This window comes from Paludibacter sp. (assembly GCF_009712605.1).
Taxonomy (GTDB): Bacteria; Bacteroidota; Bacteroidia; order Bacteroidales; family Paludibacteraceae; genus Microbacter.
In genome coordinates this window covers 115,344-173,014 of the sequence record NZ_WASO01000015.1, presented here as the reverse complement: position 1 = coordinate 173,014, position 57,671 = coordinate 115,344, and the positions used below count along the sequence as shown (strand labels likewise).

Here is a 57,671-nt window from a genome sequence, read left to right as displayed (position 1 = left end):
TCAATAATTTCGATATCGAGTTCCGCTTTTTCCTTCACAGCCGCGACCACCTTGGCCGCATTACGGGCTTCGCGCATAGCTGCCGTTGCACAGACCCGATACGATTTCACTTCGTAGACAAACATAAGATGACGAAAGGCTTTCATCAGTTTAATCAGCTTGCGCATCCGTTTATCACTGATCTTTCCTATCGAATAGGTATCTTCTCCCAGACGAAGCGGCACCCGAAGCAACATCAGTTTTTTGAAAGAAATACCTCCTTCATCTTCGCTCACTACCGAAATGAGCAAACGCACCGCATTTGATCCTATATCTATTGCCGCAATTTTTTGTTCTTCCATGTGTATGTTATTTACCACAAAGAGAATAAAATTTTGTTCCAAAACAGTTACGTTCTTATTGCAATTCCGAGAAACATAAGTTCAACACAGACAATAAGACATTTGCAGATTTTACAAAAACTCCTTTCTCAAATCATCTCATTCCAAATGTTTTAGCGTAAATTTGCCATCAGAACACAAACCTAGTTTATTATGATCTATCTAGCTGACACCGCGAATATTGAAGAAATAAAAAGTTTGCTTCACTATTTTCCGCTGGCCGGTATCACCACCAATCCTACAATTATCGGAGTCGAAAACAAGCCCCTTTCGGTTATTCTTCCGGAAATTATCGAACTCATCGGCGACAAAAAAATGATACACGTACAAATGATCAGTCGCAATGCAGAAGACATGTTGCGTGAAGCAAAAGCCTACAAGCTCAAATATGGTCTCGGAGACAATTATTATGCGAAGATCCCGGTTTCGGCCGAAGGTTACCGCGCGATGCCAATGCTGAAAGATGCCGACATAAACGTTACGGCAACAGCTATCTTCTCTCAACAACAGGCTTTAGTGGCGGCCAGAGCCGGCGCCGACTGGGTAGCTCCTTACGTGAACCGGCTTGACAATATCTCGTCGCACGGCATCGAAGTAGTGCAACACATAGTTGAAAGCATCGAAAAATTCAAGCTCGAAACCAAAGTGCTTGCCGCCAGTTTTAAAACCGTCGACCAGGTACACCGTGTAAGTATGGTTGGAAGCCATGCAGCTACTGTCGGACATGAAATTCTGGAGCGGCTCCGCAGTCACCCGATGACCGACTTGAGCCTCGAAGGGTTTGAGAAAGACGGAGCTCACCTCTATGACATCGAGTTTTGAGCATTGCACACTGAGCACACTGAATAAACAGAAAAACACCGGTTTGGAATTCATAATGTTTTCCAAACCGGTGTTTTGTTATGGCACGGTTATCCGTCGATTCTGTGTTTTCTGTGTACTAAGAAGCTGGCGGAGCCTTAGGCCGTTTCTTTTTATGGAAAGGACGTTTGTTCTTGCTTTTTGCTTCACCGCTTTTTTCGCCCTCTTTTCGAGGACGATTATGGAAAGGTCTTTTCTTTCGGTTCGGATCACCGGTTCTCCATTCGGGAGTCGGGCCGAACTCCTCGGGCAATTGCAATCTGGGTAGTTCTGCTTCTATCAATTGTTCGATGCGGTGCATCTTCTGCATATCTTTCTCGTTGACCAACGTGTAAGCTTCTCCTTCGGTGTTAGCGCGGGCGGTACGTCCGATGCGGTGTACATAATCTTCGGCATCATGCGGAACGTCGAAGTTGATCACCATGTTGATCTCCTTAATGTCGATACCGCGGCTGATTACATCGGTAGCCACCAGAATGCGGGTACGTTTGGAGCGGAAGCCCATCAACACATCTTCGCGTTGTTCCTGATCCAGATCGGACGAAATACCGCGCGAAGCATATCCATTTTTACGCAAGTCGCGTACAATTTCGTGCACTTTGCTTTTGGCTGAGGTAAAAATCAGGATGCTGGAATAATCGGGATGACGGTCGATAATCATTTTCAGCGCGACATTTTTCTGGGCATCGTGCGCCAGACAAACATGCTGTACCACTTTTTCGGCAGGCTTAGAAATCGCCAATGATATTTCGGCCGGATCTACCAGAATTTTCTTGGCCAGCGAACGAATCTTCGGAGGCATGGTCGCACTGAACATCAACGTCTCGCGTTGTTTGGGCAAATGAGTTATAATTCGTTCAATATCATCCAGAAAGCCCATGTCGAGCATTTTGTCGGCTTCGTCGAGCACCAGGTGTTCCAAATTTTTGAAATTACCGTTGCCCATGGCAAGGTGAGAAATCAAACGACCGGGCGTTGCTACAATGATATCGGCACCAGCTTTCAGCGCGTTTTCCTGTTGAGCATAATCGCCGCCATCGCCACCGCCATACACGGCAGCAGAACCGATCGCAGCAAAGTAGGAAAAACCCTGTATCTCCTGATTGATCTGAATGGCAAGTTCCCGTGTAGGAACGATAATCAACGTATTGGTTCCATGAGCCGGTTTCTCAATCAGCTTATGCAAAATAGGAAGAACAAAAGCTGCCGTTTTACCGGTACCCGTTTGTGCACAGGCAATAATATCCTTGTTGTCCAGTATTTTAGGAATAGCAAATTCTTGTATCGGAGTAGCCTCATCGAATCCCATGTAAGAGATGGCATCGAGCAGACTCTCATTCAAATTGAGTTCTGTAAACTTCATTAAGTCTTTAATTTTCTAATAACTTTCAAAGGTACGCAAAAAGTAGGGAAGCAGAAAACCTATACAATTGCGTGACACAGGCCTGTTACACTTTCACAGCAAACAAAACATCTAAAAACGGACGTAAAATAAGGTTCTCCCGAACTGATTATTTATCGCTCTCATACTGTTATCATTCTGTTTTTTATCAAACTTTCCGTAAATTTGCAGTCCGAAAATCTAAACTACAAAAAGAGTTGGATGTAAAGATATTAAGCATCCGGCTCTCAACCTTTATCGTTGATATGGAATACAATTTCAGGGAAATCGAGAAAAAATGGCAGGAGTTTTGGCAGCAAAACCAAACCTATAAAGTTGAAATGGACGAAAAGCGTCCCAAGTTTTACGTATTGGACATGTTCCCCTACCCTTCGGGAGCAGGATTGCACGTAGGACATCCGCTGGGATATATAGCTTCTGATATTTACAGTCGTTTCAAACGCCTGCAAGGGTTCAACGTATTGCACCCAATGGGTTACGATGCCTACGGTCTCCCCGCCGAACAGTATGCCATCCAAACAGGTCAACACCCAGCCGTTACCACCGAGAAAAATATCACCCGCTACCGCGAACAGCTCGACAAAATCGGCTTCTGCTACGACTGGAGCCGCGAAGTGCGCACCTGCAACCCTGATTTTTACAAATGGACACAATGGGCATTTATTCAGATGTTCAACAGCTATTATTGTAATCAGGCCAAACAGGCGCGTCCCATCAGCGAACTGGTAGAAGTATTCAGCCAAAGCGGTACCGAAGGCCTGGATATTGCCTGCACTAACGAGATGTCGTTTACTGCTGCCGAATGGAATACCAAAAGCGAAAAGGAGCAACGCGAAATCCTGATGAACTACCGCATCGCCTACAAAGCCGACACAATGGTAAACTGGTGTCCTGCGCTGGGAACGGTGCTTGCCAACGACGAGGTGAGCGAAGGTGTGTCCGTTCGTGGTGGCCATCCGGTAGAACAAAAAGTGATGAGCCAGTGGAGCCTGCGTGTTTCGGCTTACGCACAACGTCTGCTCGACGGCCTCGACACCATCGACTGGACCGACTCACTGAAAGAGACCCAAAAGAACTGGATCGGGAGAAGTGAAGGTGCCGAAATGAATTTCAAGGTAAAAGAATCCGATCTCGAGTTTACGATATTCACCACCCGCGCCGACACAGTATTCGGGGTAACCTTTATGGTACTGGCTCCCGAAAGTTCGCTGGTGGCTCAACTGACCACCGCTGAACAAAAGCAAGCAGTAGCCGATTATTTAGTCGCCACTAAAAAACGTACCGAACGCGAACGTATCGCCGACAAACGTGTCAGCGGCGTCTTTTCGGGTTCGTATGCCATCAATCCGCTCACCGGCGATGCCATCCCGGTGTGGATCAGTGACTACGTACTGGCCGGCTACGGAACAGGCGCCATCATGGCGGTTCCCGCGCACGACTCACGCGACTACGCCTTTGCCAAACACTTCGATTTGCCCATCGTTCCGCTGATCGAGGGTTGCGACGTGAGCGAAGAGAGTTTCGATGCGAAAGAAGGGATTGTCACCAACTCGCCGGCTCCCGGTAAAGAGATGGAAGGTGGTCTTGTACTGAACGGTCTGACCGTAAAAGAAGCCATTGCCAGAACAAAATTATATATTGCAGAAAAAGGATTGGGTCGTGTGAAGGTAAACTTCCGCCTGCGCGACGCTATTTTCAGCCGCCAACGCTACTGGGGAGAGCCGTTCCCTGTTTATTACAAAGAGGGACAACCCTACATGCTCGACGAAAGCAAATTGCCGCTCGAATTACCCGAAGTGGACAAATACCTGCCTACCGAAAAAGGCGAACCACCGCTCGGACGTGCTAAAAACTGGCAAACAGAGGATGGCTTCCCGCTCGAACTGAACACCATGCCGGGCTTTGCCGGTTCATCGGCCTACTACCTGCGCTACATGGATCCGCATAACGACAAGGCATTGGTTGATAAGAAAGTTGACGCATACTGGCGTAATGTCGACCTCTATATCGGCGGAACGGAACATGCTACCGGCCACCTTATTTATAGCCGTTTCTGGAACAAATTTCTGTTCGACCTCGGTATCGTTTGCGAAGAAGAACCGTTCAAAAAACTGATCAATCAGGGAATGATTCAGGGACGAAGCAATTTTGTGTATCGTATCAAAGACACCAACACATTTGTTTCGCTGAACCTGAAGAACCAATACGATGTCACTCCGATTCATGTCGATGTAAACATTGTTTCCAACGACATTCTCGATGTAGAAGCTTTCAAAAACTGGAATCCGGAATACAAAACTGCCGAATTCATTCTCGAAGATGGCAAATACGTTTGCGGTTGGGCGGTAGAAAAAATGTCGAAATCGATGTTCAACGTGGTGAATCCCGATGACATTGTGGAACGCTACGGTGCCGATACCCTGCGCCTCTACGAAATGTTCCTCGGTCCACTCGAACAGTCGAAGCCCTGGGATACCAACGGTATTGACGGCGTTCACCGTTTCCTGAAAAAACTCTGGAGCCTCTTCTGGAAAGAAGGAACCCTGCAGGTTACAGATGCTGAACCGACAGCCGACGAACTGAAGGCACTGCACAAACTATTGAAGAAGATCAAGGCCGACATCGAGAACTTCTCATACAACACATCAATCAGTGCCTTTATGATCTGCATCAACGAACTTACGTCTCTCAAATGCAGCAAGAAAGCAATTCTGGAACCGCTGGTAGTAACTCTGGCTCCGTTTGCGCCTCACGTTGCCGAAGAACTGTGGCACACATTAGGTAACACCACTACCGTTTGCGATGCCCAATGGGTAGACGCCGATGAAAAGTATCTGGTGGAAAATACAGCCACTTATGCTATTTCTTTCAACGGGAAAGTACGCTATCAGATGCAATTACCGGCCGATATGCCTGCTGCAGAAGTAGAAGCCATTGTAATGAAAGAGGAACAGTCGCAAAAATGGCTGGAAGGTAAAACTCCGAAAAAAGTGATCGTGGTACCGAAGAAGATTGTAAATATCGTTTTGTAATCGATACTCAAGAGCACAAAAAAAGCCGTTTCGGAATCCGAAACGGCTTTTTTATTAGCATGATGTTATAGACGAGTTTCTATTTCTTCTTTCAGGTCTAGTTCATTTCCCGCTGCATCAATAAACGCGTATTGCAGCAGACCGAATTCTTGAGATGGTACTATTTTGTGGCCGAAACCAAACCGGAACTTCCATTTCCATTTCAATGAATAGAATCCGGAATTAATGTAGGCTGCCACATATGGATGCACTTTTAACACAAACTGTTTGGTATTAAGCGTATTTACCAGATAATCCAGCTTCCCTTCAAGTGTATCCGTAAATAAAATGGAAGCTTTGATCTTGCCGGTTCCGAAACAGGTCGGACAGCTTTCTTCAGTATCGACAAACATTGCCGGACGAACCCGTTGACGGGTAATTTGCATAACACCGAACTTACTCAAAGGCAGCACGTGGTGTTTGGCCCGGTCGTTTTCCATCAGTTTCTCCACATGTTCGAACAGCTGTTGACGATGTTCGCTCTTTATCATGTCGATAAAATCGATGGCAATGATTCCGCCGAGGTCGCGTAAGCGCATTTGACGGACAATTTCGTTCGCAGCGGCCATATTCACTTCCAGAGCATTATCTTCCTGGTTATTGTTGGCTTTCGAGCGATTTCCGCTATTCACGTCGATAACGTGCATAGCTTCGGTTTGTTCTATAATGAGATAAGCTCCGCGTTTAAATGTTACGGTCTTACCGAAAAGGGACTTAACTTGTTTGGTAATTCCGAAATTATCGAAAATCGGCAATTTACCATCATACAGTTTGATAATATTTTTCTTTTCCGGCGCTATCAGTTCTACATAATCGCGAACTTCAGCGCACACCGCCTCGTCATTAATATGAATACTTTCGAAATCGGGATTAAAAATATCACGTATTATTCCGATTGTTCGTCCGATTTCTTCAAGGACAGGCGCTATACCTTTTGCTTTTTGAGTCTTGGCAACCGATTCTTCCCATCGTTTTACCAAAATTCGTAACTCATTATCGAGTTCTGCTACCCGTTTGTCTTCGGCTACAGTTCTTACAATAACACCAAACCTACGCGGTTTAATGCTTTGGATCAACTGTTTGAGCCTCATTCGTTCTTCCGCCGACTTAATTTTCTGCGATACGGAAACTTTGTCGGAAAACGGGATCAGCACCAAATACCTACCTGCAATCGACAATTCGGCCGATAGTCGCGGTCCTTTTGTCGAAATAGGTTCTTTGGCAATTTGTACCCATAACTCTTGACCCACCTTCAAAACATCCGAAATAGTGCCGTCCTTCGGGATATCGGCAAATGTTTTGGTTTTAATTATGGAAGGTGTGCGTTTACGGTCAGCCTGGGTTTGTTTAAAAAATTCGGTTTGTGAAAGAAATTGTGGACCTAAATCCTGATAGTGAAGAAAAGCCTCTTTGCCATAACCAACATCCACGAAGGCGGCATTCAGTCCGGGCATCAGTTTTTTAACCCTGCCCACATAAATATCGCCAACCATAAATGATAACGAACGCCCCTCTTTGTTGAGTTCCACCAGATTTTTATCCTCCAGCAGCGCGATCGTAATCTCTTGTTGTTGTACGTCAACGACTAATTCACTATTCACACTTTGTTGGTTTTAGAGTACTTATAATAAACAAAGAACAAACCTACTGCCAGTCTCAGGCCGCCGGTTTGCTCTTGTATGTTCTTAATAAAGACCGCTTACTTTATTTCTTCTTATGGCGATTCTTTCTGAGTCTTTTTTTACGCTTGTGCGTAGACATCTTATGTCTTTTTCTTTTTTTTCCGCTTGGCATGGTTGTATTATTTTACTGATTCAAAAAATGTCTTAGCTGGTTTGAAAGCCGGGATTTTGTGAGCAGGAATCACAATAGTTGTGTTCTTGGAAATATTACGAGCAGTTTTTTGTGCTCTTTGTTTTACGATGAAGCTACCGAAACCTCTCAGGTAAACGTTATCACCTTTTTCCAAAGACGATTTTACGTTTTCCATGAAAGACTCAACAGTCTTCAAGATAGAAACCTTATCAAGACCGGTTTCTTTCGCAATTTCATTAACAATTTCTGCTTTTGTCATTGTTGAAAAAATTAAAAGGGTTATACATTAAATGTGTAAAAATATTGTTGGCTTATGGACTTGCAAAGATATTGCATTAATTTTCAACGACAAAATCTTTTTTCTTTTTTTTTCCAGACCCTATATTTTTTTTCTAAACTTCCGCTTTACCTTTGCAAACCCATTTTTCGGATGTGGATATAACTACTCTCAAAAATGATTGCGATGATTGAAAACGACGATTTGCAGCATATATCTTCCGTTTTGACCAATTGGTACAAAAAGAACAAACGGGATTTGCCGTGGAGGAACATCCATGACCCTTACCGCATATGGATTTCGGAGATCATCCTGCAACAAACAAGAGTAGCTCAGGGATACGACTATTACCTGAAATTCACGCAACAATTTCCTGATGTCCAATTGCTTGCCAACGCTCCCGAAGATGAGGTTCTGAAATGCTGGCAAGGTTTAGGTTATTATAGTCGTGCGCGCAACCTGCAGGCGGCCGCCAAACAGATTATGACGCAACACAACGGCAAATTTCCGTCCGCTTACGATGACATTTTAGCATTAAAAGGCATTGGAGAATACACTGCCGCCGCCATTTCTTCATTTGCGTTCAAGCAACCTTACGCCGTTGTCGATGGCAATGTTTTTCGTTTTTTATCCCGTTATTTCGGCATAGATTCCCCGATTGACTCGGGAGCAGGCAAAAAACAGTTTACCGAACTGGCTAATTCATTGCTTGACAAACAACAACCCGACCTGCACAATCAGGCGATTATGGAGTTCGGAGCCTTGCAATGCACGCCAACCAATCCTGACTGCATACATTGTCCACTCGAAACCAGCTGCTTTGCAAAAGAACACGACAAAATATCCTATTTACCCGTCAAGGAGAAGAAAACAAGGGTAACACACCGCTATTTTCACCATTTAGTTTTCATTTGCGGAGAAGAAACGCTTTTGAGCAAAAGATCAGACAAAGACATATGGCAAAATTTGTATGAATTTCCGCTTTACGAAAGCACAAAACTGTGTAGCTTCGAAGAAATTCTCATGGAGAGAAACTGGCTTAGTGAACTAGTAAAGTTGAATTCTGTACATGTAAGCTATCAGTCGAAAGAGATAAAACATGTATTGAGTCATCAAATAATTCATGCCATTTTTTACGTTATCAATACCGAATGTACGACTTCAGAATTGTCGCACTTTATACCCGTAAAGATCGAACACCTAAATAAATACCCGGTTTCGAGGCTAACTGAAAAATTCCTCAAAAAGTTTAGCGAAAATTTGCCTTATTCAAAAAACAAATATATCTTTACAGCAAATTAACATTTAAAACAGATTAATATGTCGGTTAACAAAGTAATTTTAGTAGGCAATGTAGGAAAAGATCCCGAGGTAAAATATCTTGACAGAAATGTCGCAGTTGCTAATTTCCCTTTGGCTACCACAGAAAGAGGGTACAAAACAGCCAGCGGTACCGAAGTCCCCGAAAGAACGGAATGGCATAATATTGTCCTATGGCGCGGACTGGCAGAAACCGCTGAGAAATATGTAAAAAAAGGCAGCCAGCTCTACATTGAAGGTAAAATCAGAACACGCCAGTGGGAAGACCAAAACGGAAACAAACGTTACACTACTGAAATCTATGCCGACGTTATGCAATTACTCGGAAAACGCGCTGACTCCGGACAAGACAACGGATCGGTTTCTAACAACCAGGCTGCTGCCGCTTCTACCGCAAGTTCTATTGAAGCTCCCGTATCGGATGATTCGGCAGACGATCTTCCTTTCTAACACGCAAAAAGCACTATAGCTCTGCAATAAAGAGTGTCACAGTGGACATTTTTTATTAATTTTGCAAGGACAGGCTGAGGCCTGTCCTTTATTTGTTTTTATCTAATTATCAATTAATTGAATATAGCTGCTATTTTTTCGGAGATAATAGTTCATCCGTTTACCATCGAAACGGTCGGGATAATACTCCTGATGCTTTTATTATTAGTCATCACGGGATTTATTTCTGCTTCTGAAGTCGCTTTTTTTGCCCTCAATCCTCACGACATCAACGAGCTTAACAAAAAAACATTTACTTCAGATGAAATTCTATTGTCTCTCAAAGAGCAGCCGGAACGTCTATTGGCAACAATTCTAATAGCCAACAACACGATCAATGTCGCCGTTGTAATCCTTTCTACGCTATTAGTGAATCACCTGTTCGATTTTTCATCTGCGCCATGGATAGGCTTTCTGGTACAAACGGTTGTAATCACATTTTTGCTTCTGTTAATCGGAGAGATAGGCCCCAAAATTTATGCCCGTCAAAATGCCTTACGCTTTTCGCGTTTTTCTGCGTCTATGCTACGATTTTTAGAAAAAACGCTGAAGCCATTTGCCTTGCTGCTGGTAAAATCGTCCGGGCTGGTAGACAAACGATTAGCTCGCCATAATTCACAAAACCTGTCTATTGACGAATTATCGCAGGCGTTAGAACTGACCACCAAAAATGACGATGATGACAAACAAATTCTGGAAGGTATCATCAAGTTCGGCAGCAAAAGCGTAGAAGAAATAATGACTGCCCGCCTTGACATTGCCTCCATCGACATAAAATCTGCTTTTTCAAAAGTAAAGCAACAGGTCATCGAGTCGGGATATTCACGCATTCCGGTATATCAGGGCAACATTGACACTATAAAAGGAATACTTTATAGTAAAGACCTGCTTCCTCATCTTGACAAAAGCGATTCTTTCAAATGGCAGGTATTGCTGCGTCAACCCTATTTTGTCCCGGAGCAGAAGAAAATTGACGATTTGCTTAGAGAATTTCAGGCAAACAAAAATCATCTGGCCGTTGTAGTCGATGAATACGGAGGAACATCGGGCATCGTAACGCTTGAAGATATTCTGGAAGAAGTTGTCGGCGAAATTGACGACGAATATGATGACACAGAACTTCCATACACGATTATAAATAAAAACACGATAGACTTTGACGCAAAAATCTCACTGACAGACTTTTTTAAGGTCGTCAAAGTGGAAGAAACCGATTTTGATAACATAATCAGCGAAGTCGATAGTCTTGCCGGCCTGATTCTCGAATTAACAGGAGAATTACCTCATCAAAATGATCAAATTGTGTTCGGAAGATATACCTTCGACATTCTTGAAGTAGACGAACGCCGCATTATAAAAGTACGGCTAACATTGTCGGATCAGCCGGCAACAGAATAATAAAAACAGCATGAAATTCAAATATTTAGCACCATTAATTTTTTTCGTTCTGCTGATAACGGCTTCGTGTTCAAATCCGACGCCCAAGCCTTATGGATATTTTCGGATAGCGCTACCCGCAAACAACTACCGTGTCTTCGACAAAAACTATCCTTATTCATTTGACATTTCAACATTTGCCATCGATTCTGCAGTAAAGCATGAGCAGGGTGAATATTGGCTCAACATTGAATACCCAGCACTCAAAGGATGCATCTATTGCAGCTACATGCCCGTCAGGAACAACTTCAGAACCATTGCCGAAGATTGCCGGAAATTTGTTTACAAACATACGGTAAAAGCCGAGGCTATCACCGAGCAACCATATGAGAATCCAGATCGCAAAGTATATGGAATTCTTTATGAAATCAAAGGCGATGCCGCTTCGCCAATCCAGTTTATGCTAACGGACAGCACGCATCATGTGTTAAGAGGTGCGCTCTATTTCGATGCAGTTCCAAACAAAGACTCCATTGCTCCGGTACTTAATTATGTTCGCAAAGATATTATTCGTCTGATTGAAACAACCAGATGGAAATAAACTGCTGTCAATTATGTTGCTTGAGAAAAAGACAATCGCAGACGGTACGTTGATCGGTATCTGGAAAATCGAAGAAACGGAAGAACAATTTTTGCAGCTTTTTGAAGAAACGGCTCCGCTTTTAGAAGAGATAAAAGATGTTGCCAATCCGACTAAAAGATGCGAAAAACTTGCAGTAAGAGCGCTTTTCAAATTTCTGACAGGAGAAGAAAAGAGAATCGTTTACATGCCTTCCGGGAAACCGGCGCTACTCGACAGATCGTTTAACATAAGCATTTCGCACACAAAAGGATACGCTGTCATTGCACTCAACAAACACCGGATTGTCGGCATCGATATCGAAGCTATGAGCGACAGAGCTCACCGTATCAATCATCGCTTCATGAATATTAAAGAACGTGAAGCTCTTGACAAGGACCGTGAACCTGTCGTATCTTTGCTGCATTGGTCGGCAAAAGAGACCGTTTACAAACTTCTTTCGAGAGAAGGAGTGGATTTTGAAAAGGAGATTTTAATACAACCGTTTGAATTAAAAGATAAAAAACTAAAAGCTTCCGAGAGTCACACCGCTGACCGAAAGGAGTTTACAATATATTTTGAGGTTACCCGTAGCTATGTACTGACAATGGGCATGTACATATAGTCTCTGTTCACTGCAGAACTATAAAAATCAAGCGAACGTTTAACCGGAATCGTTGAAATTTGAAACTTTGAACCCGAATTTTACATTATGTCAGATAACATTCAAAACATCACCGACTTAACCGACAAAGAATACAAATACGGTTTTGTCACTGATATAGAAACCGAAATAATCCCCAAAGGTCTGAACGAAGACATCATACGGCTTATATCGCAGAAAAAAGAAGAGCCCGAGTGGCTGCTTCAATTCCGTCTCGACGCATACAACCATTGGTTGACGATGGAAATGCCACACTGGCCTCATCTGAAAATCCCGGAAATAAACTATCAGGACATAGTCTATTTTGCAGCGCCTAAAAAGAATGCTCCGAAATCGCTGGACGAAGTAGATCCGGAACTGTTGAAAACTTTCGACAAGCTCGGAATCTCGTTGAATGAACAAAAACAATTGTCGGGGATTGCCGTGGATGCGGTAATGGATAGTGTTTCGGTGAAAACTACTTTCCGCGAAACTTTGGCCGAACTTGGCATTATCTTCTGCTCATTCAGCGAAGCGGTGAAAGATTATCCCGATCTGGTAAAAAAATACCTCGGATCGGTGGTTTATTACCGCGATAACTATTTTGCAGCGCTCAACTCGGCTGTATTCAGCGATGGTTCGTTCGTTTATATTCCAAGAGGCGTTCGTTGTCCGATGGAATTATCGACCTACTTCCGTATCAACGCAAAAAACACCGGACAGTTTGAACGCACGTTGATCGTTGCAGAAGACGACAGCTACGTTTCGTACCTTGAAGGTTGTACGGCTCCGATGCGTGACGAAAACCAGCTCCACGCAGCGATTGTTGAGATTTACATACACGATCGCGCCGAAGTGAAATATTCTACTGTTCAGAACTGGTATCCCGGCGACAAGAACGGCAAAGGCGGCATCTACAACTTCGTAACCAAGCGGGCTCTTTGCAAAGGCGTTGCTTCTAAAGTATCGTGGACACAGGTAGAGACAGGCTCAGCCATCACCTGGAAATATCCCAGCTGCGTTCTGGCCGGCGATAACTCATCCGGCGAATTTTATTCTGTAGCCGTTACCAATAACTACCAGCAGGCCGACACCGGAACCAAAATGATTCACCTTGGCAAAAACACCAAAAGTCATATTGTTTCCAAAGGAATTTCTGCTGGCAAAAGTCAGAACAGCTACCGCGGATTGGTTCGGGTATCACAGAAAGCCGAGAATGCCCGCAACTATTCCCAATGCGACAGTCTGCTGTTGGGTAGTGAATGCGGAGCTCACACTTTCCCTTATATGGAAGTAAGCAACGACTCGGCTCAGATTGAACACGAAGCTACCACTTCAAAAATCGGCGAAGATCAGATTTTCTACTGTAATCAACGCGGAATCTCTACCGAAGATGCTATTGGACTGATTGTAAATGGATATGCAAAAGACGTTCTCAACAAATTGCCGATGGAATTTGCCGTGGAAGCTCAAAAGTTATTACAAATATCATTGGAAGGATCTGTTGGATAATTTTTTAATGATCAATGATTAATGGTTAATTATTAGTGACACGTCAAAGCTATTATCTTTTGCTCAAAGGTATTAATCCCGAAAAGCAAACTAACCACTAATCATTAACATTTAACCATTTACAATGTACGGAACTCTTTACCTTATACCAACAACCATGGGAGAATGCGATCTAAACCGCGTTCTCCCTTCTCATAATGCCACGATAGTAAATTCGTTGAAACACTTTATCGTCGAAGACATCCGAACAGCACGTCGCTTCCTCAAAAAGGTGAACCGCGAAATCGATATCGACTCGCTGGCCTTTACCACGCTTAACGAACAAACACGCGCTACAGAATTTAGTGATCTATTAAAGCCTCTACTTGAAGGGAAAGACGTAGGTGTAATCTCCGAAGCCGGTTGTCCCGCCATTGCCGATCCCGGAGCCGATGTGGTACGTTTAGCACAGGAAAAAAGCATCAAAGTAGTACCCCTGGTGGGACCGTCATCTATTTTACTGTCATTGATGGGCTCCGGCTTTAACGGGCAAAATTTTGCATTCGTCGGTTATTTGCCCATCGAACCTCACGAAAGAGGCAAAGCTCTAAAAATGCTGGAAAAGAGGGTTTATTCTGAAAATCAAACTCAAATTTTCATTGAAACTCCATACCGGAACATAAAACTGGTGGAAGAGATCATCCGGAATTGCTCGCCGCAAACCAGGTTGTGCATCGCCGCCGATATTACGCTCGAATCCGAGTATATCGTCACCAAAACGGTTGCCGCGTGGAAACGCCAATTGCCTGACATACAAAAAAGACCCACTATTTTTCTACTGGGAAAATAATACATTTAAAACACAAAACGGCTGTCCGATTTTATTCGTGACAGCCGTTTTTGTATTTTCAGGAAACCAATTATTCTTCTGCTTTCGGAGCAATCAGTTTGTAACCTTTACCGTGGATATTGATAATTCCAACTTCAGGATCTTCTTTCAAAAGTTTACGCAGTTTAGTGATGTAAACATCCATGCTACGTGCATTGAAGTAGTTGTCGTCAATCCAGATAGTACGTAAAGCAAAGTTACGTTCTACCATTTCGTTCACGTTGGCAGCCAACAAAGTAAGCAATTCTGTTTCTTTTGTTGTCAGTTTGATTTGCGAATCGTCAAAAGCAAGAATCTGACGTTGTGTGTCGAAGGTATATTTGCCAAGGATATAGGTATCTTTTTCTTTTACCTTTTTACCTTTTGTACGGCGGGTGATAGCTTCAATACGGAAGATAAGTTCTTCCATGCTGAAAGGCTTTGAAATATAATCATCTGCACCGGCTTTGAAACCTTCAAGAATATCTTCTTTCATTGTTTTAGCAGTCAAGAAGATAATAGGCACATCGGATTGCAAATTACGAATATCTTTTGCCAATTCGATACCATCCTTTTTAGGCATCATAACGTCAAGAACACAGATATCATATTTTTCTTTAGTAAAAGCCTTATAACCGGCTTCACCATCGGGAGCCAAATCAGTTGCATAACCCTTTGCCTGCAAATATTCCCGTAACAACATGCTCAGATTTTCATCGTCTTCGCAAAGCAAGATTTTGGTCTTTTCGTCCATAGTTAATTTTGTTTAAGAGTTGGTAGTGTGATAATAAATTTAGTGCCAATATTTGGTTCGCTTTCTACTTTTATAAATCCATGATGAGCATCTACAATCTGTTTGACATACGCCAGTCCCAGACCAAAGCCCTTCACGTTGTGAACATTCCCCGTCGGCACACGGAAAAATTTATCAAAAATATGCTTTTGATACTCCTTCTTGATTCCTACTCCGTTATCTTGAATGGAAATCATCAGATTCCCTTTTTCATTCCATGTTTTCACTGTGAGTACCAGGTTGCTTGGTGTATATTTCACAGCATTGTCCATCAAATTGTATAACACGTTCGTAAAATGAGTTTCATCAACCAAAGCGTAAGATTCTTCTGCTTCCAAGTCTGCAATCAACTGTCCGTGTTTTGCATGTACCTTGACCCAGAAATTTTCAAGGATCATATTCAGAAGATCATTGATATCCCGCTCGGTCATTTTGAGATTCCCATTACCCCGTTCAAATGTCGACATCTGAAGGACTTTCTCAATGTGAAAGCTCAATCGTTTTGTTTCATCGACAATTACCCGTGTGTAATACTTCAGCGTGTCCGTCGTTTTGGACACAGCCGGATCTGCAAGCATCTGAGCCGCCAATGAAATAGTCGAAACCGGAGTTTTCAGCTCATGGGTCATATTGCTTACAAAATCATTCTTTATTTCATTCAATCTTCTTTGCCTAAAAATCAACCATATGGAAACCATGCACGAAATCAGCAATATAAACGACAATATAGCCCATGGTAATAATAACGTCAAAGAGTTGCGAAACATGTTTTTCTTGATAGGAAAACCTACTGCCAGATAAGCCGATTTGCCGGTTACAAGGTCATTCGGGAATAATTTTTGGGTGTATTCATTTTTATGCACCACCGAAATACTATCTGCCGAACTATTATAGACCTCATTACCTTTTTTGTCTATTAAACGAAAATAATAAGGAGTTATTACTTCGTTATTTGCTAATTCTTCCTGCAGTAATGCCGTCAATTCATTTATGTTTACGCGCTGAGCTAACGCTTTAGCTGCAGCTTCTTTCATTCTTCGCCAGGCAACCGTCTCAACCAATTTGCGTGAATGAGTAAATGCCTGTGCTAAAAGAGTCTGTCTGTATTTAGATGTCGCCTGAATAGACGATGCCGGATTCGAAATTGAAACCGTAGGTTTTGATCCAAATGATGTGGTATCAATATTTACTCCGCTGGCCACCTGATTTGAGTCCATCAGCGCCGACGTTGTAAGTTTTCCCAGTTTTGCAATTTCTGCTGCTCCCAGCTCCTGATTCAGATATTTTGAAGCCTCAGATTCTTCAAGATCAAGAGCAACCTGATAAAGACTTCTCTTTACATTGGAGTCAAACTGTTCCTCCATTAATGAAGACATCTGCAAAAGATAACGGAACTGAATGAACACCAATCCGACAAAAGTAATGCTCATTGTAGCAAGGAGAATCCAAATCACTATTTTCTTCATAAATTCTCTGTTTCTCCTCCAATCAACATTTTTTCATCAATATTATACCTGACAAAATTAATGTAAAAGAGAAGGATTGATTTTTACTTAACAAGATTTAACGCGCCTAGATTTTAACATTTCAGAAAATGAGGGCTTGGATTTAACTTTTTAACCTGCCTTATAGTTAAAAGCACGAATTTGTGTTAATTTTCACCCTCTATTTTAACATTTAGACCTCAAAAGTAACACACAAATGTATGATTTGTGCCATTATCATACCGCTTTTTTCTTAAATCAGTTCGTTTTTCAGAAAAACAGCTGTGCAACTCTTTGATTTTTGAACTATTTCTTCGGGAGTTCCGGTGTCCATAATTTGCCCTCCGGCTTTTCCACCATCCGGTCCAAGATCGATAATATAATCGGCAGATTTAATCACATCCGAATTATGTTCAATCACAATCACCGTGTTGCCTTTGTTTACTAAACGATTGAGAACGCTTAATAGTACACGGATGTCTTCAAAATGTAACCCGGTAGTTGGTTCATCTAATATATATACGGTATTCCCTGTATCTTTTTTTGCCAATTCGGCGGCCAGCTTGATCCGTTGACTTTCCCCTCCCGACAGAGTAGATGACGGTTGTCCTACCTTTATATAACCCAGTCCAACATCCTGCAGCACCTTCAGCTTGTGCGATATTGAAGGAAGAGCCTCAAAAAACTCGACGGCCTGATTAATCGTCATATCCAGCACATCTGCAATAGACTTGCTTTTATAGCGAACTTCCAGTGTTTCCCTGTTGTAGCGTTTTCCGTGACATTCTTCGCACGGCACAAGTACATCCGGCAAAAAATTCATTTCGATTGTCTTGTAACCATTTCCACCACAGGTTTCGCAACGACCACCTGCGATATTGAACGAAAAACGTCCGGGTTTATATCCCCGGATTTTGGCCTCCGGTAGGGTAACGAACAAGTTACGGATATCAGAGAAGATTCCGGTATAAGTCGCCGGATTGGACCGTGGAGTTCGCCCGATCGGAGACTGGTCCACATCAATCACCTTATCCACATGCTCCAATCCTTCTATGCTCTCGTAAGGAAGAGGATCCTGCAATGAATGATAGAACTTCTGACTCAATATCGGATGCAAGGTATCATTCACCAAAGTAGACTTGCCGCTTCCTGAAACTCCGGTCACACAAATAAGCGTTCCCAATGGAAATGAGACATCCACTCCTTTAAGATTATTACCAGTTGCTCCTTTCAATGTAAGGAACGTACCGCTGCCTTTACGACGTTGAGCCGGCAATTCAATTTTGCGTTTACCGTTTAAATAATCTGATGTCAGGGTACTGCATTTCAACATTTCAGCCGGAGTCCCGGCAAAAACGAGTTCGCCACCATGACGACCCGCCCGTGGCCCGAGATCAATAACGTAATCGGAAGCCAGCATCATATCACGGTCGTGCTCTACCACTATTACAGAGTTGCCTGTATCCCTCAATTTTTTCAGAGAATCGATCAGGCGTTCGTTATCCCGTTGATGCAAGCCGATACTTGGCTCATCAAGAATGTATAACACATTCACCAATTGCGAACCAATCTGCGTTGCCAAACGAATTCGCTGGCTTTCACCTCCCGACAGCGACATCGAGTTACGGTTGAGCGATAAATAACCCAACCCCACATCCAGCAGAAATTGCAAACGCGAACGAATTTCTTTCAGAACTTCTACCGCGATGGCTTTTTGTTTGTCTGACAGGAATTGCTCCACCGTACCACACCATTCGTACAAGTCGGTAATATCCATGTTCGCCAGATCAGAAATCGTCTTGTCATGAATACGGAAATGACGCGCTTCCACATTTAACCTGGTGCCTTTACATTCCGGACAAACTGTGATCTTTACAAATTGAGAAGCCCATTTCTGCTCGGTGGCAGAAGCATCACTATCGTTTTGCAGAGCAATATATTTTATAACACCTTCATATGACGCAAAATAATTGGAAGCGCCCAGTGAGCCGTTTTTGATATTCAGCGGCTCGTTTGTTCCGTTCAGAATTTCGTCGAGCGCTTCTTCAGGAATGTCCGAAATAGGTGTTTTTTCATTGAACCCATATTTCGCACCAATAGCATCTATTTGCCAGAAGATGAGCGAATTTTTATGTTTACCAAGCGGGACGATCCCTCCTTGCGCAATACTCAGGGTACGATCCGGTATAATTTTATCGATATCAATCTGATTGACATATCCCAACCCCTTACATTTAGGACAAGCTCCCTGTGGCGAATTGAAGGAGAAATTGTGAGGCGCCGGTTCGCTGTAAGAAATACCGGAGGTTGGGCACATCAATTGACGGCTAAAATGGCGGACATCGTTGGTTGCGTAATCCAGCAACATGATAGTTCCATTGCCCTGATGCATCCCGGTTCCGATAGAAGATTTGAGCCGACGGTCATCCTGCTCGGCAACCACCAATTTATCAATCACCAGCTCTATATCGTGATTTTTATAGCGGTCGACCCGCATTCCCGGCATAATTTCTTTTATCTGTCCATCGATTCGTACATGCAGGTATCCCTTCTTTCTGACTTGCTCAAACAACTCTTTATAATGTCCCTTGCGGTTCCGAACCAAAGGCGCCAGAATATAAGTTTTCTTACCATCGTAGTGCTTAAAGATGAGTCTGAGAATCTCTTCGTCGGTATATTTCACCATCTTTTCCCCGCTTACATAAGAATAAGCTTCTCCGGCACGGGCAAAAAGCAGACGGAAAAAATCGTATATTTCGGTTGTTGTTCCTACTGTAGAACGGGGATTCTTGTTGGTAGTCTTTTGTTCGATAGAAATTACCGGACTCAATCCTGTGATGTTATCCACATCGGGGCGTTCCAGATTTCCGAGAAAATTGCGGGCATACGCAGAAAACGTCTCGATATAACGACGCTGACCTTCGGCAAAAATAGTATCAAAAGCCAGCGATGATTTGCCGCTACCGCTCAATCCGGTAATCACCGTCAGTTTATTGCGGGGTATGGTCACATCAATATTCTTCAGGTTGTGTACCCGGGCACCATACACCTCAATCAACTCATTTTCTTCTATATCTTGTTGCATTTACAATAATTATTTACAGTTTAAGATGTTGGCTTTCATTACTTTTTTCGCCACCGAGCGGATACCCGGAGAGTCTGTGTTATCCAGCAATTGCGATACACACAATTGAAGTTCGGGGAGCAGGTCAGGCTCCCGCTTACAAACCCGCAACAGATAGTGTATGCTCAAAGCCTTCACCGCTATAGCCGAAACTTCGGACAATATCCATTCGAAAGCTTTATTGATAAGCTCAACAGGCAAAACGACAGGCAAATCAGCCGTTCTCAAAATACTCAACATCAGACGCCGGGTGCCTTCTCTTTTTGTTTCGATGGCAATTTCTGTAATCCTGTCCAGCATTGGAGAAGTGAATAATTCGGGATATTTTTCAAACAGTTTTTCCAGACACCAAGCTGCATGCCATCCGATTTGCTGATCCTCGTGCTCTACGAGACAAATAAGTTCGTGTAATCGCTTAGGGTCAGAAGCCACCACCTCCGCCAAAAAGTCAATTTCTTTTCTACGTATCGTTTGAGATAAATAAGCCTCAAAACAAACCATAAGCACTGTTTATCAAAATATTAAATCCTCACAAATCAAAGAATACTCCACTCTGTTTTTGGGCAAAACCAACCTACAAAAATAGCAAAAAAGACCCAAAATCAGGCCTTCCTTCCACGCAACATCTCATGTTTTCCCGGAGGTCCCGGCAAACGTTCCACCAAAAATCCGGAAGCCTGCAACATTCTCCTCACAATGCCTTTTGCACAATAAGTTACAAAAACGCCCCCAGATTTAAGACTATGAAAAAGACGGTCAAAAATTTCGGGTTGCCACAAATCTTCTTGCTTGTTTGGAGCAAATGCGTCAAAGTAGATCAAATCGTACTCGTTTTCGGGTAATTGCATGACTGAAAAATCGGCTTCAACTTTTTTCAGATCAAACCAGGGCGTAATCGAACTCCACTCGTTCCACGAAGCATCGTGCAAAGCTGCAAAAAGAGAATCTGCATCCAGCATCGCGCCATAGTTGAGTTTCCCGGCCTGATCCAGCGACAGAGGATAAAGTTCGACCGAAGTATAAGCCACCCTGCGTTGTGATTTTTCCGCTTCAACGGCTGTCAACAGCGCATTTAGACCAGTCCCGAAGCCCACCTCAAAAATCCGGGGCGATTGAGACCGACAAGCTTCAAATCCCGCGCTAATAAAAACATGACGGGATTCCTGAACAGCACCGTGAACAGAATGGTAATGTTCATCCATTTCCGGCAAATAAAGTGTGTGCGAGCCGTCCTCCGTCAGTTGAAATTGAATCTCTTGCATAAAAAAGCGAGTTTAGCTCACAAAATTAACCATAATAATTCCAAGAAACCGGCAGATTAAGGTTGTTAATAATTAGTTCTATATTTTTTTATCTTCAGACCATAAAACTTGCCCATGAAATCAGTATCTTTGCACTAGTTTTTGTGAATTGGAACGCATACGAAACGCATCCCTGACAAACAAAAACAAAACCACTATTAATCAGACATTTGAATCAAAGATCAATTTCCCTTGATCACATCATATTACACTTACACTTCTCATGAAACTTTTAGAACAAATTGTTGCAGAAAAATTATTGAAGGTAAAAGCTGTAAAATTACAGCCGAACAATCCTTTTACATGGGCCTCGGGTTGGAAGTCGCCTATCTATTGCGACAATCGTAAAACCCTTTCGTATCCGGAAATCAGAAATTTCATCAAAATAGAACTGGCACGCTTAGTTTGCGAACATTTTGGCGAAGCTACAGCTATTGCTGGCGTTGCGACAGGTGCTATCGCTCAGGGTGCTATGGTTGCCGAAGAACTCGGCTTGCCTTTTGTTTACGTTCGTTCAAAACCAAAAGATCACGGACTTGAAAACCTGATTGAAGGTGACTTGCGTCCCGGCAGCAAAGTACTTGTTATCGAAGACCTTATTTCTACAGGCGGTAGCAGTCTGAAAGCCGTTGAAGCGATCCGCAACGACGGTAGCGAGGTAATCGGTATGCTCGCGATATTTTCATACGGTTTCCCTGTTGCAGAAAAACAATTCAAAGACGCAAACGTTAATTGCATGACATTAAGCAACTACGATGCCATTTTGGATGTAGCTCTTGCAACCGACTATATTGACGAAGCTGAAATTAAAACTCTACAGGAGTGGCGCCATGACCCTGCAAAATGGCAACCCTCTCATAAATAATACAGATGGCAACATTCGAAAGCACAGTAAAAACCATCACTTCAAACGAAGAACAAGTTTATGGCACTCTGTCCGACCTGAGAAATCTGGAACAGTCGAAACACATGGTTCCCGGTAACACCATTCAGGACATTGAGTTTTACGAAGATAAATGCCATTTTACAGTGAATCCGATCGGAAAAATCGACCTCTCTATCATAGACAAACAGCCCTACAAGCTAATTAAACTGGGAGCTGACAATGCACCAATCGATTTTCACGTAAACATTCACCTGAACAAAGCTGATGACAATCAGACAAATTTGCATGTAAATGCGCACGCAGACATTCCACCGATGGTAAAAATGATGTTTGGCGGACGCATGCAGCAATTCGTCGATCAGTTTGCAGAAGCTTTGGCCGGCATCAATTACAAATAACACGCAATAAATTCCGAAAGAAGAATAATGGCTCAGAAACTTTGGGACAAGGGAGTTAAAACCGACAAGGAGATTGAACGGTTTACTATCGGTCGTGATCAGGAGATGGATCTCTATCTCGCTAAATACGACGTTTTAGGTTCAATGGCTCACATCACGATGCTTGAAAGCATCGGACTCCTCGAAAAAGAAGAGCTGCAACAACTTCTGAAGGAATTGAAAAACATTTACGAAATAGTTCAAAAGGGTGATTTCGTAATTGAAGAAGGTATCGAAGACGTACACTCACAGGTGGAACTGATGCTAACCCGCGCCTTGGGCGAAATGGGGAAAAAGATCCACAGCGGTCGTTCACGCAACGATCAGGCGCTGCTTGATTTGAAGCTCTTTGCCCGTGCCGAAATAGAAAAAACAGTCACCAAAGTGTGCGATCTCTTCGACGTACTGATAGCCCAGAGCAACCGCTACAAAAACGTGCTGATGCCGGGCTACACCCACCTGCAGATAGCCATGCCCTCTTCGTTCGGGCTTTGGTTTGCCGCTTACGCTGAAAGCCTTGCCGACGACCTTCAACTCTTGCTCTCGGCTTACAAAATTGCCAATCGCAACCCGCTGGGTTCGGCAGCCGGATACGGTTCATCATTCCCGCTCAACCGCCAGATGACTACAGATCTGCTGGGTTTTGAAACCATGAACTATAACGTGGTGTATGCTCAGATGGGACGCGGAAAAATGGAACGTGTAGCAACCACCGCACTTGCTTCAGTGGCCGCAACACTATCCAAGCTGGCTTTCGATGCCTGCATGTTCTCGAACCAAAATTTCGGGTTCATCAAACTACCCGATGCTTTTACAACCGGTTCGAGCATTATGCCGCACAAGAAAAACCCGGACGTTTTTGAGTTGACACGCGCCAAATGCAATAAAATTCAGGCAATCCCCCAACAAATCACAATGATTGTAAACAACCTGCCATCAGGTTATTTCCGCGACTTGCAAATTACCAAGGAGTGTTTTGTTCCTACTTTTGAAGAATTGAACGATTGCCTTGACATGACTACTACGATGATGGACAAAGTAGCCATCAACGATCACATTCTCGACGACACCCGCTACGACCTGATTTTCAGCGTCGAAACAGTAAACCAGCTTGCCCGCGAAGGAATGCCTTTCCGCGACGCTTACAAAAAAGTAGGATTAGACATTGAAGCCGGTAATTTTCATCCCGACAAAAACATTCACCACACGCACGAAGGCAGCATAGGAAATCTTTGCAACAACGAAATTGCAGCTTACAAAAACGAAATTGTAGGACAATTCAACTTTAATAAGGTAGAGCAGGCTTACGATAAATTGCTGTCAGTCTAAGAAAATCACTCCATCCGCAACCGGAACGCTCCGGAAACTTTCGTGTCGACAAATGCAATGCCGAGCGAATCGCACTGCTGTTTCAAACGGTTGCTGTACCATTTTGAAATGGAATTATCGACAATGACCTGTTTCGGCTCCACAAACCGCAACAATTTGTCCATGGTAATACGCGTTTTATTGCCGACAATAAGATAATCTACCGGTATTTTGGATGCAGAATATTTTCTACGGAACAACGAATCGTTGGTAATCAGAAAATGCTTTCCGCAAAATGCAACTGCTTTCTGATTACAAAACCGCTGCGCATCAATTCCCTGCTTTATACGATAACCTGACGAAAGCTGCTTTAGTTTCAACGAGTCGGACGAGACCGCAAAACTTTGGTTTCCTGTCGTAAATTGAACATGCGTATTTTTATTGTCTGCCCAAACTATCAATTCTTTCATTTGCTCCGATTGATACGTTCTTACCAAATCATCTACCAAAAACAAGGCCACACAAGCCAGAGCAAACTGCAACATCAGATATTTCCGGGTGGAAAAATAAGCAGATGCAAACAAGACACACAATAAGGCCACGGTAAGCTGCCACCGGTCAACCCACATATTATATGCCGCATATGGCAAATGCTCAATCCACCGGATGGCGCCATTCATTCCGATCAACATCCACTTCAAAGCGAGCGCCACCCAACCGGCAATTACAGGAAACGGAGCTACCAATAACAACGCCATTGCCGCATACATGATAAATCCCGAAAGCGGCACCACCACCATATTGCTCAACCAGAAAAAGTTGGAAAACCGGTGAAAGTAAAACACGCCCAAAGCTGCCGTGCCGAGCTGAGCAGCCATCGACACACAAGTCAATTCCCAAAGCCATTTCAAAGGTTTGAATTTGACATCGATCAGTTTTTTGAATTTCGGTTCGAAATAGACAATGCTCAATACCGCCAGATAGCTCAATTGAAAGCCGACATCGAACAAGTAGGTAGGATCATAGAGCAGCATTACAAACGCGGAGAAAAAGATGGTGTTGTAAATTTGAGGTTTTTTAGCAACGACATATCCCAACGCGATAAGGGTAAACATCAAGGCCGAACGGACAACAGCAGGCGCAAGTCCGGTCAGGATAGCAAAAGCCCACAGCAACACAATGACGATGAGATGTTTGAGAACAAACGACCACTGACGTTTATCCATAAAACCGAGCAGAAAATAGAACACCGCACAGACAATCGCAACATGCAAGCCAGAGACAGATAAAACATGCATCGCTCCAGTAATGCTATAACTGTCAAGCAACTCACGAGTAAGAGCATCATTATAACCCAACATCAGGGCTCCTACAACAGCAAACTCATCACCTTCAATGTGATAACGTTTGTAAACTTCAAGCAATTTCTGCCGGAGATGAGAAGATATAGCTTTCAAGGAAAATTCAGACGAATGCCCAATCTTCCGATAACTTCCACGAAAGGCAAAAGCCGTAGCTGAGACACCGTGCATTTGAAGATAACGTCCAAACTGAAATTCTTCCGGGTTTCCACTGCCTTTGGGAACCGAAAAAGTAGTATAAACCATCAGGCGATCACCAAAATCGAACCGGGCTCGAGAAGTATCTTTGGGGAGATACAGTAACGCGACTTTATCTACGTCAACAACCTCATTTGCTTTCAGGCAGTGAAGAATAGTCACTTTATACAAAGTCGATTTTGCCTTTTCGATAGGAGCTTCTTTGACTTCGACCTCAAACACACCCTTTACGCCGTCCAATGCAAAACTGACATTCTTTTGCGATTGCTGAAACGACCATGCTCCCAAAACATAGAAAGCAAGCAAAACTCCGCTACCAAACAACCACCGAAACCGAAACTGAAGAGATACCTTTTTAATTATCGAGGAACCAACTAAAGCAGCAACAGCCAGACTTAACAACAAGATATAAACCCATACTGGGATTTCGCAGATGCTTCCCGTAAATATTCCGGCAGCCAATGTAAGAAACAAACGAAAAAAAGGAATTCTGTGGGCAAATCGTGTCATTGTTTGTCGTCTTGATTATTTTCTTCTTTTTCTATCAACTCTCCCTCTTTTTCATACTTCATAGCTATTTCATCTAATTCATCTGTTTCGGAATCCTCTTCCGAATCACTTTCCTGCGGCTGCCATCCGGTTTTACGGAAAACAAAAGCAAGTATCGAACCGGAAACAGCGCCCGACAAATGTCCTTCCCACGAAATGGATTCGTTGGGCAGAAAAGGCAGCATATCCCACACCATACTTCCGTACCAGAAAACCACCGCGAGGGAAATAGCCAACAATGAAATATTTCGCATCAATAGCCCTCCCCAGAAGATAAAAAACGCAAGCCCGTAAATGATGCCGCTCGCTCCGATGTGAATACTATCTCTGCCGATAATCCACAACAAAGTTCCCGTCATCGGCCACAACAACAAAAGCACTTTACCTGCCACATCACGGTAGAAATAATACAAGGCTGTAGACAAAATAAGGAAAGTAGAGACATTATTGAAAAGATGAGATAATCCGGCATGAGCAAAAGGGTGCAATAAAATCCCCTTTAATCCTGAAATCGTTCTGGGAACAACACCCCATGTATCCACATTCAACTGAAGCCCCCATTGAACTATATAAATCAGGACAAGCAGCAATGAAAGCAGGATCGGAAAGACCAATGCATGCAAAAAGCGACGGCGTTCCTGTGACATATTGGGATAGAACAACATACTTTCAAATTTTATATACAAATATAAATTCTTTAAAACATTACTCCAAATGTTCACAAAAATATATTGCAGTTCATATGCCGTTCTAAAAAAATCATCTATCTTTGAACTACAAATTGGTATATTGTGCTTCAACCTGAACGCCGTGACGATTTACACCAACAAACTCAGCCACAGTCAGGATGATAGCCATTTTCATCAGAACAAACAACTAAATTAATAGCAAATTTTTATGTCAGAACAGACCCTCAAACAACCCTCCATTGAGAAATTGAAAGCCCTTCAATTAGCCATGGATAAAATTGAAAAAGATCATGGCAAAGGCACCATTATGAAAATGGGCGATACCAAAGTAGAAGAAGTTCCTGTAATTTCTACCGGCTCCATCGGTTTGAACAATGCTCTGGGTGTGGGAGGTTTCCCCCGTGGACGTGTCATCGAGATTTACGGTCCCGAATCATCCGGTAAAACTACACTGGCAATTCACGCCATTGCTGAGACACAAAAAGCCGGTGGCATTGCTGCCATCATCGATGCCGAACATGCTTTCGACCGTTTTTACGCCGAAAAACTTGGAGTGGATATCGACAACCTGCTTATTTCTCAACCTGACAGCGGAGAACAAGCTCTGGAAGTTGCCGATCAGTTGATCCGTTCGTCTGCCATTGATCTGGTTGTTATCGACTCGGTAGCCGCACTAACTCCGAAAGCCGAACTGGAAGGCGACATGGGCGATTCAAAAATGGGCCTTCAGGCACGACTAATGTCTCAGGCTTTGCGTAAACTCACCGCAAATATCAACAAAACAAATACTTGTTGTATTTTCATCAACCAGTTACGCGAAAAAATCGGTGTGATGTTCGGCAACCCTGAAACAACCACCGGTGGTAACGCCCTCAAATTCTATGCTTCGGTTCGTTTGGACATTCGCCGCATCGGACAAATCAAAGACGGTGAGGAGGTGATCGGCAACCAAACCCGCGTAAAAGTGGTAAAAAATAAAGTAGCTCCTCCTTTCCGTAAAGCTGAATTCGACATCATGTTCGGTGAAGGTATTTCACGCAACGGCGAAATCGTTGACCTTGGTGTGGAATATGGCATTGTCAAAAAAAGCGGGTCATGGTACAGCTACGGCGACACCAAAATCGGTCAGGGACGCGATGCTGCCAAAAATGTCATCAAAGACAACCCGGAACTGGCGGCAGAACTGGATGCAAAAATCACAGAAGCTTTGAAAAAATCCAAATAAGAACAGAAAATAAAAAATGGGAAAAGTATTGATTATTGGCGCAGGCGGTGTGGGTACCGTCGTTGTGCACAAAGTGGCTCAAAACCACGCGGTATTTACCGAAATCATGCTGGCAAGCCGCACTAAATCAAAGTGCGACGTTATTGCCGCCGATGTAAAACAACGTTACGGAGTGAATGTGACTACCGCTCAGGTAGACGCCGACAACGTAAACGAACTGATTGCTCTTTTCAACGATTATAAACCGGAACTGGTTATCAACGTGGCACTTCCATATCAGGATCTCACCATCATGGATGCCTGTCTGGCTACCGGAGTAAATTACCTTGACACGGCCAACTACGAACCAAAAGACGAGGCTCACTTCGAATATAGCTGGCAGTGGGCTTACCAGCAACGCTTCAAAGATGCCGGGTTGACCGCCATTCTCGGATGTGGCTTCGATCCGGGTGTAACCAGCGTGTTTACTGCATACGCAGCGAAACACCACTTCGACGAAATCCATTACCTTGACATCGTCGATTGTAATGCCGGCGACCACGGGAAAGCGTTTGCCACCAACTTCAACCCGGAAATCAACATCCGCGAAGTAACCCAAAAAGGGAAATACTGGGAAAACGGACAGTGGGTAGAAACCGAACCGCACGAAATCCACAAACCGTTGAACTATCCGGAAATCGGCCCGAAAGAGTCGTACGTGATTTACCACGAAGAGCTGGAATCACTGGTTAAGAATTTTCCGACCCTGAAACGCGCCCGCTTCTGGATGACTTTCGGTCAGGAATACCTTACACACCTGCGTGTAATCCAAAACATCGGCATGGCCCGCATCGACGAGGTGGAATACAACGGCGTGAAAATCGTGCCAATCCAGTTCCTGAAGGCCGTATTGCCCAACCCGGGCGATCTGGGCGAAAATTACACCGGCTGGACTTCCATCGGCTGCCGCATTTCGGGTATCAAGGATGGTAAACCGAAGACGTACTACATTTACAACAACTGTAGTCACGAGGCAGCTTTCACAGAAACCGGAACTCAGGGTGTAAGCTACACCACCGGCGTACCGGCTACCATAGGAGCTTTGATGTTCATGACCGGACAATGGCGTCAACCGGGCGTATTCAACGTTGAAGAGTTCAATCCCGATCCGTTCCTCGAACAACTCGGCAAACAGGGTCTTCCCTGGGTAGAGCTGACAGACGTAGATCTGGAACTGTAAGTTCAATTTGAATCGAAGATCAGCGAAGCTAAAATACAATAATATGCTAATGTGCCAATGAATCTGCAAATGCAGTATTTGTTGGCACATTTTCATTATCCCCTCATTGTGAGTTATATTTGCGATCTAAATTTTATGTAAAATGAAAAACTTTTTGCTCACTCTACTTTTGCTGTCGTTTTCCATCTATGGCCTTGCCAAAAATCCGCAGAAACACATTACAGTCTCGGACACGACCGTTTATACGGTCGTAGACAAAATGCCGGAGTTTCCGGGAGGAAAAGAGGCTATGATGTTGTTTATCAAGAATAACATCCGATATCCTGATGTTTATCAAGAAAGCAATATTCAGGGACGTGTATTAATTAGTTGCATTGTAGAAAAAAAGGGTATTTTGAGCAATATTCAAATTGCTCGTGGAATTGATGGCCCGTTGGATATGGAAGCTGTAAGAGTTATAAGCATTATGCCCAAGTGGAGCCCCGGAATTCTCAGAGGGAAGAAAGTGAGGGTAAGAATTACTATTCCCGTCAATTTCAAGTTAGAATAATCATCTCACATATAAACGTAATATTTGGAATACACGATCCAAAGGGTGCGTTCTATTCTAATTTAACCCATTCCCCTTCACAAGATAATTCATTATCTTTGCAGCCCGAATAAAATAACTATCAATCAGCAAAATGGATTACAACAAAATACCTTCCCCCTGTTTCGTGCTCGACGAAGTACGGCTGCGCAAAAACCTTGAACTGATCCGTTCAGTAAAAGAACGTGCCGGCGTGGAGATCATTCTCGCCTTCAAGGCATTTTCCATGTGGAGCGTCTTCCCGATTGTGCGCGAATACATTCCCTACTCCACTGCCAGCTCACTATCCGAAGCACAACTGGCTTTCGAGGAAATGGGAAGCCTTGCCCACACCTACGCCCCGGCTTACACCGACGAAGAATTTCCGACAATAGCCAAATACAGCAGTCACGTAACGTTCAATTCGCTGAGCCAGTTCGAACGCTTGTATCCGGTCTCTCAAAAAGTGGGACATCCGGTTTCGTGCGGATTGCGCATAAACCCTGAATTCTCAGACGTAGAGACCGATCTCTACAACCCTTGTGCTCCGGGGTCACGCCTGGGAGTGGTTGCCGACAGATTGGGAGAAAAGTTGCCTGAAGGCATCGAAGGTCTCCACTTTCATACTTTATGCGAATCGCGTTCTACCGATCTGGAGAAGACACTGGCTGTGGTGGAGGAGAAATTCGGCAAGTATTTCTCACAAATCAAATGGCTCAACATGGGTGGCGGCCACCTGATGACCCACAAAGAGTACGACACAGAACATCTGATCGAGCTGCTCCGTAATTTCAACGCCAAATACCCGCACCTCCAACTCATTTTAGAGCCCGGTAGCGCCTTTGCCTGGCAAACGGGAGAACTCGTATCGTCGGTAGTAGACATCGTTGAAAACAAGGGCATAAAAACAGCCATGCTCAACGTTTCGTTTGCCTGCCACATGCCCGACTGCCTGGAAATGCCGTACAAACCGACTATTCTGAGTGCAATCGATCCTCAGGAAGACAAACCTACCTACCGCATGGGAGGCAACAGCTGCCTCTCGGGCGATTATTTCGGCGACTGGAGCTTTGACAACGAACTGAAGATTGGCGATCGTATCGTTTTTATGGATATGATTCACTACACGATGGTCAAAACGACCACCTTTAATGGCGTTTCGCACCCATCAATCGGCATTTGGACGAAAGAAAACGAGTTCAAACTAATAAAACAATTCGGTTACGAGGACTTTAAAAATCGCTTATCCTAATTCCACACATCCAATAACAATTGAATATAAACCGATTACACAAAATAAGAAGTTTTTTACGGAAAATATTTGTCAGTTAAAAAAAAGAGCGTATATTTGCATCCGCAAACGCGAAAGTAGCTCAGTTGGTAGAGCACGACCTTGCCAAGGTCGGGGTCGCGGGTTCGAGTCCCGTCTTTCGCTCAAAAAAATTTGGCGGGTTTTCCGCCTTTTTTTTCTTAACTGAAGCCCAGATGGCGAAATTGGTAGACGCGCTAGTTTCAGGGACTAGTGGTCGTAAGGCTGTGCAGGTTCGAGTCCTGTTCTGGGCACCATCAGTAAATACCCAGGTGGTGGAATTGGTAGACACGCTACTTTGAGGGGGTAGTGAGAGCAATCTTGTGTGAGTTCGAATCTCATCCTGGGTACCAGCAAAGCAAATCCTAATTAATTATAAATCAGTTAGGATTTTTTGTTTCAGAAAGAGTATGTGTATCCGGCGGTTGCTGTCATGTAGGTGGAAGAGACTACTGAATTTCCAGTTTTCTGTTGCCATACTACGTTGGCATTCAGGTTGTGTTTTTTCGCGATTACCGCATTTACTCCTCCTCGCACATTCATTATATCGATTGTCTTATTCTGGCAGGAACTTGTATTATAAGAAACTCCAAAATTTGCTCTTACATTTTTTTTGAATAGCGTTTTTGTCATATTCAGAGATGGCCCCCAGATAAAGCTGCTCATCATTGCCGCATAGTTATAACTAAAATTCACTCCGCTTGCCAGAGAAAATCCCTGCTGTTGCCATGTAATGCTATGCCCGGCATTTCCGTTAAAAAAACGGGTTACATCTCCCAGACGTATTATATCGCCTTTTTTATTTGCACTTTCCATATAATTGCAGTTAAAAGTAAGCATTTGTACCTGCTGTTTATCCTGTCTTAGTGCATACGTACAATTCAATCCTGCATTTTGTGATAATTGCGTAAAATTTAAGGTGTCCAGATTCTGGTAGGGCGTTACCTGATTGATCTGTTCAAATCCGGTGCGCAGGAATGTGTACGATTGTTGGTTGGAATACGAAAGCCCAAGATTGAGTTTTTGTGAAGGTTTTACTGTTAAATTTCCGGATAAAAGCATGCGTTGCATCCGGCTCTGTTTTGAATTATTCAAATCATCTTTCTGCAAACCGGCATTCATACCAATAATCACTATCCCTTTCCATAAGTTTTGTGTAAAATTGGCAGTAATATTTTCAAAATCATTAGTGAAAAAATAGGCTCCTAAAGTTTTGTATCCGGGATCAACTCTCTCATACGTAATGCCGATAGCCGATGCTTGCAAGGTATAGTTGAACCCGGCTTTGATGGCGTGATAAATGGAGGTTGTACTGTTAGCCGTCCCGACTAGCCGTTTGACCAAAGAGATGCTATTAGTCGTAGTGTCACCAGATAGCCGCAAGTCGTTGGTCAGGATACTGGTACTGTATTCAAAGTTCACCAATAAGTTCTGCAACAGTGGATAACTAGCTTCAATTGCAAACGCAGTGTTTTCCATCGGTGTTATCCCTGCATTTTTGTCCAGTACTGGTGATGGTATGGATGCCGGATTATCTTTGGCATGGAATACCGAGAGTCCGATCTTGCGTCCTCCGTCATTGTAAAGAGTTTTTACACCCCATCCTATTCTTTTAAAGGAAGGAATGATTAACGAGTCTTCCTTGACTGCCTTTAAAAACCGGCCATATAATGCCTGTGCCTGCCATTTCCCTTTATTATACTCCACACCGGCGCCCGTATATTGGAATCCATTTAAGGTATAAGGCGAAAACGTAGAGGACAAATCACCGATATGCAGTGTCCATTCTTTGTATTTGGGATGCAGGGCAAAACGGTTGAATTTAAATGATGGATTGGTATACTGCACCTTGCGATTACTATAGCAAAAAGAAAATGGCATGGATGTGCCCAAAAGAAAGATATTGACATTTCCTGTTGCTATCCAGGAGAAGGGGTTTGGATTTGACGCGCCATATCCCCAATTTTCGGTCAGCACCGAATTGAGCGATACGCCTCCATTCAGACCGAATGGTTTTTGAAATTTGCTTTGCAAGGCTCCTTTGATATTTCCCAGGTCCGGACTGGCTGTATAGGTTTGGGCTTTCAGGCAAATTGAAGTTAGAACTAAGGATAAAAAAATATAGATTATAGATGTTGACCGATGAACTATGCAGCCGAAGTTATTCCCGTCTGTTTTGGACGCGAATATGATTGCTTTATGATAGCCGTGATTCGAGGTCAATTTATAGGTAGCTGTGTTATGTGGCATTAATTTATAGTTCATCGTTTTTAAGCATTCTTCATTACCTTAATGTCGCATACCACGTAACTTTGCTGTCCGGCTGCCACAAACTGTTTCACCTTTATAGCTCCCTTGCGGCCATCCTGTGTTCGGAAAAGAATGATACGGGGAATAGCCGTATTATCAAATTCAGCAGCTCCGACGGACGTTGTGGAGATTGTCATTGATTTCAAAAGCGTATCGTCTGTCATGGTATCGAATTGACTCGAAGTCATCGAAGTTCCGCAACCACAGCTTTCCTGCCGGTTGATGATGCCAGTAGTAATTGCACCGGGAATGACCCGGGCAAAGGTATAACTCATCACATCCGAAGGCGAAATAAATTTATTGATAGAAAAGCTGCTGTCGAATCCAAAAAAGACAAAATCAATGCTACTACCGTTTGTGTTGTTGATCTCGTCCACTTTGAGCACTTTGCCAAGCAAAGAGGAGAAACAACTTCCAATAGTATTCTGCGCCGTATTGATTCCCAGATGTACGTTATTGAAACGATACAGATTACTGTTAGCATAAAGGGTAAAAGACTTTGAGCGGCTGATACTCTTCTTATCATTAGATGCAGTCAGACTTACCGTATATGTACCCGGGGCGGTATACATGACCGCAGATGCCGTAGCTGCTGATGATCCGGGCGATCCTCCGGGCATAGACCAATGCAAAGAAGTTGCACTGACACAGTTATTTTGAAGGTAAGCAGTAAATGGCACTTCCATATCGTTATCCTCGGCAGCCCAGGTAACACTGAAATCGTTGACCAAATCGGGCAAAACGGTCACTGTTGTATCTTTCGTATAACTTACACGACCATTTCCGGCTTTCAGAGAGATAGTATAGGTTCCCGGAGTAGAGAAAACCACATTCCCCGGGAATTGTTGCGTGGACGACGAAGGGATTCCTCCCGGGAAACTCCATTGATAAGTAGTTGCCCCGACAGTGTTATTGGTTATATGGGCAGTCGCATCCGGATACCACGATCCACTGTTGCTTATTGTAAAAGCCATGCGGATGGCAGCATCAAAAGAGAAAGTAGTATCACGACTGTTCTTCCCTCCATATTGGTTTCTGGCTTCCAGATGTATTGTATAAGTCCCCGGAGTATCGTACTGCAGCGTTCCCGGATCCCGGTTTGTAGAAGAGGCTGGATTCGCACCATCCATAGTCCAGGCATAATCCTCAGCCCCTATGGTATTGTTGCTTATTTTTACCAATACCGGTACGGAATAGTTGTTATTGACCACCTCTGCATTAAAGCCCGCCTTTACCTCAAAGACTTCTTCGTGATAGCAACCACATAACAGCATGACCAGCAAAATCAAACTCAAACAATATGTATTCTTCATTTTTCTCTTCAAAATATAATTTACAATCCCTGTTTTACCCGAAAGTCACAACGGTTGATCTCACAAGCATCACTAAGAATTATCACATCGTTTAGTGTCACTTTGCGATAAGTCTTTGTTTTTTCTTACAATTTATTCTCAAATTCAAACCGGTAGCCACTGCTTTCCACATTGCCGGGCAAAACGTACCTGAACCATGCAGGATATTTTCCCCTGCGCATAAGCGGATAAACGCCCTGTATGTAGATCTGCCTTAACTTATCGGGCACGGATGAAGCAGTGTTGCAATAACGGTTGACCACCTGATCCTGAATATCGCGGTAATCGTTGAAATAGTAATAATCAAGATAATAACGGAATGGAAGGCGGACAATCAAATCGGCACGGTACGGTTCGTTATCCGACATGGTTTTGTACCACGACATGGCTTCAACAGCTCTCACAGGAGGAAATCCCACCAGCGATGTATCCCGTTTGGTAATAAAGAATCCGCCGGCAGGAGGATATTGGGCATACAACCGCGGTTTGACATCCAGATTGTACCAATTGTCGGTGAGCTCGGCCACCGGCTGTATCAACGGCTTGGCTCCGGAGAGGTCAACGCCCCATAATTCGGCATCGTCGAAAGCTTCATCGCCTGCCACATCAGCCTGCAAAGCACCCACAAAAGTGTTGATGATTTGGTAGACCGGATGTGTTGTTACTTTAGCTGCCATTTTATCTCTGAAAGTAGAATACCGGCTTGTTTTGAAATTATAAGTTAAAAAAGTTCGGACCTCCGATGAAGTAGTAACTCCGGCAGCCTTTTTACTGGTAACCTGTATATCATTACCATTGGTGGTGATCGTAGAGGTTTCCTGTTTTACATTGTCACTCCCGGTTGTTGCAGGAATACCTGCCAATGTCAAGCTGTATGCCTGCGACGTTTTCAGTTCAGGCAACGTGAGCGTAACCTGCCGTTTCACCGCATCGTAGCCCAATGGCGACGCAACCATTTCTTCACCAGCCGTAAACTGCGCCTGATACCTATATTGAGAATCACTAAAAAGGTAGGCCTGCCCGCGTTTGAGTTGCACATACGCCTGACGGTATTCCTGCGGGAAGAAATATTTTTGGCCTTTCACAGGATAACACCAGGCTATGTTGGATTGCGGTATATTGTCGGGTGCTGTTCCTGTGGTAAAATTAATTTCACGTTGTTCCGACACAGCTTTCCCGTTGTCATAAACAGTTTGCCACGAGCTCCCGTTTTGTTGTTCAAAGCCCACACTAACCAACGCTTTAAGCTCAGAAACCGGAGGCAAAATCTCGGTACTCTCGAAAGAAACCGCATCATTATTGCTATTCCATGTCAACTTACCCGGAATAGTAGCTCCACCTTTGGTTACGGTGAAACTATTTAGTTTAATACGGTATACTGAACCGTTTTCCAGCGAAAATGTCTTATTAACCGGCATGTTGAAAACTGCTTGCGGTGTGGTAAACACATCCACCTGCGTCGATTTATCGGATGGTGTAAGATCCGAAATAATCTTGATGTCGTCCAAAGGATTATCCGATCCGGTAACAATTTTACATTCTTCACCCAGTGTAACTTTGAAGCTAAAGCGTCCTTTGATCAAGCCGCCCAACACGCTGAAATATCCGCCCAATTGACCCGAAAACCATGAAGGATTGGGCAGTTTGGCCTGCATCAGCACTGCCGCTCCTGCGCTTACTATTGGAATCCGTTTCTTGATAAACAATAGTTTGACCTGGATACCCAGTTCCCCTTGCAGGTAAGCATAAGCCTGCCCGTTGGCATACCATCCGTTCATACCAATGGGCTCTGAACTGCCCTCGCAATGAGCATTCCCATAATCTTTGAGCATTATGTCGAATCCGATACCGGCATTGAAATTGGCATAGAACATCAGGAAGCGAAGGTCGCCAGTACTCACTTTCAGGCTTGTCCCGAAGGCAAAACCTTTACCATCTCCCAAAGCATTGAGATCTCGCATGTAGTCGAGCGATTGCGCACTGACATTGAGAATTTGCGATACTTCAGGTGGTGGAGCAGGGCTACCCGGAATACGACTACCCACCATAAAGTAGGCATCAGCCTGGGCACTCAAGCCTCCGATACCAATCTTCAACCCGATCCGGTCGGTAGGTGTGCCGATATGCACGTACCATTCGTTCGGAGCAAAATGCAGCACCACCCATCCTGCCTTGTTGTTTTGCCCTGCACCCCGGATGATGTTGCCCGGGGTTTTTATATAGGCCTCGGCAGTGGCGTGGAGCGTACTGTTCTGAAAATCGAAATTGATCCCCACCGTGGCCAACATCGATGCCTGAGCATCAAGAGTTGTGTTGACCGGCTGTATGTTGTTTGCCAAATCGGCAAATTTGCCGTTTGCCGCAAGTGTTTGATAAGAAGATGAGTTTTGTATATTTGTCAATGTCTTTTGCATCTGATCACCCAGATAGTTCTTGGCTCCGGCTACATCCGAATAGAAATCCTTGATGAACGTAGGAGGTGCAAAATAGATTTTCCCGTAAAAACCCATGTTGGCAAGTCCCCAACTTGACGTGAACATCATTTCGAAGCCGGCATCGCCCGATATTGCTTTTCCTCCATTATAATTTACCTTGGCATTAAAGCCCAATCCGTATTTCTTATCGGGAGCATAGTTGATGCCGCACAGGCTGACGGCTGATGAGGGTGCCGCTGTTTTCAGCATGTGGTAACTTGCTCCACCACCCAAACCGGTAATGGAAAGACCTGCTGTTATCGGAATATTGAAGCCCGTTGCCATTGCCTGCACGTACCAGTAGCGGAAGGCTCCCCCCTCATCGCTCACATCGTCTTTTGCCCCGAAAGCAGCCTGAGCATCCACCTCCAGCGATTTACTGAAATGGGTAATCAATTTCAGTTTACCGGCAAACCCGTTGCCCATGACCGGATCATCACGCAGAAACGCCAGACTGCCGCTAATGGAAAATCCTCCGAAATTGACGCTATCGATGGCAACAGCCCCGATATCTACCCGTTTGAAGACGAAAGAAGTTGTTTCGTTCACCGTTTGCACGGCACCCACGAAGCCCAGTTTGGTGGCAGCGCTTATTTTGCCGGCCATCAGGTTCACCTGTGCATCCATGGTGAGTGCTATCTCATTGGACGTCGTTTTGATTGCAATGCCCGACAGGGTCACCGGAAAACATCCCAGTTTCACATCTCCCTTGTATCCGAAATTTTTTACCTGTATGTAGGGGGCTTCCGTTTGTAGCACCAGCCCCTCAAAATCAATCTCTTTGATGGAAGTAACCGGTTTTTGATCCGACTTGGCGCTCTCCCCGCTTTGTTGCCGGGTAGCGGCAATGGTGAGACTGCCGTTGAGCAGAGCCCGGGGACGGAACTTGCCGTCTTTGACTGTCATTTCGATTTGCGAGCCGGGCAGGATGTGCGCCTTGGCCTGAAACAGATCGAAATTGATATCGGAGATGGTGTTTACCTGCAGAGAATATTGATTACTATCGGTAAATACCGTCTTATAGCCTATTCCTAGCGTGTCGCCTTGTTGTTTCTGTGAAACCGGTAGTTGTATGCGGCCTTCGAATCCACCACCGGTTAACCGGGTTGCTTCCAGATTGATAAAAAACTTATTGACTGAGAACGTCCATCCCGAGGCGGTTCCTTCGGGTAAAATGCCGGACGCGGCAAAGCTGCCCGTTATTCCGGCATTGTCGATAAGCATCCGGCTGGCCTCAAACGTGACGCGCTCGTCCGAACCCTTTTTCTTAAACTCGGATGGAAGACTTATTTTCAGCTTATTGACGTAGACACCACGCCACAGATTCGCCTGCCCGGGTATCAGATTGGAGTAGCCGGCGGGAAATGACACGTCGGCCGAGTTTCGAGTATCGCTCAAATCCACCACGGCCTTATCCACCGAGATAGCAAATCGTTCCAGCCCTTTCACCGCAAATGTAGGCAGGCTTATTTCTGCCAAAATATCATTCCAGTCGCTGATAACCGTTTTGAAAGATGCTGTTACCTGTTGTGTACTATCGGCCTCCAAATTTTGGTTGAGCGGCACCAACATACTTTTCGGAAAAACCACATCGGCCGCAAGGGCTATCTCTTTGATGCCGTCGCAGGTAAGAGTGGCATAGGTATCGCTCGTGGGATCGGGTACATTGACATTGCGGGCACCTTTGAGCGTAATTGAAAAGCTGTTTTTGCCCAGTGGTATATCGATATCTTTGAGCAGGTAGAGACGGGCGTCTCCAATAAGACCGCCACCATGCGAGAGTTTTACGTTGCTGGCGCCGAAGTAAAGTTCTTTGGGTTTATTGGTCTCCGGGTCGTTTTGAGGCAGGGTGAGTTTGCAAAACACAGTCAGCTGGGTGTAGTTGGGCATAAACTTTGCCTGACTCACAGCCAGTGTAACCGAAGCCGATCCGAATTTCTTTTTCAGGCCAACGGGCAGGTCGCTGAGGTCGGAAACCGAAATCTGATCCACGTATCTCTGGTAACTTTCCAGCTCTTGTATCGAGACCACGGCTTTGGACGCCAGCGTATCTTTAGTTGCGGACACACCGGCTGCGGCTTTCCCCTCCAGAGGCAGCGCCAACAGTACGACCGCTATCAGCCATAGAATATTTCTTTTATATGTCATAACTTTACCTGACTTTTCTATTTCCGGGTTATTTTGGTTTGACCATTACTGTGTTTGCTTTGTTTTGCCGATCGGCAGTTACTATTTCGTCTTTGCTTCTACCGCATGGTTTGGCCACACGATACGCTGCGCTAATCGTGCGGCAGCGAGGGCCATAACTTTATCTGGCTTCTATAAATTCGTTCCTTTTCTCATTTCAACTAATTTGTAATCCAACATCGGATTTGAAAATCAGCAGAAGCAAGTCCTATGGGTCGGTTTATTTTCTCCACACCGATAACGCCTTATCTATATATAAACTATCCCATTCTCTCTGAGTTGATGGAGTTATAAATTTGTCATTCTTATAATATCCCCAACTGGTTTTAAAATGATCATCAAACCATTTATCATTAATCTCATAAGAATAGCTGTACTCCGGTGCAAAGATATTTTTCCACCATCCCATATCTTTTTTCGTTTTCTTTTCTACCAGATACCCGCTGAATACCTCCTTCATGGCGATTTCATGCAGCTCGGCAAAAGACAATGGCGTGTGAATGTCTTTTGTGTAATTTTTACGAGGTAAATAACATGTGGCTCCTGTGAAGAAATACCATTCTTCTTTTATTTTAAACCCATAAAAAAAACCAATAGCTTCTAATTTTGCATTTGGAGAAAAATCGTGTGATAATATTGCCATAACAGCCTTATTTCCATTATTATTAACACAAACAGTAGTATCAAGCACATTTTCGCCTTTTGAAGGATCATATTTCCAACTCTGCAAATTAGATTTTTTCCAGCTTTTTATAGAATCATTTGCCAATTGCCATATTTTTTTACTAATACTAGATTTGTAATATTTGGATATTACATGATATTTGTTGTTAGATTCTTTTTGGTTACAACCAGCAAAGAAAATTACTGATAAAATGAATACAATCTTTATATAACTATCTCTGTTTAACATAGCCATTGCTTTGGGGATAAGGTAAATTGGGTTTAATATCAAATATCCATTTATAATTTCCGATCGAATGTGAACTATAAAAGCCTCTTTTTACAGTGCCATTCTGAGGAATGTAGGCACGGCCACCTTTATTCGTAGGTAAATTAGGAATACCCGGACAAGGCACCTGTGGTGCAATTCCATCTTGTTTGCTAATAGGGTCGTTGCTTTCATCGCTTCCGTACTGCCACACTTCGGAGAACTGAGTCCAATCCGCACCTCCGGCACCGGCATCTTCGGGGGCAATAATATAAAGCCGTCCAAAGGTAACCTTCCCTTTTAAATAATCAATCATTCCCAGCGCGTAAGCGTATCCCATGGAGTGGCATACAATGTCGAGGGTGTCGGTAATGAAGCCATCACTGTTTTTGGCAATATTAGGATTTGCCATTAGCTTCTTCAAAAATGCTTCTCCCGAGCCATTGGCTCCAGTCTGTCTACGGATGTTAAAGCCGGTTGGGTTGGACTCAGTATTTAAATGTGGTGTCGCACTGCAGGCCACATCGGTCGCGACCAACGTGATTTTAATGGCGGCACCTACTATGGGAATAAGTTCAATTGCATTTGAGCCATACTTAATACCGGCTTCCACCGCACATGAAGGAACGGCATCAATCACGCCTTTACCGCTACAATAGAATTTTGCCATCGATTTTTCAACATTGTTATCCCAGTTGTGGTTAGAAGTTGTAATACTCATTTGACCATCTGCATAATACACGTTGGCACATTTTAACCTTGTTTTGAAAAGGTCATCAATACCAGCCCAATAGGGTTTACCTTCATCGACAACATCACTCGTATAAATATCATCTTTGTGTGTCTTTTCAGGATAAGAAAATCGATAACCGCTAACAAACAAAACAGAGTGGTGAGGATCTCTTGTCAAATCCCATTCGGTTAGCGTATGACATTTAAAAGTATTGCCATCCAATACCAATATATTTTTCCCTGCCGCACTTCGTTCCACAGCCAAGGTTGTAAACTGATATGCATCAATGGCTTTCCCCGTTAGTTGATAAGCAGTGTCGGCATTGTTATTGTATGGGATAATCTTCAATCCCTGAGATACCGTACCGTTTTTAATATCAGCCCTGATTTTCTTTTCGTTAACCAAGTAACATGCAGCTGAACGTTGTTTTTCTTTGGATGAAAGATTAATCGCACTAAATAGTTTATAGACATTGTTGTTCAGATCTGTAATCTGAACCAAATAGCCGCTTTGGTTGATAAATACCGCCTTGATACTGTCAATGTCCTTGTCGCTGAATTTACCAATCCACCCCTTGTCAACAGTAAAGTATTTGCATTCGCTAGTTCCATATTTAAAGGTAATTGGCTCCCCATTCTTATCAACTTTGTCGGCTACATAAGCAATACCACCAGCCATTTCCACTCCCTTATCCGTCTCAAACACCCCGATTAACAACCCCGGGTCGTGAATGAGATCCCATTGCAGTTTGCTTAACGCATCACCTGCCGGATAGTCCATCACGTTGGAGGAGAGAACGCCCTGTTTGATACCGCTGTAACTAAAGGTGTGCTGCAACTGGAATACACCGTGGCCTATCTCGTGGGCGGCAGCCAGTGCAAGCTGTGAATCGTTCAGCCCTTCGGCAAAAAGGTAACCGAATTGCTGTCCGCGGGGCATATCACCTTCCAGCCCCTTCTCGTTGCCATTTTTGTCAGCCCCTTTGGGCAGTACAAAGAGGTAAACGGTTCCGTTCTCGTAGTTACCCGAAGCCACGAAAGCATTATTAAGCTCCTTCATCTGGTCGGTATAGACACTAAGCAGCCCGCTGCCTTCCACCTTGAGCGGCGTGTCGCGCAGAGGCGCATGGTCGAAGTTATCTTCCACGCTGATGTCGAAATCGATTCCCAGCGGTTCGTATATGGCCGCCAGTTTTTCGCGTATGGCATCCTCGTTCAGCGCAGTGCCATTCACCGGCACCAGCGACAGTTTGATAGTGCGAGGTTGGTATGAAGCCACCAGTAGCTTACCTAATGTATACGATTTTCCGTTGAGCGGATAGAGCGCATACACCTCCTGGGCATCGCCCGCGGGGCCGCCTACCAGCGATAGCTCGAAACTGGTATCGGTAATCTTGCGGGTTGCGAACTGTGTGCCTTTGCCGTTTACAAAACGGATGCTGTCGGGCATTAAGCTCTTGTCTTTGAGGGTGACCAGTGCCAGTACCTTGTCGGCTTCGTCGGGCACCATCAGTTTGGAGCTTACCCGGTAACTGCCGCCGCCTGCCATGGCAAGCGATTCGTATTTGGCTTTCCATGTACCATTGTTATCGTAAACCTTATGCCAGGGGTCGAAAGCATATTTGGTCTCGTTGGTTGGCGCGAAAGTTACGGAGCCTTTCAAACCATCGACTACCGTCAGGTTGGCAGCAGCCAACAGCGTGGCTCCATTCCCGCCTGTAGAGCCTACTTTGGTCAGTTTGCCGTCTTTATCGGCCTGATAGATTGTACCGACAGCATCCTGCACCGTGGCAGGCACACTTGCCATCTCGATGGTTTGGCCGCTTGCCAGAGTGATGGTGCCGCCCCCGGTAGTGTTGGGCGTAAAGGTGGAGCCGGTCAGATCGGCAGGCGTAATGGTATAGGGCACCGTGATGGCGGGTGTTGCTTCTCCGGTTACCACCTTGCCCACATCGGTACCGCCGGTAACTATTCCCTTGGCATCGTTTATCGCTTCGTCCACATCGGCAATGTTTTTGCCCTTCGGGTCATACACCGTATTGAACGAGCCTGCAATCAGCTTGTAGTCGGTATTGACCTGAATATTCCTGAAAGTAACATGTATACGGGTGTCGGCCAGCCAGGGCACACGCACCCAACCTTCGCCGCTCCAGCTTACCTGCGTACCGCTTATTTTGAAGAGGGTCACCGGAAAGTCGCCGGCCATCACCACATCGCCCACCTTCAGCAACGAAATGGGATTCCTGTTACTGATATCGATTGCGGGTTCTTTACCGCAATCGACACCCTTTATTTGTCCAGTCTGGAGGGTGGTGGCGCGTTGGCTAGAGGTGTAAATGACCTCCCCCTGCCCCCCTCCCAAGGGAGAACTGCAAAGCACGCCGACCTTGAACTCGTATTCGGTAGCGGGTTCGAGGTTGGTAATATTGTAAAAGGCATTGGTAGCATCCGTTTCTGTCCAACTATAGTTGCCTGCAAGATTATACTTGCGGTAGGCTACCTTATACCTCTCCCCCGCCCCCTCTCCCGAGGAGAGGGGAGAAACTGCCGGAGCATCCCAGGTGAGGTTTATCTGGTCATGACTTTTTGCCTCCGCCTTCAGGTTTTGCGGTGCCGGACAAGGATCACCGTAGCGGAAGGTGTAGAGGTTGCTGTAGCCGTCGTTGCGGTAGAGCCCCACATCTTCGAAACCCGCCTTGGCCTTGGCGCGTACCCGCCAGGCATACCAGTAACCCGATTGCAGAGGCGGATCGGCCAGCGTATAAATAAAGGTGGTGGCGTTCGATACGGTGGTTTTGTATTTGGGTATGGCCGCCAAGAATTGCTGGTAAGGATCGCCTGCCGGATCCCATAGTTCGCAGAGGGTCAACTCATATTCAGTGTTACTCACCTGCGTGGAGCGCGGTGTCCAGTTGAAGACAATGCCCCCGCTACCTGAAGGGGAGGAGAAATCGGCAATCTTCGACTTGTCGGCAGGCGTGTTGAGCAGGGGAGGATCGTTGATGATGAGCCAAAAGGTTTGTCCGATACGTCCGCTCAGGCGGTTACCCGTAAAGTAGTCGTACACTTCAAAACTAATGGTGTAAACCCCTTCGGGCAGCGAGCGGGCATACGCGTCAGGAACGATACCCTGCAGGTTTTCCTGCCGGAAGTAGGGCGCCAGTTCGGTATTAGTGAACCGCTGGGGGATACCTCCATCAAGGACGATCACCGGTTCGCCCTGCACATTGTCGGTACTTTGGGCTATAATGGCATTTTGGGTTTGTACAAACAGCTTGAGCCGCACCCGCTTGTTGGCCACCGTCATGTCGGCAAGGGTAAGGTTGAGCGCCAGGTTTTGCAGGTTGGCGTTGGCATAGTCGCTCAGGTTGCACGAATAGGGCGAAGCAATGGCCAGTGATCCCTGCACGGGGTACCGCTGGGCAAAGGAGGTAAACCCCGAAAGGATAAAAAGTACAATATATAAAATGCGAGTGGGCATAAGTGTTTGATTTAACTACACAATATTCCTTTTCTTGAATTGTTTGATAAAATTCATTGTACGTTGTTTGTTACCAATCATAATGAAACCAACAGGAGTCATAATTATAAATGCAAAACATCCAAGGGTAGAATATAATAAGGAGTCGTGGTATTTATAGATGACCCCACAAGATGTTAAAAAAGAAAGGACAACTAATGCCCACCAGTAAATGTAATACAGTTTAACTTTGATTTTAATAGACCTTTTTTCGACAGCCATTAATTGAGAACCTTCCAGTTTGAAATATTCGGTCAAACGCCAACTTAAACAATTGCCCAAATCCGGATTTTTCACTACAAAATCAAAGATTGCGTGGTTTAAAGGAGTATCATTCATTCCATTGGTGGTCATTTTGAACAGTAATTTTTTCCGTTGTCTTTCAAGATATGTTTTCATTTCTTTCCCTTCATCGAAATCAATATGTTTCTGTAAATACTCGTTTCTCTCCAGTTCCTTTTTATTGGTTGGAATAAAACTGATAAGCGTATCAAAAGTCAAACTAAAGGATGTACTTGGCAAATAGCACATTATGTAAATATTTAATTATTTTAAAATACGGACAAGCTAATTTGGGGTATTAATAAAAAACGGTGTTCTATTTTGAATGCGATCCTGATGCTATTCAAAAACCGGATAGCAATTGTTTACTCCTAGTGTTACTTTCCATTTCGATAACGGAATGCCATTAAATGTAGGGTTAGCGGTAACATAAGCATTGAGCAAATCAACGGGCTGTGCAGTCAGGTTATAACCGTTACGTCTTGTGTCTGAGAGATCAGGTACGGGAGCTACCCTCATAGATGAATTCGCATAATTGAGTTCGGAACCTCCAGATGAAAAAAACAAGCTACATATTCTTGCTGCATTATGGTTGGAAAAAACTTTAACGACATTGCCAATTGCCAAACAATTAGTTATACCGAGAGCCTGAGCTGCAATACCACCAGCAAATCCCGGCATGTTGGAAATATCGTCACCACCATAACCATAAATATCACCAGAAGCATAACAGTTGTATATGGTTCCACCCATTCCGGCGATTCCTCCCGAATAAGTTCCGTTAATCTCTCCTGTTGCATAACAATTCACTATTTGACCACTATGATATCCAGACACGCCGCCAGATACATATCCTGAATAAAGACACAATTTACCTAAAGAATAACTATTAATAATCAAACCCACGCTGCAACCTGCAATACCACCCGCGTATTTACGCACGGAATTTAAGTTTCCGGCAGCAGAGCAATTAGAAATAGTGCCAATCAGATACCCTGCAATACCACCGGAATTATAACCATTTCGTATTTCGACATCAGAATGGCTATTTGCAATTGAGGCAGGCATTGCTCCGTATCCAATAATACCACCTACATATCCTGAAACATCTGGCTTAAGAAAGAGAAACTCTCCACTTGTATGGCAGTTATCAATGGTACCAGAACCATACCCGGCAATGCCACCTATATAAGCATTAGTATCTGAAGTTACACTGTTAGTCACTATTTCTTCCCATACTATACCTGAATTTTTTATTATTGCTCCTTCAATGCAACCAAAAAAACCGGCATACTGCGTGTAAGTCCGGTCATGACTCTGATCACTAATCTTCATATGGGTGATTGTCTTTCCATTCCCATCAAAAACACCTTTGAATGAGCATGAAAGGTCATTTCCAATAGGTATCCAGGGATCGGTCTCTTTTGAAAAATCCAAATCCGCCATCAATTTGTAAGCTTTATTTCCATACGCAGCATTATTTTTATTAATACTGTCTCTTAAATTTTTTAAATCCGCTAGCGTATAAATACAATATGGGTTATTAACGGAACCGTCGCCTTTGAATGTGACGGTTACCATGCATGTAGCAATTAAAGCTCCATCATTTGTAGTTATCATAATTAATGTATTTCCGCGGCTTATACCTGTCAGCTTACCATGCGAATCAAGTGTAGCAACGGAGGGATCAGTATTCGTCCATTGGCATGAAGGAGCCGGAAGATTGGCCGGAGCATATGTAACCTTCAGCGTTAGCGTATCTCCAATACGTAGCTGAACGGGATTTTGAGCAAAAGAGAGTTGTGTTATCTTTTCATTGTCTTTGGAGCAAGAGTAGACAATCAATAGATTGATAATAGCTAAGAGAAGATAAAATTTTTTCATCACAATTGGTATATAGGATTTTATGTAGTTTAAAATATAATCACTTTCGCCGTTGTGCTGCCTTTCGGTGTCTCCAGCAACATCAGGTAAGTCCCGGGCGGTAAGGAAACGTTTATCGGAACTTCGTATGAAGAGTCTCCGCTCTTTTTTATTTGCGACACAACCCTATTGCTCAATATGTTGATTAGCTTCAACTGCACATCAGCTTTATCCTGAAGATCTATTTTTACTTCAAAATTGCCGTGATTAGGATTAGGCAATATGTTAAATGAACGGATAAACGGCGTCTTGGTAGTGCCAATACTGTTCAGTTGTGACCGGTCGCTCACCAACAGCCGTTTGTCCTGTTGGGCGTTGCATTCTCCTTTATAAGAAACCATTCGGATAACATATGCTCCGGTGTCGGGCACCATAAATTCCACATACGCCTGTCCCATGGTGCTGACCTGTGCTCCCGCCGGCAGTACCCACTGAATACTGTCGGGGACGGGATGGGTCGTGTTTACTACCACAATTTTCTCGTTGACAAAGGCCTGAGTCGGCAATACAAACTCGTTATCAACGGTTGTCTCCGAGGGTTTCAGAATAACAGTAGCAGTATTGCGACATCCTTTGGTATCAGAAACAGATGCTTTATATATTCCGGCACGGGTGATATCAACGACGGCCTTTGAGGAGACAAATCCTTCCGGCCCAATCCAGTTGTAAGTAATTCCGGAGAGTCCAGCAATCTCAATATTATAACGAATCATCTGCCCGTTGCAAATAAAGCGGTCGGAACCCAGATTTAGCGGAAGCTGAGCCGGATTGGTAAGAAACTCACCTTTTTGAACCAGACATCCTGCAGCATCGGTCACAGAAAGGCTATAGTCTCCGGCACACAATGCACTGGCGTTAGCGCCCGTTACCGTCGTTCCCGTCCAACGGTACAGATAGGGAGTTGTTCCGCCTGATACAGTGGCTATAATAGACCCGTTGCAATCCAGATAACAAACGGGGTTGATTTTGTACAAACTCATATAAAGCGGAGATGCTTTGCTGATAATGGTTTGCTGCGCGGCAACACATCCATGGAGGTCGGTAACACGGGCAATGTAAGCTCCTGCTGCAAGATGATCGATGGTAGCAGTTTTGTCTCCGGTATTCCATGCGTAGGCATAAGGAACCGTACCGCCCGACACGATGGCAGTAGCATTTCCCTCGTCGGTACCACTACAACCAATGTTAGTTTTTCTGATGGCAAATTGCAAAAAGTCAGGTTCTGGAAGTAGAATAATGGAATCCTGATGGAGCGAAATACCGTTGGCATCGGTAATATTGCAGGCATAAACGCCAGTGCCCAGTCCGGCGGCAATACTGTCGTCATATCCTGCCATTGTCTCGAAAAGCCCGCTGACATTTTTCTTTCTCCATGCATAACGGTAGGGTCTTCCCGTTGTATAGGGTATGCCACCTTTTGCCGAAGCTTTGAGTGTTCCGTTGGCATTGCCGTGACATTGAACGGAATCTTGTATCGTGAGCTGCAATTTCAGCGCAGGCGGATTTTTCAACACGGAACTGTTTGTCGCAACACATCCGCTGGCATCGGTTACTTTAACCCCATAACTGCCGGCACACAAGTCGTTCACCGAAGCGGTTGGTGCACTAACTCCCGTCCAAGAATATGTATATGGCAATCGGCCGCCCGTGACATTAGCCTGCAATACCCCATCGCACACATCGTGTTCGGATATCGTTTTTTGCTTAAGCTCAACAGCCAGCAATGCAGGCTCAACAATGGTTACTGCTTGGCGGAAATTGCAACTGTGTCTGTCGGTTACAGATATCGCATAAGCTCCCTGTGTAAGGTTTTCAATGGAAGATGCTCTACTGCCGTTGCTCCAACTATAGGTATAGGGCAATACGCCGCCAGTGGCAATCACCGATGCTGTTCCATTATTGTTTCCATAACAAGTTATATCGTTGTGAGTTACCTGTAGAATCAATTTGTTCGGTTCGGGAAGATAGAAAAGCGAATCGGCATGAAGCGAAACGCCTACGCTATCGGAAATGTTGACGGCATGCCAACCTGACGAAAGACCGGTAGCCAAATTATCTGCAAAATCGCTGATAACCTGATAAAGCCCGAAGCCATCACGTTTCTTCCAGACATACCGGTACGGTTTGCCTCTGCGGTACGGAATGCCACCTGACACTGATACTTTAAGGGCTCCATTTTTATCGCCATTGCACAGAACCGAATCCCGAACCGACACGACAGCCTGCAATGCTGGTGGATTTACCAGTAACGTGCCGGCACGATCCGAGCAACCGTTAGCATCGGCAACTTCCACCGAATACATTCCCGCGCAAAGCCCGGTCGCATTATATCCCTCAGGATGAGTTCCCGTCCAGTTCAAAACATATGGTTTGATTCCTCCTGTGATTGATGCCGTAATTGCTCCGTCACACACATCATGCTCTGTAATATTTTGTTGATGCAGGGTCAATGCCAGCCGTGCAGGTTCTTTGATGGTCACACTGTCGTGAACAATACAATGGTGATAGTCTGTAATATCAATCGTGTATTTCCCGGGCAATAGCTTATCGACAGAAGATGTGTTGCTATCTGTATTCCAGTGGTAATTGTAAGGTTGAATTCCTCCTCTTACTTGGACACTGGCGCTCCCGTTATTCAGGCCAAAACAGGTAATGTCCGTATGCTGCGACACCAATAATAAGGTGTCCGGTTCGGGAAGGAAAATAGAAACCGGCACTGCAAGCTGATTATTATCGGCATCTTTTACGCTGAACGAATACCACCCACCTGACAATCCTGAAATGAGACTGTCATTGCTGTTAGCCATTTGGCGATATATGCCCTCATTGTTTTTCCTTGACCAGATATACGTATAGGGCTTACCTGATATAAACGGAATACCTCCCGATACCCTAGCAGCTATTACTCCGCGATTGACGCCATGGCACAGTACAGAATCTTTTACAAAAAGAGATGCCACGAGGGGCTGTTCTGTATCGGTAATTTTTTTTGTTATTTCTACCGGACACTGATATAAGTCGGTAACAGATAGTGTATATGTCGTATTACTACACAAATCAGAGGCAATAGAATCTCCAGATGTATTTCTATTCCAACGATAAAGATAGGGGCGTACACCTCCCATCACATTTGCCTGCAAAGAACCATCACAAGCGGTTGGCGACGAAGGCAATACTGTTTTGACAAAACCGACAATCAACGAGTCGGACTGGTTGATGGTTGCTGTATATCGGCTTGCACATTGATTACGGTCTGATACGGAAATCGTATAATCGCCGGCTTTGATGTTTTTCAGGCTGTCTGTAGTATCCCCGGTATTCCATTGTAACCGGTAAGGAAAAGATCCTCCGCTTATTATCGCTTTGATTGAACCGGTGCTGGCTCCATGACAGAGTACATCATCTTTCTTTACCCGAATGACAAGTTGGTTCGGCTGCGAAAAATAAAACAGCGAATCCGATTTCAGGGAGACTCCCATGCTATCGCTTACTTGCAGAGCATACCATCCGGAAGACAATCCTGTGATAGTACTTTCACTCTGGTTGTCCAACGGCTCATAAATACCGGCATTGCTTTTCTTTTTCCAGACATAGTCATAAGGTCGCCTTGCCTTATAGGGAATTCCACCTTCTACCTTTGCTTTTAGTGCTCCTGTAACATCTCCAAAACAAAGGATTGAATCTTTTATTGAGACAGTTGCCCGCAATGCGGGCGGGTTAAGCAAAACTGCATTTGCACTGCATGTACAACCATTAGCATCGGTGGCTTTTATCGAATAACTACCTGCGCACAATCCTGCCGCCATATTACTTGTAGTTGAAGTTCCCTCCCATTCAAACCGATAGGGTTTCATGCCTCCATCCGTAATGGCTGTAATGGTTCCAGTGCAAGCATCATGTTCAATTATCTCCTTTTGCTGAAGACTAACGGTTAATAGTTTCGGCTCTTCAATGGTAGCACTGTCTCGCAAGGCACAATGATGCCGGTCAATCACCTCAATGTGATATTTACCCGGTGGTAAATTATTGACAACAGCTGTCGTGACATTATTACTCCATTGATAGTTGTAGGGCAATGTTCCTCCCTTGACATTGATCGAAGCCTTTCCGTTATTCATACCATAACACGATATGTCGGAATGGATGGTGGATTCTGTGAGTATTGCCGGTTCGGTCAAAAAGAAAAGAGAGTCGGTTTTAAACACTGCTCCAATGCTGTCGGTAATATTCAGAGCATACCAACCGGAAGCGAGTCCGCTCATCGAACTGCCTGTTTCTGCAGGCAACACTTCATAATCACCTGCCGTGTTCAATTTTTTCCAGATATAATCATACGCTTGGCGTGACTTGTATGGTACGCCACCTTTCACTTGTGCCTGAATTGATCCATTCTTGTCTCCATGACAGGCTATTGTGTCTTTTACGATAATATTTGCAACCAAAGGAGGTGGTAAAAAAATCGAATCTTTTACAACACACATATTTTTGTCGGTAACAGTTACCTTGTATTTGCCTGAACAAAGCTTATCAGTCCTGTTGGAAGGTTCATTCTCACTTCCGTTCCAGCTGAACAAATAGGGAGTTGTACCGCCTCCGGCAGTTGCAGTTGCCGATCCGTCACATCCGGCTACCGTCACATCCGTTTTGGAAAGGCTGACAACAAGTTTGGTAGGTTCGCTGATCCCTATTGAAAGCACTTCGGGTGTAGGCAGGCATCCTTTTCTGTCGCTTATACTGACAGAATATGTTCCCGGTTGTAAATTGTTACGATTGCTAGTCGTCTGCCCGGTTTCCCACAGGTAGGTATAGTCGCCGTTGCCTCCACTTACAGCAAGAGAAATAGCCCCATTGGCATCGCCTTTACAACTCACCTGTTTCACATTGGAGGCTACCGTTAGTTGATCGGGCTGGATGAGTTGAAATATCTGGCTTCGTAATATCCTACCCTTTGTATCTTCAATTTCCACTTGATACGAACCCGCTGTAAGATTTACAGCAATGCTGTCCGATTGTGTTAGCTGAACGGTGTTTTCATTTATAATCCGGTACCATCTGTAAGTGTAAGGCAACCCTATTGATGCAGGTTCGCCTCCGGCTGCACGGGCTGCGATACGCCCCATTTCCCCGTAACACCGGATAGGATCTTTTACAACAAGGTTTACCTTCAACGGATCGATCAATCGAAATGAAGCTCCGCTCGTACATTGATTATTATCCGTTACTGAAAGTGAATAACTACCAGCGGAGAGATTTGAAGCAGCTCCGGTCGTTGAATTGCTTCCCGTCCATGTATAGGTGTAAGGAGCTGTGCCTCCGGACACAGTTGCCGTTAGCTCCCCGTCTTTACTTCCGCAAGCCGAAAGGCCATGAGAGTCTTGCAGCTGTACCAAGAGCGGTGCTGAGGGCTGGCTAATCGTGAATGTATGATCCAATGCACAATTCTTCCCGTCGTGTATGGTAACGGAATATTGGCCTGCCGACAGACCGGATTGATTGTTCGAAAAGGGCTCTGTCCCATTTTTCAGGTAGGCATAGCTGCCGTCTCCTCCGCTAACAGTAAAGCTGACAGCACCGGTGCTTTCTCCATAACATTTTACATCTTTCACTTCCTGCGAAACAATGGCAAGCGCCGGAGGCTCGGGCAACGTGATGGTATTGGCCGATAAAAGTTCATTATTGTAGTCATCTTCTACAAGAACTTTATAGGTGCCGGCACCTCGTCCAGGCAAAGAAGATGTAGTAGCAGTTTCCGAGTATAAGGTTGCTTCATTGGTACCAATCACTTTCTTCCACGTGTATTTGTAGCCACCGGTTTTAGAGATACCTCCCTTAGCCGTGGCTTTCAATGCACCGTCAGTATTACTGTTGCACGAAATGGCTTTATCAATCGCCAAAGAAACAGTCAGAGGGTCGGGTTGTGCAAGTTGAGTCGAGGCCGAGGTTACACAGCCTAACTTGTCTTTGACCACAACCGAGTAATCGCCTGCAGCAAGATTGGATGCGGTGCCCGAAGCAGAAGAAGTGCCCGTCCATTGATAGGTATAACCTCCGTTGCCACCCAGCACGTTAGCCGTGATGGATCCGTTTGCTGTATTGTAGCCTGTAGGATCTGTTGGGGTTAGTGAGACAGTCAGCACATCATTTGGTTGCCCCACCAACACTGCGCCTATAGCCATGCATCCTTTTGAATCATAAACATTTACCACGTATTGTTTTGCAGTAAGATTTGTTATGGCACTGGTCGTTACTCCATTGCTCCATTGATACGTGTACCCTCCTGCACCGCCACTGATTGACGAAACGCTGGCCGTACCATCGGACTTGCCGTTACAGGTGACATCAGTGGCTGCCAGCGTGGGGATGATTTCTGTGTACATTTCGGTAAGTAGAGCATCAATACTTTTTGTTGCACCGTAATTATCTGTTACTTTTATCGAATACGTACCCTTTGTCAGTCCGGTTGCCTGATTTCCGCTAAGAGCTGGCAGCAATATGCCATCTTTTGTCCACTGATATGTATATGAGACTGGTGCTGTAAAGGACGAAACTCTCGAAGGAGTAATTGTAATAGCTCCGTCTTTGCCCTGATAGCAAGTAACATCCTTTTGGGAGACTCCAAGTTCTATGGGCGGAACGGGATTGCTCAGAGGGACTGTTACCGTATTGCCGCTACATCCTTTATCATCGGAAATTGTCACTGTGTAAGTGCCATATTTCAGATTGGACAAAGATGGGGATGTAGTAACTGCATACGAACTACCATCTTTTTTCCACGTATAAGTGTATTCCGGAGTGCCGCCCGTAGCATTGTTGAGGATAATATACCCTTCATTTCCGTTAAAAGTTTCCGGATTATGTGGGTAGTTAAGACTGACAGAAGGTAGGCTGGACGGCTGGCTTACAAATGCCTGTTGATAATTGGAACAGCCGTTGTCATCAGTGACAATAGCCGTGTAGTAACCGGAAGACAATCCAGAGATAGTCTGCGACTGCTCGGCACGATCTTTCCAACTGTAGTGCAACGTTCCCGTACCCCCCGAAGCATTAGCCGTTACAGATCCGCTTGCTTTCCCGTAACAATCCACGTTGGTAACAGAAGTTGTGATGGAAATAGGTGAGGGATTGATGATAATCACAGATTTTGTATCGACAACACCATTGGTATTTTTCGCTTCACAACCATTGGTATCCTTTACTTTAATATAGTAGGTTGCCCCGGATAATCCGGTGATCTGAGATGTAGCTCCGTTTGTAAATGCTATCCAATCGGATGGTTCACTTTCTTCCTGTTTCCAAAGTTTATACTGGTAGCTACCATTTCCTCCAGAAGACTTAATGCTAATGGTTCCATTACCTAATCCATTGCAGGTCATATCGGATTTTGCAATGATGGATGCCTCCACTTTGGCAACGTCTTGAATCGTTACAGATGGGTTGGAAGAAGAGCAGTTGTGACTATCAACTATTACAATTGAGTGACTTCCAGGGCTCAAGGCACTAATGGTCGCAGTGCTGTTTTGATCAGACAAAGACCCCATATGTCCTTCAACAGTATATGAATAAGGAGGAGTTCCGCCGCCAGCCTTGATGGTCACTGAACCATCGTTTGTACCATTACAGGTAATATTGGAAGACTGAATAATAGATGTGGTAACTGAATTGACATCTGCTATAGAGGTTACTTGACTATATGAAGGGCAGTTATGACTATCAGTTACAACCACAGTATGATTTCCGGGAGCTAATCCGCTAATGGTTGCAATGACACTTTGATCGGTTAATGTTCCCTGATTACTACCATCAATTGTATAGGTGTAGGGGGCCGTGCCATCTTTAGCAGAAAGTGAGATGGAACCTTTTTCCCCATAGCATTTCACATCGGTTGAAATCGCCTTAAAAGTAACTGCAGAAGGTGCATTTGGAATTGTAGTAAGGCCTAATGATTGTGTAGCAGAATTGTAGTATCCAGGACTACCAATAGTTTTGAACTGAGAGTAGTAGGTTAGATTATAGGTCCCTGATGGAATTGAACACGTGTAAGTTTGAGTTGAATTTATATCATCCGGAGTTATTGTTTTAGTATATAATGCATTATCATCCTGTATATGAAGAGATTCGTTCGACTCTAATTTACGATCCATTAGTTTTATAGTCATTGTGCCATTATTTTCACCAAAACATTTTGGACCTGTTTTATTTATGATAGTGGCTACAGGCGAAGATGCAACAATTTGGTAAGTCACAATGTTAGATGTTACACTTATATTAGATGAACAGTGACATTCGTACCGAGCTCTAATATAAATATTCTGGTTAATATAATTGAGCGCCGAGACTCCCAAAATATCAAAAGCCGATATAGATATGGATGTATTATGTTGAAATTCAGACGAAAATTCATTCCATTGCTTTAAATCCAGACTGTAATCCCACATTAAATTTTTGTCAGAAGGAAAATCAGGATATTTTGATTTAACTAATATTTTATCGGTTAGTGGAAGTGAATTGTCTGGCACAGATTCTAAAATATTATCTAATACGGGATAGAATCTAAAGTTGCCACAGATTCCCATTTCCAATACTGGATTTATCATCCAATATCCAGAAAAACAAGGAGAGCAACCAGTCTCTGCATTCCAAGTATAATTTCCAGCAGTACTTGTCAGTGCAAAATCAGTTAAAATTCCGGTGGTTGTGATTGATCCTGAGAATACGGATTCATTATTGCTGTTTATATAGATTGGAATAGATTGAGTTTGTCCATTTGAAAATGAACATTCTATACCGCCAGACACTGAATTGGTTGTTTTATCAGCGTCGCTATAGTTAGGATCATCTTTGGGGATTTCATATGGTTGAATTGCCGTATATCCGTATTCTAATCTATAATACTGCCCCCATCCACTTTGATCTGTAACTATCCAAATGAAAAGGAGTGCAAGTATTCGCCAAGTATTTATAATGTTCCTATCCATAAATTAATACTCTATTTTTATTTCTTTCCATTCACCCGGCTTGCCTCCTTGTAAGGTTGACCGTAATGCATAGTGGTAGGTATTACCTACGGATATTTCTGCATCGGTAACAAACAACTGATTACCCGACAAAGTTTTCCAGGTGGTGTAAGGCTCATTGTTTTTCGCCTTGTAGATAGTGTATTCTTCAATACCGGAACCAATGATACGCCAACTAACGGTGATGCTATTCTTATTCCTGTCGATGTCCGCACGTAAGTTTTTTATCTGTGGGGCAAAATTTCTCTGGGGAGAGATTATTTTTAATACAGGGGAGAAGTCAGAAAGATTCCGGCTCTTGTCCAGAGCACAAAGGGAATAATAAAGAGCCTTACCATTGGGTGATGACAGTGTATCTTCAAAGGCGGTTGTATGTAAGTCGGTAATCCGTGCAATTGTTGTCCAGACGGAATCTTTTTCTGTCTTTCGCAGTAACAGGTGAGATGCTACATCCTCCGACGAGCTGTTGATCCATGAAAGGAGTATATTCCCTTTGTCAGTGATTCTGCATTCTGTCAGGAAAGGAGTGGTTGGCGGAATCTTATCGGGTTTGGTAACTTCTATGGGAGGACTGGGTTTTGACTGGTTCATCCGGCGATCGATGGCTGCAACCGAGTAATAAATCGAACCGTTCAGCGTATTCAGGTCTACTTTCTCTTGGAACAAGCAATTAAAGGTTAGTTTGCTGTCAACCAGTGAAGGCTCTTCTTTTTTGTTGTTGCTTTTGAAAATCAGATAACCCTTTAGATCCGATTCACGGTTAGCCTTCCACGTCAACGTTACTTTGCCAAGTGAGTCAATCTGTGCGGTTAAGCCTGTCGGTATAGCGGGTGGAATGCTATCGACAGGCTGAACCAGAAAAGGGAATGAACTCCGTTTGTTTCCTTGTTTGTCGACAGCTACGACGATAAAGTAATTGGATGGTGAAAGAGGAGAAAAACGGATTTTCCGCTGGCTAACATCTATTTTGGGAACAACCGTTTGAAAACTATTTTCGACATTATTGATGGATCTGCAAAGTTCAAAATGATCGACAACTGCCACTCCCTCCTCCGGAAATTCCCAGGTAAGCACTACCGTAGAATCATTTACGATGTCTGCATCTTTTATATTGGGGGCAAAAGCCATCATGGTTCGCCCGCTACCGGCTACGACCTCCGAGGGCGGACCCATATCTCCGAATGGAGTCACTCCTTTTACTCTGTAATGGAATACCTGATTGTTTTGGATGGTATCCATATAAAATGAACGTCCGGTTTCCTGTTTTTCATTATCGTTTAAGGTGGAAAAAGGGAGGTTAGATAGCGGATTAAAAGTGACTCCATCAGATGAACGCTCAACACGGTATGAAGAGTAGAATGACCTCAGCGACTTAGTGTCCCAGCTGAGTAAAACGGTTTTGTCTCCATAAGCGGCATAGATATCTGCCGGTTTAGGAAGTGAAGCCGGATCATCACTCCCGATATAGACGAGGGCTGTATCACATTGCAACTTTCCTTTCGGAATTGCCGGATAAATTTTGTAAAGGTATTTTTCGCCTTTATGAATGGCGGAATCCACGTAACCTAAAGCCGCCATACAGGCGGCCTTAAAACTACCATCAGCAGCCATTAATGAGAATGTGTGTCGTTGGGTAAGGTTGTTGCTTTTAGTAACAATCTTTTCCAGTTTGCCAGATGTAGCAGAAACGTCAAAGTCTTCTCCGTAAATACCCTGAGCGAGAATTGCCGCATTGTTATCTGTCTGGCAGATACTTTCCCATTCCTTTAGAGGAAGGGGTTTGAGGGGAATAGTCGTTAGCCGTCGTTTTTCAGGTGTTGATAATAATTGACCATTACGGGATACAGTATACCTTTCAATAACATATCCGCATGAGTTTGAC

Annotated in this window: 36 protein-coding genes and 3 tRNA genes (2 of these 39 cut by a window edge); 19 read left to right on the top strand and 20 right to left on the bottom strand. The window is 44.2% G+C overall.

Annotation, left to right across the window (positions count from 1 at the left end):
- Nucleotides 1-341 carry the 5' portion of an ethanolamine ammonia-lyase reactivating factor EutA gene (locus F8N35_RS13215; protein ID WP_293053894.1) on the bottom strand. The gene continues 562 nt to the left of window position 1, outside the view, so the window shows 341 of its 903 coding nt (coding positions 1-341); its start codon is at nt 339-341; the stop codon falls past the left edge of the window.
- 192 nt (nt 342-533) lie between these two features.
- On the opposite strand from F8N35_RS13215, the gene F8N35_RS13210 reads away from it, so the two are divergent.
- Nucleotides 534-1,202, top strand: a complete 669-nt coding sequence (locus F8N35_RS13210) for a transaldolase family protein (RefSeq protein ID WP_293053891.1) — start codon at nt 534-536, stop codon at nt 1,200-1,202.
- Between the two features lie 118 nt (nt 1,203-1,320).
- Here the strand turns inward: F8N35_RS13210 and F8N35_RS13205 are convergent, their stop codons facing one another.
- Nucleotides 1,321-2,604: a DEAD/DEAH box helicase gene (locus F8N35_RS13205; protein ID WP_293053888.1), complete on the bottom strand. Its 1,284-nt coding sequence runs from the start codon at nt 2,602-2,604 to the stop codon at nt 1,321-1,323.
- 284 nt (nt 2,605-2,888) lie between these two features.
- On the opposite strand from F8N35_RS13205, the gene leuS reads away from it, so the two are divergent.
- On the top strand, nt 2,889-5,675 hold the full coding sequence (gene leuS / locus F8N35_RS13200) for a leucine--tRNA ligase (protein ID WP_293053885.1): 2,787 nt from the start codon (nt 2,889-2,891) through the stop codon (nt 5,673-5,675).
- Nucleotides 5,676-5,740: 65 nt separating this feature from the next.
- Here the strand turns inward: leuS and F8N35_RS13195 are convergent, their stop codons facing one another.
- Both F8N35_RS13195 and F8N35_RS13190 read right to left on the bottom strand, forming a co-directional pair.
- Nucleotides 5,741-7,315, bottom strand: coding sequence for an Rne/Rng family ribonuclease (locus F8N35_RS13195; protein WP_293053882.1), 1,575 nt, complete (start codon nt 7,313-7,315; stop codon nt 5,741-5,743).
- Between the two features lie 200 nt (nt 7,316-7,515).
- The gene (locus F8N35_RS13190; protein WP_068704463.1) at nt 7,516-7,788 is read right to left on the bottom strand and encodes an HU family DNA-binding protein; all 273 of its coding nucleotides are present in this window, start codon (nt 7,786-7,788) and stop codon (nt 7,516-7,518) included.
- 204 nt (nt 7,789-7,992) lie between these two features.
- Here F8N35_RS13190 and mutY point away from each other — a divergent pair, with 204 nt between their 5' ends.
- The 7 genes from mutY (at nt 7,993) to F8N35_RS13155 (ending at nt 14,595) form a co-directional block, all read left to right on the top strand.
- Nucleotides 7,993-9,108: an A/G-specific adenine glycosylase gene (gene mutY, locus F8N35_RS13185; RefSeq protein WP_293053878.1), complete on the top strand. Its 1,116-nt coding sequence runs from the start codon at nt 7,993-7,995 to the stop codon at nt 9,106-9,108.
- Between the two features lie 18 nt (nt 9,109-9,126).
- Nucleotides 9,127-9,576 (top strand): single-stranded DNA-binding protein, encoded by a 450-nt coding sequence (locus F8N35_RS13180; RefSeq protein ID WP_293053875.1) that lies wholly within the window; start codon nt 9,127-9,129, stop codon nt 9,574-9,576.
- Between the two features lie 123 nt (nt 9,577-9,699).
- Nucleotides 9,700-11,013, top strand: a complete 1,314-nt coding sequence (gene gldE / locus F8N35_RS13175) for a gliding motility-associated protein GldE (protein WP_293054578.1) — start codon at nt 9,700-9,702, stop codon at nt 11,011-11,013.
- A 10-nt stretch (nt 11,014-11,023) separates the two neighbouring features.
- Nucleotides 11,024-11,593 (top strand): gliding motility lipoprotein GldD, encoded by a 570-nt coding sequence (gldD, locus tag F8N35_RS13170; RefSeq protein ID WP_293053872.1) that lies wholly within the window; start codon nt 11,024-11,026, stop codon nt 11,591-11,593.
- Between the two features lie 13 nt (nt 11,594-11,606).
- Nucleotides 11,607-12,236 carry a 4'-phosphopantetheinyl transferase superfamily protein gene (locus tag F8N35_RS13165; RefSeq protein ID WP_293053870.1) on the top strand — a complete coding sequence of 210 codons (630 nt, stop codon included), beginning with the start codon at nt 11,607-11,609 and terminating at the stop codon, nt 12,234-12,236.
- A gap of 87 nt (nt 12,237-12,323) precedes the next feature.
- Entirely contained in the window at nt 12,324-13,766 is a 1,443-nt protein-coding gene (gene sufB, locus F8N35_RS13160) for a Fe-S cluster assembly protein SufB (RefSeq protein ID WP_293053867.1), read from the top strand.
- A 124-nt stretch (nt 13,767-13,890) separates the two neighbouring features.
- Nucleotides 13,891-14,595, top strand: a complete 705-nt coding sequence (locus tag F8N35_RS13155) for an SAM-dependent methyltransferase (protein ID WP_293053864.1) — start codon at nt 13,891-13,893, stop codon at nt 14,593-14,595.
- A gap of 70 nt (nt 14,596-14,665) precedes the next feature.
- On the opposite strand, the gene F8N35_RS13150 is transcribed toward F8N35_RS13155, so the two are convergent.
- The 5 genes from F8N35_RS13150 to mnmD form a co-directional block, all read right to left on the bottom strand.
- On the bottom strand, nt 14,666-15,367 hold the full coding sequence (locus tag F8N35_RS13150; RefSeq protein WP_068704475.1) for a response regulator transcription factor: 702 nt from the start codon (nt 15,365-15,367) through the stop codon (nt 14,666-14,668).
- A gap of 2 nt (nt 15,368-15,369) precedes the next feature.
- Entirely contained in the window at nt 15,370-16,872 is a 1,503-nt protein-coding gene (locus F8N35_RS13145) for a HAMP domain-containing sensor histidine kinase (protein ID WP_293053861.1), read from the bottom strand.
- 271 nt (nt 16,873-17,143) lie between these two features.
- A complete protein-coding gene (uvrA, locus tag F8N35_RS13140; RefSeq protein ID WP_293053859.1) occupies nt 17,144-19,975 on the bottom strand; it encodes an excinuclease ABC subunit UvrA in 2,832 nt (943 codons plus the stop codon).
- Between the two features lie 9 nt (nt 19,976-19,984).
- Complete coding sequence (locus F8N35_RS13135; RefSeq protein WP_293053856.1) at nt 19,985-20,515, bottom strand: hypothetical protein; 531 nt, start codon at nt 20,513-20,515, stop codon at nt 19,985-19,987.
- A 101-nt stretch (nt 20,516-20,616) separates the two neighbouring features.
- Nucleotides 20,617-21,276, bottom strand: coding sequence for a tRNA (5-methylaminomethyl-2-thiouridine)(34)-methyltransferase MnmD (mnmD, locus tag F8N35_RS13130; protein WP_293053853.1), 660 nt, complete (start codon nt 21,274-21,276; stop codon nt 20,617-20,619).
- Between the two features lie 262 nt (nt 21,277-21,538).
- Here mnmD and pyrE point away from each other — a divergent pair, with 262 nt between their 5' ends.
- From pyrE to argH, 3 genes are read left to right on the top strand one after another with little or no spacing between them, the layout of a single operon-like run.
- Nucleotides 21,539-22,180 carry an orotate phosphoribosyltransferase gene (gene pyrE / locus F8N35_RS13125; RefSeq protein ID WP_068704484.1) on the top strand — a complete coding sequence of 214 codons (642 nt, stop codon included), beginning with the start codon at nt 21,539-21,541 and terminating at the stop codon, nt 22,178-22,180.
- A 5-nt stretch (nt 22,181-22,185) separates the two neighbouring features.
- The gene (locus F8N35_RS13120) at nt 22,186-22,599 is read left to right on the top strand and encodes an SRPBCC family protein (protein ID WP_293053848.1); all 414 of its coding nucleotides are present in this window, start codon (nt 22,186-22,188) and stop codon (nt 22,597-22,599) included.
- A 27-nt stretch (nt 22,600-22,626) separates the two neighbouring features.
- Nucleotides 22,627-23,967, top strand: a complete 1,341-nt coding sequence (argH, locus tag F8N35_RS13115) for an argininosuccinate lyase (RefSeq protein WP_293053845.1) — start codon at nt 22,627-22,629, stop codon at nt 23,965-23,967.
- A 5-nt stretch (nt 23,968-23,972) separates the two neighbouring features.
- Here argH and F8N35_RS13110 read toward each other — a convergent pair whose 3' ends face one another.
- Complete coding sequence (locus F8N35_RS13110; protein WP_293053842.1) at nt 23,973-26,015, bottom strand: ComEC/Rec2 family competence protein; 2,043 nt, start codon at nt 26,013-26,015, stop codon at nt 23,973-23,975.
- Nucleotides 26,012-26,719 carry a rhomboid family intramembrane serine protease gene (locus F8N35_RS13105; RefSeq protein ID WP_293053839.1) on the bottom strand — a complete coding sequence of 236 codons (708 nt, stop codon included), beginning with the start codon at nt 26,717-26,719 and terminating at the stop codon, nt 26,012-26,014. Before F8N35_RS13105 ends, F8N35_RS13110 begins: the two co-directional genes overlap by 4 nt.
- Before the next feature lie 232 nt (nt 26,720-26,951).
- On the opposite strand from F8N35_RS13105, the gene recA reads away from it, so the two are divergent.
- The 7 genes from recA to F8N35_RS13070 all read left to right on the top strand — a co-directional run bounded on the left by recA (nt 26,952) and on the right by F8N35_RS13070 (nt 31,417).
- Nucleotides 26,952-27,968, top strand: a complete 1,017-nt coding sequence (gene recA, locus F8N35_RS13100) for a recombinase RecA (RefSeq protein WP_293053837.1) — start codon at nt 26,952-26,954, stop codon at nt 27,966-27,968.
- Nucleotides 27,969-27,984: 16 nt separating this feature from the next.
- A complete protein-coding gene (locus tag F8N35_RS13095) occupies nt 27,985-29,187 on the top strand; it encodes a saccharopine dehydrogenase family protein (RefSeq protein WP_293053835.1) in 1,203 nt (400 codons plus the stop codon).
- A gap of 142 nt (nt 29,188-29,329) precedes the next feature.
- Nucleotides 29,330-29,737: an energy transducer TonB gene (locus F8N35_RS13090; protein WP_293053833.1), complete on the top strand. Its 408-nt coding sequence runs from the start codon at nt 29,330-29,332 to the stop codon at nt 29,735-29,737.
- A gap of 133 nt (nt 29,738-29,870) precedes the next feature.
- Nucleotides 29,871-31,007: a carboxynorspermidine decarboxylase gene (nspC, locus tag F8N35_RS13085; protein WP_293053831.1), complete on the top strand. Its 1,137-nt coding sequence runs from the start codon at nt 29,871-29,873 to the stop codon at nt 31,005-31,007.
- Between the two features lie 110 nt (nt 31,008-31,117).
- Nucleotides 31,118-31,190 (top strand) — tRNA-Gly (locus F8N35_RS13080).
- Between the two features lie 44 nt (nt 31,191-31,234).
- A tRNA-Leu gene (locus F8N35_RS13075) sits at nt 31,235-31,321 on the top strand.
- Nucleotides 31,322-31,330: 9 nt separating this feature from the next.
- Nucleotides 31,331-31,417: transfer RNA gene (locus F8N35_RS13070), tRNA-Leu, on the top strand.
- A gap of 46 nt (nt 31,418-31,463) precedes the next feature.
- Here the strand turns inward: F8N35_RS13070 and F8N35_RS13065 are convergent.
- The 9 genes from F8N35_RS13065 to F8N35_RS13025 all read right to left on the bottom strand — a co-directional run.
- The gene (locus F8N35_RS13065; RefSeq protein WP_293053829.1) at nt 31,464-33,329 is read right to left on the bottom strand and encodes a hypothetical protein; all 1,866 of its coding nucleotides are present in this window, start codon (nt 33,327-33,329) and stop codon (nt 31,464-31,466) included.
- Nucleotides 33,330-33,334: 5 nt separating this feature from the next.
- The gene (locus F8N35_RS13060) at nt 33,335-34,687 is read right to left on the bottom strand and encodes a PKD domain-containing protein (protein WP_293053826.1); all 1,353 of its coding nucleotides are present in this window, start codon (nt 34,685-34,687) and stop codon (nt 33,335-33,337) included.
- Nucleotides 34,688-34,812: 125 nt separating this feature from the next.
- Nucleotides 34,813-39,348, bottom strand: a complete 4,536-nt coding sequence (locus F8N35_RS13055) for a hypothetical protein (protein ID WP_293053823.1) — start codon at nt 39,346-39,348, stop codon at nt 34,813-34,815.
- 259 nt (nt 39,349-39,607) lie between these two features.
- A complete protein-coding gene (locus F8N35_RS13050; RefSeq protein ID WP_293053820.1) occupies nt 39,608-40,300 on the bottom strand; it encodes a hypothetical protein in 693 nt (230 codons plus the stop codon).
- On the bottom strand, nt 40,284-44,531 hold the full coding sequence (locus F8N35_RS13045) for a fibronectin type III domain-containing protein (protein WP_293053817.1): 4,248 nt from the start codon (nt 44,529-44,531) through the stop codon (nt 40,284-40,286). Before F8N35_RS13045 ends, F8N35_RS13050 begins: the two co-directional genes overlap by 17 nt.
- A gap of 15 nt (nt 44,532-44,546) precedes the next feature.
- Complete coding sequence (locus F8N35_RS13040; protein WP_293053814.1) at nt 44,547-45,101, bottom strand: hypothetical protein; 555 nt, start codon at nt 45,099-45,101, stop codon at nt 44,547-44,549.
- Nucleotides 45,102-45,191: 90 nt separating this feature from the next.
- Nucleotides 45,192-46,736, bottom strand: coding sequence for an Ig-like domain-containing protein (locus F8N35_RS13035; protein WP_293053811.1), 1,545 nt, complete (start codon nt 46,734-46,736; stop codon nt 45,192-45,194).
- A 29-nt stretch (nt 46,737-46,765) separates the two neighbouring features.
- Nucleotides 46,766-54,931, bottom strand: coding sequence for a T9SS type A sorting domain-containing protein (locus F8N35_RS13030; protein WP_293053808.1), 8,166 nt, complete (start codon nt 54,929-54,931; stop codon nt 46,766-46,768).
- Nucleotides 54,932-55,753: 822 nt separating this feature from the next.
- Nucleotides 55,754-57,671, bottom strand: the 3' portion of a protein-coding gene (locus tag F8N35_RS13025) for a hypothetical protein (protein ID WP_293053805.1). Its footprint extends 191 nt past the window's final position; only the last 1,918 of its 2,109 coding nucleotides appear in the window; its start codon lies off the right edge, out of view — the gene reads right to left on this strand; its stop codon occupies nt 55,754-55,756.

Excerpts from the sequence above, each read along its gene's own strand:
- mutY (WP_293053878.1), top strand. The coding sequence starts at position 7,993 with ATGATTGAAAACGACGATTTGCAGCATATATCTTCCGTTTTGACCAAT.
- F8N35_RS13065 (WP_293053829.1), bottom strand. The coding sequence starts at position 33,329 with ATGAACTATAAATTAATGCCACATAACACAGCTACCTATAAATTGACC.
- F8N35_RS13165 (WP_293053870.1), top strand. The coding sequence starts at position 11,607 with ATGTTGCTTGAGAAAAAGACAATCGCAGACGGTACGTTGATCGGTATC.
- F8N35_RS13205 (WP_293053888.1), bottom strand. The coding sequence starts at position 2,604 with ATGAAGTTTACAGAACTCAATTTGAATGAGAGTCTGCTCGATGCCATC.
- leuS (WP_293053885.1), top strand. The coding sequence starts at position 2,889 with ATGGAATACAATTTCAGGGAAATCGAGAAAAAATGGCAGGAGTTTTGG.
- F8N35_RS13135 (WP_293053856.1), bottom strand. The coding sequence starts at position 20,515 with ATGGTTTGTTTTGAGGCTTATTTATCTCAAACGATACGTAGAAAAGAA.
- F8N35_RS13035 (WP_293053811.1), bottom strand. The coding sequence starts at position 46,736 with ATGAAAAAATTTTATCTTCTCTTAGCTATTATCAATCTATTGATTGTC.
- recA (WP_293053837.1), top strand. The coding sequence starts at position 26,952 with ATGTCAGAACAGACCCTCAAACAACCCTCCATTGAGAAATTGAAAGCC.
- F8N35_RS13060 (WP_293053826.1), bottom strand. The coding sequence starts at position 34,687 with ATGAAGAATACATATTGTTTGAGTTTGATTTTGCTGGTCATGCTGTTA.
- F8N35_RS13210 (WP_293053891.1), top strand. The coding sequence starts at position 534 with ATGATCTATCTAGCTGACACCGCGAATATTGAAGAAATAAAAAGTTTG.
- nspC (WP_293053831.1), top strand. The coding sequence starts at position 29,871 with ATGGATTACAACAAAATACCTTCCCCCTGTTTCGTGCTCGACGAAGTA.
- F8N35_RS13040 (WP_293053814.1), bottom strand. The coding sequence starts at position 45,101 with ATGTGCTATTTGCCAAGTACATCCTTTAGTTTGACTTTTGATACGCTT.
- argH (WP_293053845.1), top strand. The coding sequence starts at position 22,627 with ATGGCTCAGAAACTTTGGGACAAGGGAGTTAAAACCGACAAGGAGATT.
- F8N35_RS13150 (WP_068704475.1), bottom strand. The coding sequence starts at position 15,367 with ATGGACGAAAAGACCAAAATCTTGCTTTGCGAAGACGATGAAAATCTG.
- uvrA (WP_293053859.1), bottom strand. The coding sequence starts at position 19,975 with ATGCAACAAGATATAGAAGAAAATGAGTTGATTGAGGTGTATGGTGCC.
- mnmD (WP_293053853.1), bottom strand. The coding sequence starts at position 21,276 with ATGCAAGAGATTCAATTTCAACTGACGGAGGACGGCTCGCACACACTT.
- F8N35_RS13030 (WP_293053808.1), bottom strand. The coding sequence starts at position 54,931 with ATGACTATAAAACTAATGGATCGTAAATTAGAGTCGAACGAATCTCTT.
- F8N35_RS13105 (WP_293053839.1), bottom strand. The coding sequence starts at position 26,719 with ATGTTGTTCTATCCCAATATGTCACAGGAACGCCGTCGCTTTTTGCAT.
- F8N35_RS13190 (WP_068704463.1), bottom strand. The coding sequence starts at position 7,788 with ATGACAAAAGCAGAAATTGTTAATGAAATTGCGAAAGAAACCGGTCTT.
- sufB (WP_293053867.1), top strand. The coding sequence starts at position 12,324 with ATGTCAGATAACATTCAAAACATCACCGACTTAACCGACAAAGAATAC.
- F8N35_RS13145 (WP_293053861.1), bottom strand. The coding sequence starts at position 16,872 with ATGAAGAAAATAGTGATTTGGATTCTCCTTGCTACAATGAGCATTACT.
- F8N35_RS13095 (WP_293053835.1), top strand. The coding sequence starts at position 27,985 with ATGGGAAAAGTATTGATTATTGGCGCAGGCGGTGTGGGTACCGTCGTT.
- F8N35_RS13110 (WP_293053842.1), bottom strand. The coding sequence starts at position 26,015 with ATGACACGATTTGCCCACAGAATTCCTTTTTTTCGTTTGTTTCTTACA.
- pyrE (WP_068704484.1), top strand. The coding sequence starts at position 21,539 with ATGAAACTTTTAGAACAAATTGTTGCAGAAAAATTATTGAAGGTAAAA.
- F8N35_RS13045 (WP_293053817.1), bottom strand. The coding sequence starts at position 44,531 with ATGCCCACTCGCATTTTATATATTGTACTTTTTATCCTTTCGGGGTTT.
- F8N35_RS13055 (WP_293053823.1), bottom strand. The coding sequence starts at position 39,348 with ATGACATATAAAAGAAATATTCTATGGCTGATAGCGGTCGTACTGTTG.
- F8N35_RS13155 (WP_293053864.1), top strand. The coding sequence starts at position 13,891 with ATGTACGGAACTCTTTACCTTATACCAACAACCATGGGAGAATGCGAT.
- F8N35_RS13090 (WP_293053833.1), top strand. The coding sequence starts at position 29,330 with ATGAAAAACTTTTTGCTCACTCTACTTTTGCTGTCGTTTTCCATCTAT.
- F8N35_RS13180 (WP_293053875.1), top strand. The coding sequence starts at position 9,127 with ATGTCGGTTAACAAAGTAATTTTAGTAGGCAATGTAGGAAAAGATCCC.
- F8N35_RS13120 (WP_293053848.1), top strand. The coding sequence starts at position 22,186 with ATGGCAACATTCGAAAGCACAGTAAAAACCATCACTTCAAACGAAGAA.
- gldD (WP_293053872.1), top strand. The coding sequence starts at position 11,024 with ATGAAATTCAAATATTTAGCACCATTAATTTTTTTCGTTCTGCTGATA.
- F8N35_RS13050 (WP_293053820.1), bottom strand. The coding sequence starts at position 40,300 with ATGTTAAACAGAGATAGTTATATAAAGATTGTATTCATTTTATCAGTA.